A 55945-nucleotide genomic window follows, 5' to 3' on the forward strand; every position below is an offset into this window, starting at 1 on the left:
GGTCAGCGACAGGACGGTCTTCGAGATGGCCGAGCGACGCAAAATCTTGTTCTCCCCCACAGTCTGTCCGGCCGCGTTGTCGGCCGGGCATGGGAAGAAGATTCACGGTCGCGGGGTGCACCCCAAGGACCTGGACGGGTGCCGTCCGGTTGCCCTGGCGCCGACCCACGACGGGTGGCACTTGGATCGGCGACGAACAGGCCCGGTTGAGAGAACTGGGAGCGCCGAGACCGTTGTCATACGGCAACTACGTACGTCTAGGCTGCCTTCGTGAGCGAAGGCCTGCACGACCTCGAACGACTACGCCGCATCGAAGCAGTGACCGATGCCGCGCTGTCGCGTCTTGACGTGCCCGACCTTCTCGAGGAGCTGCTCGACCGGGTGGTCAGCCTGCTGGACGCCGACACCGCGGCGGTCATGCTGGTCGACGCACATGCCCGGCAACTCGTGGCGACCGCCGCCCGCGGCCTCGAAGACGAAGTCGCCCAGGGCTTGCGCATTTCCGTGGGTCGGGGCTTCTCCGGGCGGGTCGCCCGCGAGCGGGGCCCGGTCGTCCTCGACGAGGTCACCGCCTCCGACGTCGTCAGCCCGGTGCTGCTCGCCAAGGGCATCCGCTCCCTGCTCGGTGTGCCGCTGTTCGCCGGCGACGACGTCATCGGCGTCCTGCACGTCGGCACACTGCACCCGCGCCGGTTCACCGACGACGACGTACGACTGCTCCAAGTCGTGGCTGACCGGGTGAGCAGCGCGGCGCAGATCCGCTCCCACCGCGGAGACCAAGCCGCCGCCGTGGCCCTGCAACGCAGCCTGCTACCCGAGCGACTGCCGCACCTGCCCGGCCTCGACCTTGCGGCCCGGTATGTGCCCGGACACGACTTCGGCATCGGCGGCGACTGGTACGACGTCTTCACCCTGCCCTCCGGCTGGCTGGGCGTGGTCATCGGTGACGTCTCCGGCCACGGCCTCGCCTCAGCCATCGTCATGGGCCGGGTGCGCAGTGCACTGCGCTCGTACGCGCTGATCTGCGACGACCCGGCCGAGGCCCTGACGCTGCTCGACCACAAGGTTCGGCACTTCGAGGCGGGCAGCCTCACCACCGCCCTCTACGCCATGATCGACCCCGACCGGACCGAGGTCGTCGTGTCCTCGGCCGGCCATCTGCCACCGGTGCTCGCCGAGCCGGACCGGCCGGCGCGGCTGACCGCCCTGCCGATCGACCCGCCCCTCGGCGTCGGTCGTCCGCAGCGGCCCCGCCGCAGCACCAGCATCGAACTGACGCCGGGCGCCGCCCTCGTCTGCTACACCGACGGCCTGGTGGAGCGGCGCGGACAGCTCATCGACGATGGCCTGGAACGCCTCCGCAACTGCACGGTTGCGGCGCCCGCAGAGTCGATCTGCGCCCAGGCGCTGACCGGAACCGGCGCCGAACAGCCCGAGGACGACGCCGCTATCCTGGTTGTTCGGCGCCTGCCCGGTGGTCAGCCGGACCCAAGCGACGTGATCCGGCAGCCTGGCGGTGGGCTCAGGTCGCGTCCTGAGCGAACTTCACCGACCTGAGTCGCTGCTCCGCGCGCCGCAGCCAACCGATGACCCGGGCGGCCCGGTTGCGTTCCACCGCGCGGTGGTAGGCAGCCCGCGCGCCGTCGAGGTCACCCAAGGCCTCGCGGCCGCGGCCGATGAAGTACTCCACCGAGCCGAGGTAGTCCGTCGAGCCGGCGATCGCGTACTCGTCGTGCCACGGCTCGATCTGCTGGAGAGCTGCGCGCAGCTCAGGACTCCGGCCGGCGGCAGCGAGGACCTCCACGCGCAAGCAGTCCGCGTACATGGATGAGTAGTGCCAGTGCTCGGCGGGCGTCGGCGCGCCCAGCACAGCGACGGCTTCGGAGACTCGGCCGGTTCGCGCCAGCGCTGCGGCGACGAACGACCGGAAGACGGGGTTGGCGTTGCCGGTGGCGAGGGCGACGTCGTCCGCCTGGACGGGCGCATCCGGTCCGGTGCGCTCCCGCCGGGCCATCGCGGTGATCTCCGGCAGGGCAACGATCTGGCTGCGGTGGTGCCGGTCGCTAGCCTCGTCCGCCATCCGGGCTATCAGTGTCTCGTCGCCGCTCGCCACCGCCCGATAGAACCGCCACCAGGCGATCGGTACGTCGGCCCCGGAATGCCGTAAGCGCCGGGCCAGTTCGGTGCATCGGGTCATCTCCCGGTCGGCGGCGTCGGGGTCACCTCGCTGGAGGTGGGCTGTGGCCGCGCCGAAGCGGGCGTACAACTCCTGTTCCGCCGAGAGTGGTAGCTCGAGCACCTCGGCGGCCAGGCGCAGTCGCTCGTGCGCCGACCCGGGGCGGCCCATGAGCACGAGCATGTGCATCGCGACCACGTCAGCGAACAGTCCGGTGTCGCCGATCGGCCGGGCCAGGTCGATGGCCCGCTCGGCGATCGCCGCCGCTTCCGGGGAGCACCATTCGTGCGTCAGCTCCATGGACAGGCTGGCGAGTACGCGGGCAAGCAGCGGCCCGGACGGCAACGCCGCAGCGCACTGGCGAAGGACGGCGATCATCGCCTCGTCGCCCGGGCCGACTTCCCGCCAGCGCCACACGCCGGCGCCGCGGAAGCTGGAGGCGGCCTCGGCGATCAGCACGATGTCGTCGAGTTCGCGGCCGATGGCGACGGCCGCGTCCAGCGCCTCGCGGGAGCCGGCCACCTCGCCGCGCCGATGCCGGGCCCGTCCGAGGCCGAGCAGGACCTCGTAGCGGCGACGGTCGTCCGGCAGCGGCGTGCATGTCTCGGCCCGCATGGCAAGTTCCCATTGCTCGAGGGCATCGTCCAGCGCGCCCCGCCGTTCGGCCGAGCGGGCTGCCGCCATCGCGTGCCCGACCGCGCGCTCGGCCAGCTCCGGCCGGATGGCCGCGCCGAGGACGAAGTGATGCGCCACCGCGGTCACCAGGTCCGGGTCCTGCCGCAGCCGGGGCTCCAAAGCGACCGCGATGGCGGCGTGCAGCAGCCCTCGGCGGGTCAGCGACACCGAGCCCACCAGCGTTTCGCGGACCAGGGCGTGGGTGAATCGATATCGGCCCGGCCGCTCGCCCTCCTCGACGCAGGCGCCACGGACCGCCTCGTCCAGCAACTCCACGGCCGCATCGAGCGGCGTGCCGGACACCTCGCTGACCAGGTCGAGGTCGAAGCGGCGCCCGATGACCGCGGCCGTGCGCAACAGCTGACCGGTCGGCTCGGACAGCGCGGCCAGCCGCAGGCGCAGCACGTCCTGAATGCTGTGCGGCGCCGGCACGTCCCGGGCGCCGGTGCCGTGCAGCCGTTGCTGCGCTACCAACAGCCGGACCAGCTCGATCACAAAGAACGGGTTGCCGTCCGTACGCTCGGCGACGACCGCGGCCAGGTCATCATCGGCGCGACCGCCGCCCAGCTCGGCAACCAGCCTGCGGACCTGCTCGGGGGTCAGCCCGTGCAGCCGGAGGCGCGGAGTCTGCAACCGGCCGAGCGCGCCCAGGCAGGTCTGCAGCGCGGACCTGGTGTCCATCGGCTCGCGCAGGGTGCAGACGAGCAGGACACGGTCGCCGCGCAGCGCCTCGGCGGCATACGCCAGCAGCCGCAGCGACGACGTGTCCGCCCACTGCAGATCGTCCACCACGACCAGGAGCGGAGTTTCGGCCGCACTGCCGGCCAGCGCAGCCGAAACAGCGTCGTACGTGCGCAGCTCGGCCGAGCCCGCGTCGACACCGGGAGGCAGCCCGGCCGGGGAGAGGAGCGCGGCGACCGGCGACCCGGGGCGTACCGGTCCCAGCTCCCGCAGAATCGGCAACCACGGCCAGAAAGCGGGCGAGAAATCGGCCTCGTGGCACCGCCCCCACAGCACCCGGGCTCCCTGCGCGGTCGCGATCGTCGCCAGCTCGGTGACCAGTCTGGTCTTACCGATGCCGGCCTCACCGCTGATCAGCACGGTTTCGCCGCGGCCGGCAAGCGCCCGGGCGAGAGCGGCTGACAGGTCGTCGATCAGCTCGGTTCGCCCGATCAACCCGGCGGCGGTCGACAGTGGGTTCGACGAGGCGAGCGGCGTTTCAGTCGCCGGCCTCCCGCCCACGGTGTGGGCGAGCACGTCAGCCTCGAGCCGGCGCAGGGCCGGCGACGGGTCGATGCCCAGCTCCTCCGCCAGCACCTCGCGTGCCCGACGCAGGGTTTCCAGGGCGTCGGCCGGTCGGCCACAGCGGTAGAGAGCCAGGGCCAACAGCTCCCAGAACCGCTCCCGAAATGGGTGAGCCAGGACGAGCGCCTCCAGCTCGCCGGTGACCAATCCGTGCCGGCCCAGGGTCAGCAATGCTTGCGCGCGAAACTCGTATGCCTGGAGCCGCAGGTCCTGCAGCCGGACCGTCTCGGCCCGGATCAGGTCGCAGTCCAGGATGTCGCCGAACGGCGGGCCGGTCCACAGCGTCGCGGCCTCGTCGCAGTGCCGCAGCGCGTCGTCCGGCTGGTCGGCTGTCAGCGCGGCGTCGGCTCGCACGACCAGCTCGGCGAACCGTTCGAGGTCGACGCTGTGCGGTGCCGCCAGCAGGGCGTAGCCGGAGCCGGCGGTGACCAGCACCGCCGGTTCGGCGCCTTTGGCCCGCTCCGGCTCGATGAGTGTGCGGAGCCGGCTGATGGCGACCTGGAGGGAACCCGGGGTGCTGTCGCCTGCGTCGGCTCCCCACACGTCCTCGATCAGTCGGTCGACGGAAACCACCTGCCGGCGGGCGGCCAGCAGCAGGGCGAGCACAGCCCGTTCCCGCCGGCCCCGGATCCGGATTTCGGCGCCATCGGCTCCGAGGCGAATCCCCCCGAGGGTGCGGAACGTGATCGCCATGCCGGCGAACCTATCGCACCGCACCGAGCGCCTTCGGCGCGGTGATAAGCGGACGGTAAGCGCGGGACCGGCGACGGCTAAGCGGACGGTCAGCGGGTGCGGCCACAGTTCGGCCATCGCAGCGAGACCTACCCGTGAAAGAGAGCGATCCACCATGTCTGAGACCCCGCACACCGATGGCCCCCCGCAGGCACTCCGTGAACTCGCCGCTCTGCTGCCAGGGCAGGTCGTGCTGCCCGGCGACCCGTCCTTCGACGAGCTGCGGCTCGGCTGGATCCGCTCGGTGGACCAGCGGCCCGCCGCGGTGGTGACCGTGACCGACGAACAGGACGTGGTTGCCGCGGTCAGCTGGGCCGCCCGGCACCGGTGGGCCGTCGCGGCACAGCCGGTCGGGCACGGCGCCACGACCGCCGTCGACGGTACGGTTTTGCTGCGCACCCGGGAGTTGTCGGAGCTGGTGATCGACCTCGACGCCGGGATCGCCCGGGTCGGCGCCGGCGTGAAGTGGGGGGAGTTGCTGACCGCGCTCACCGGCACGGGAATGACCGGGCTGGCCGGCAGCAGCCCCGACACCTCCGTCGTCGGCTTCACCCTGGGTGGTGGGCTGAGCTGGTTCGGTCGGGCGTACGGGCTGGCTGCGCACAGCGTCCGAGCGGTGGACCTGGTCGACGCCACGGGCCGGCTCCGCCGGGTCACCGCCGCCAGTGATCCCGAGCTGTTCTGGGCGATCCGCGGCGGTGGCGGCGACTTCGGCATCGTCACCGCGATGGAGTTCGCCCTGCACCCGGCGGCCCACGTGTACGGCGGCCGACTGCTGTGGCCGGCAGCCCTGGCCCGCCCGGTCCTCCAAGCGTTCGGGGAGATCACCCGCAGTGCGCCGGACGAGCTCACGCTGTGGGCGCACCTGCTGCGCCTGCCCCCGGTGCCGGAGGTTCCCGAGCCGTTGCGCGGCGGTAGCTTCGTGACCGTCGACCTGTCCTATCTCGGCAGCGCCGAGCAGGCTGAGGCCCTGCTCGCACCTCTGCGCACCTTGCCAAGCCCCATGCTGGACACGCTCGGCACTGTGGCGCTGGCCGACCTTGGTGGCATTTGCGCCGAGCCGGTCGACCCGCTGCCGGTCAGCGAACAGAGCGGGCTGCTCGACGGCTTCGACGACGCGGCCATTGTGGCCTTGCTCGGTGCCGTCACGGACGGCGCGGACCTCGTTCTCGACGTCGTGCAGGTGCGGCACCTGGGCGGGGCGTTGCGACGCGGGGCAGCTGACGATGGCCCGGCCGGTGCCATCGAGGAGCCGTACCAGTTGGCTGCCCTCGCCGTCCCGGTGAGCTGCGAGGTGGCCGCCCGCATTCGGGGCGTCTTTGCCTCGATCACCCGCGCGATGTCCGGCCGACTCACCGGTCGCACCCCGTTCAATTTCCTCGGCGCCGACGACGACCCGGCGCGCGCCTTCTCGGCTGCCGCTTTGGCCCGGCTGCGTGCGGTGAAGGCGCGAGTTGACCCGCAGGCCGTGATCCGGAGCAACCGGCCGCTCCGCACCGGGGCGGTCGAGCGTCGGGTCATCGCCGTGACCGGTGCCACCGGCGCGCAGGGTGGCGCGCTGGTCCGGGCGATTCTGGGGAATCCGGACAGCGGCCTCGTGCCGCGGGCCATCACCCGTGATCCGTCTTCAGCCGCCGCGCGGCAGCTCGCTGCCCTCGGCGTGGAGGTGGTCCGAGCCGACCTGGACGACAAGCCGAGCCTGGTGGCCGCGTTCGACGGCGCGTACGGCGCGTTCTGCCTGACCAACTTCTGGGAGCACTTCGACGCCGATCGGGAGAAGAGCCAGGCGGCCAACCTCGCTGCCGCCGCGGCCGAGGCCGGCGTACGGCATGCCGTCTGGTCCACGCTGGAGGACTCGGGGCGCTATCGGGTGCCGCACATGGACAGCAAGGCGCAGGCGGATCAGTACTTCATCGACGCGGGCGTGCCCACGACCCTCCTGGTTTCCTCGTTCTACTGGGAGAACATGATCTACCTGGGTCTCGGGCCGCAGCGCGGAGCGGATGGCGTCCTGGAGCTCACCTTGCCCCTGGCTGATGCCGCGCTGCCGGGTATCGCGGTCGCCGACATCGGCGTCAGCACCTTCGAGATCTTCCGAGCCGGCCCGCCCGTGGCCGCGGAGCGGCTCGGTATCGCCGGCGATCACCGCACGGGATCTCAGTTGGCGGCTGCGCTCACCCGGGCGTTGGGGGAGGAGGTTCGCTACCGCCCGCTGACCGCGGCGGCGTTCCGGGCACTCGGCTTTCCGGGCGCCGACGACCTGGGATCGATGTTCCAGTTCATCACCGAGCACAACGCGGAGAACCTGGCACTGCGGCCCCTCGCGGCCAGCCGGGAGCGGCACCCGGGCCTGCAGGACTTCGAGACCTGGCTGGTGAAGAACGCCTCGGCCATCCCCTTCGCGGCTGGCTGACCTTCGGCGGTGCTGCGGGCGTGGGCAGGTGCCGCACGCCCGCGGTCCGCGTCGGCTAGGCCAGCGTGGGGTAGTCGGTGTAGCCGCGGTGGTCGCCGCCGAAGAAGCCGGCACGGTCGGGGGCGCTGAACGGGCCGCCCGCCGCCAGCCGAGCGGGCAGGTCCGGGTTGGCGAGGAACAACGCTCCGAAGGAGATCAGGTCGGCGGTGCCGTCGTCGAGCAATGCCAGCGCCTCGGGGCCGGTCGGGTTCGGCAGGGTGTCGGGGTTGAGGATCAGGGTGCCGGGCCACTGGCCGCGCAGTTCCGCGGTGAGTTCCCGGCGGCCCGGTGCCTCCGAGATGTGCAGGTAGGCGAGGCCGAGCCCGGCGATGCCGGTGACCAGGCTCTTGTAGGTCAGCTCCAGGTCGTCCTCGACGAGGTCCTGCAGACCGTTTCCGGGGGAGATGCGCAGCCCGACCCGGTCGCCGCCGATCGCCGCGGCCACGGCGGTGGTGACTTCGACCGCGAAACGTACGCGTCCCTCGATCGAGCCGCCCCAGCCGTCGGTGCGCTGGTTGGCGTTTGTCGACAGGAACTGGTGGATCAGGTAGCCGTTGGCGCCGTGCACCTCGACCCCGTCGAATCCGGCGGCGATGGCGTTGCGGGCGGCCTGGACGAAGTCCGCGATGGTCGCGCCGATTTCCGCCTCGGTCAGTGCGTGCGGCGTCGAGAACGGCTTGGGGCCGTTGCGGGTGTAGAGCTCGCCTCGCGCGGCGACGGCGGACGGCCCGACCGGGACGAGGTCGCCGGGCAGCAGCTCGGGGTCGCTGACTCGGCCGCTGTGCATGAGCTGCGCGAAAATCACTCCGCCCCGCTCGTGGACAGCATCCGTGACCTTGCGCCACGCTTCGACCTGCTCGGCGCTGTGCAGGCCGGGGGTGTCGGGGTAGCCCTGGCCGACGACCGACGGCTGGACGCCCTCGGTGATGATCAGGCCGGCGCTGGCGCGCTGGGCGTAGTAGGTCGCCATGAGCTCGGTGGGGGACGTCCCGGGCCCGTACGCGCGGCTGCGGGTCATCGGAGCCATGACGACCCGGTTGGCGAGCTGGCGGTCGCCCAGCGGGTACGGCGTGAACGCAGCGGTCATGATCCTGCTCCTCACTTGTTGTCCACTCGATAGTTGAGCGGCTCACGTAATTCACGATAGGGGCAATGCGTGAGTAGCTCAACTATTTAGTCGACGTAGTAATGTGGGGAACGTGACAGACCACGACGTCCGGCTCGCGGAGGCGGAGCGGTTGGCCGGCCTGCTGATCGGCATCGTCGAGCAGGCCAAAGCCGACTTCTCCGAGACAGTGACAGCACTGGGTCTGTCCGTGCCGCTGGCCCGAGCCATCATCGGGCTCACCGAGCCGGTGCCGATGCGCGACCTGGCCTGTGAGCTGCGGTGCGACCGGTCCTACATCACCAGCCTGGCCGACCAGCTTGAAGAGCGGGGCCTGCTGACCCGGGTGCCCGGCGAGGACCGCCGCGTCAAGCTGCTCGCCCTCACCGACGCGGGCCGCGCCGTCCGCGACCAGGTCGCCGCGGCGGTCGCCGACCGGCACATCCTGCTGCGCCGCCTCACCGACGACGAGCGCCGGGTCCTGACCCCGCTGCTCGAGCGGCTGCACGGCGACGGCACCCCGCCGTCCGCGCACACCGGCGGCTTCTGCTGAAGCGCTCCGGGCTCACGGGTCAGCGCGAAGGGTGAACCGGAGGCCCATGACGAGGGCGAGCACGAACGCTGCCCCTAGTAGGGCGGCGAGCACCGTCAGGCTGAACGCACCCACCGAGGCGGCGTCGGAGTGCAGTTTCGTGGCACGGCTTGCCACCGACTGCTCCAGGTCCTCGGTGAGGTGCAGGATGTCGCCGTACGAATCGGACGCCTCTCCGCCGTTGATGCTGTCCATGACCTTCGCCCGGGAGGCCTGGTTGTCGGCGGCGAGCCACTGCATGAGTCTGTCGTCCCAGGAGAAGAAGGTGTTCCAGGCGGGCTCGATTCTGGCGAACGCCTCAAGTTCCGCGGCGGTCATGTGCTGGGTGTGTGTGGCGGCGAGCAGCTCGTAGATCTCGGCCTTGGCATCCGCGAAGCCCTGCCGGTTGTACGCCTCCGCGTCTTTGAGGTAGGAGAAGCCGTACGCCCCGGTGTCGGCGACCGACAAGGCCTGCCACCCGGTCACATCCGCGGCGTGGAACCGCATCAGCTGCACGTCGTCCCGAAGCGTCTCCACGGCCGCGACCCGCTGCTGCACATCCCGGTGCTGGACGTGTCCCCGCCAGCCCGCCGCTCCAGCGAGCGCGACGAGCGCCGCCAGCGCGAAGAAGGACGCCGAACGTTCGATTCTCTTGCTCAGTGCCACCTCCCGACGTTAACGATCGAGCACCCGGTGACTGGCCGAAACATCCGGATCGCCGACTGTCGGAGCTGGGCAGTGTCGGTCTCTTGCGGTGACTAGGGACCTGGGGGAGAGTGACCCGGTGGGAACGAGGGACGAGATTGCGGCGCTGCCACCCGAGGCCGACCTGGCGAGGGCCGACTCGCTGGCGCGGGAGATCTTCGCTGACATCGCGAACAAGTGGGCTTTTCTCATCGTCGAGTTCCTCGGACAGCGCACCATGCGATTCAGCGAGCTCCGCGACAGCATCGGCGGGATCAGCCACAAGATGCTCACCCAGAATCTGCGCATGCTGGAGCGCAACGGCCTGATCGACCGGACGGTGTACCCCACGATTCCGCCGCGCGTCGAATACTCCCTGACGGAGGCGGGCGACGCCCTCCGCGCCGTCGTCGACGGCATCTGCGGCTGGACCCAGCAATACCTGGGACACATCGAGGCCGCCCGCCGCCGCGGTTAGTCCAGCACCGCGGTCGCTTCGATCTCGACCAGATGCTCCGGTACGTCCAGCGCGACGATGCCGAACAGGGACGCTGGCGGGTTCACGGTGATGCCCAGTCGGGTCCTTGCCCGTGCGATGCCGTCGAGCAGTTGCGGCATCTTCGCCGGCTCCCAGTCGACGGCGTGCACGACCAGCTTCACCACGTCGGCAAAGGTCGCTCCGACGCTGGTTAGCGCGGTGTGCACGTTGACGTAGCACTGCTCGACCTGGGCGGCGAGGTCTCCCGCACCGACCACTGTGCCGTCGACGTCCCATGACACCTGCCCCGCCACGTGGACCAGCTTCGTGCCCGTCGCCACCGACACGTGCTGGTAGACGCCTGCGTCGGGCAGACCGGCCGGATTTACCAAGGTCACACTCATCAGCGCTGCCTCTCTCTTTTGGTTACCGAGTCACCGTAGGAGAGTGGAGCGGGTCGCGGAAGAAGGCACTTTTTGGTTACCGCGGTGCCCGCGACCTCAGCGCTGGCGGACCGGCCAGAGCGGCAGCTCGATAGCGTCGGCGGGCGGGCTGAACAGGTTGCCCAGCGTCTGCGCGGGGCGAGCCGCCGCCAGTCGGAGGGCGGTCCGGAGCAGGGCCAGGCCGGTGCGGCTGACCGGATTGGCTATCCACGGCACTCCCGGTGGAAGGTGCTGCGCCTCGCGCACGTACGGACGCATCCGCTGTTCGTAACGGCGGAGCCCGGCGGCCAGGTCCGTTCCGGTGGTGGTTTCTCCGGCGAGGACGTACGCCCCGGTGAGCGCGAGGCTTGTGCCCATGCCGCTGACTGGGGCGGCGCAGTAGGCAGCGTCGCCGAGGACAACGACGCGTCCCGCCGACCAGGTCGCCACGTCGATCTGCGCCACCCGGTCGACGTAGAAGTCGCTGTGGTCGGCAGCCAGCGCGTCCAGGATGCGCGGCGCTTCTCCGGGCCCGTCCGCGAACACGTCCCGGAGCCTGGCGAGCTGCCGAGCGGGTGGCAATTGCTCGAGCTGTTCGGGCGGTCCGAGAAAGGCTAGACAAGCGCGGGTCATGCCGACGTTGTCCGGCCGGAGCATCACCGCGCGGCCCTGGCCCGCGGGAAGCCAGTTCCACCAGGCATCGTCGTGTGCCACTCGCGGGATGGCGCCGTAGGCGAGGTACTGGCCCAGGTCGCGGATTCGGACCTGACCGGCGAAGACCAGCTGGCGGGTCGCGGACCGGATGCCTTCGGCGATCACCAGCAGATCGAAGCGCCGTGGTGGGCCGGCGCGGAAGGTGACCCGGACACCGTCGTCGTCCTGAGCGACGGCCGTGATGCTGTCGCCGTAGCTCCGCTCGATGCGGTGACCGGCCGCGTCGTCGAGGGTCGCGACGAGCTGCCCGCGCAGGATCTCCCGTTCGGCGGTGGCGCCGTCCGTGTCGCTGGTGCCGGCCGGGAACTCGGCGACCGTGCGGCCCCGGGCGTCGAGGAAACGGGTTCCCACCTCGCCGGTGCTGGCGGCCGCGACTCGGTCGTCCAGCCCCATCCGGCGGATCACTTCCCGGCCGGCGCCCCGGACGTCCACGTTCTGCCCGGACGTCCGCAGTGCCCCGGCGCGCTCGACGACCGTGACGTCCGCGCCGAATCGATCGAACCAGTACGCGGCGGCGAGGCCGGCGACACCCGCGCCCGAGATGAGGACCGAAATCATGCCGTCGTATTCCCGCCGGGCGCGACAGTCATGCCCGTCACGTTTCGCCGTTTCCACCCCGGGTATCGCATCCATCCCGGCCGTTCCTTCGATCGGCGGAGAAGGGCACCACCATGTACCGCAACGATCTGGTCCATCAGGTACGGACCCGCGCTCGACTGCACGGACCCAACGAAGCGCGGCGGGTCATCGCGGTCGTCCTGGACACGTGCCGGCAGTTCGTACCGGACAGGACGGTCGAGGAGATCGTCGCCCAGCTTCCCGCCGACCTCGCCGCCGTCCGGCTGGCTGCTGACGGCGATGGGCCGCGGCACCCGGCCGGAGACGCGCTTCGTGCTCTGCTCAGCCGCGTTGCGCAGCGCCTGAACGTCACCGAGCCGGACGCTGCCTTCCTGAGCCGGGTCGTCTTCGCGCAACTCAACCGGCACTGCCGCGGTGTCACGCCCGCCTCACTTTGCCCCTTGCTGCCCGCCGAGCTCCGTGCGCTGTTCTCGGCTCGTGGGGACGATCCGGCCCCGCGCCTGCGGACCCACTTCCCCGCATTCGGCGCCGCCGCCCTGGGCGTCGAGCCGGAGGCCACCCGGCCGCGGTCCCTTCCCGCCTTGACGATCGGCAGGTCCGAGGTGTCGCGGCCGGGCCGCCGTGTCGTCAGTTCCCGGTCGGGTACGGACGCGTCGCCGCGTTCGCCAGAGTCAGGAACGCCGGCCGGTTGAGGTTCCAGAAGGACGGCATGCAGGTGTAGCGCGGGAAGAAGCCGCTGCAACTCGAGCTGCTCGGTCCCACCTCGATGGTGTAGCCGGGGACACCGAGCGTGCCGTAGATCCAGTCGTCGGTGGCTCCGGGCGCGAAGTAGTTCAGACCGCCGTCACCGTGGACCACGTCGTACCGGTTGGACTGTGCCATGGCCGTCGCGATGGTGCGGAGGTCGTTGTTGTTCGGCGCGAGCGAGTTGGTCCACCCGTACGGATAGATGTTGAGCTCGGAAAAGCTGTGCAGGGTGAGGAACGTGCCGGTGGTGGCGGTGGTCGCCGCCGAGAAGTCGGCGGTGGGTTTGGTGTCGCGGTAGATGCTGGACAGGAAGTTCTGGATGCCCTGCGTCTCGGGCTCACTGGCCGCGCTCGTGCCCGGATAGGTCTCGCTGCACTTGGTGCCCTGCCGGACGTCCCACTTGTAGCTGGAGTTGCGGTTCAGGTCGACGCCGCGGCCGGTGCCGGAGCAGCCGTTGTCGTGGGCGTTCTTGCGCTGCGAGACGGGCCGAGTTGAGTTCGACGACACGATGTCCACGCCGTCCGGGTTGGCGATCGGGATGACCCACATTTCGGTGGTGTCCAGCAGCCGCGTCACCTCGGCATTCGAGCCGTAGTTGTTCACCAGATAATCGATCCACATGTACGCGAGCTCGCCGGTCGCCAGTTCCCGGGCGTGCATCTGGGCCATCAGGGTGAACTTCGGTTTGGTGCCGCTGGTGTTCGCCGCGCAGTCCCCGGTGCGAATTTTCGTGATGCACAGCGCTTGTATGTCGTGCCCGCCGCGGCCCTGGGTCTTCAGCCACGACTGGCCGATGGTGCGCAGGACGACGAGGTCGGGGTGAACCGTCGCGACCTGCTGGTTGTGCGCCTTGTGCCCGGCCACGGTGTGGTAGCCACCGTAGTACGTGTCGGCAGCGGCCCGGAACGACGCCGGCACCGGCTCGTGCAGCGGGGCCGCGTAGCGCACGGTCAACCCGCGCTGGCGGAGCCGCTGGGCCTCCGCGGCCGTCGCCAGGATCGGCACGCCGTTGGTCATGGCGCCTTCCAGCACGTCGTAGCCGCGCTGGGTGAGGTCGGCAGCCAGGCCGCCGTTGGTCGTGGCCGCTGATGTGACGGTGTAGTACGCCGGGATCGCCGGGGTCGGGTCGGCGGCGGCGCTGCCGGGCACCAGCCCGGGGCCGAGCAGGGCTAGCAGGACGACTGTTCCGGCGGCGAGCAGTCTGCGGACGCGCGACCGGCGCGGCAGCGGGGACCTGGTCATCGGCACCTCGATCGTGATGGTAGCCCCGCCGTCATGGCAAGGCCGCTAGTTATTCACAATCATCGATATTGTCCGTACCGTCAACCATGAAGACCCCCGACCAGCACCTCGGCACTGATCGGGGGTTGTCGGTGAAACTGCCAACCCAAGCCGCACCCGGCCCGGAGGAACTCTCCGGGCCGGGCGGAGCTGTCAGCTCGCCGAAGTGCCGACCGTCACTGGGCTCCGCACCACGTGCCCGGCCGAGTCGGTCCAGGACAGCGCCCCGTGGGTGAAGTCGCCCTCACTCGGGCCGGCGCGCTCGATCCGCACGGTGAACGTCGCCGACGCCCCCGGGGCCAGCGTCAGCCGGTTCGGAGTCACGGTCACGGTCGTACCGCTGGGAGCCTGCACCGCGGCGGTGTAGACGCTGTCGGCGGCGGACACGTTGGTGACCGTACGGGTGACGGTTCGGGACTCGCCGAGCGCGCCGATGGCGATCGACGGGTAGTTGAGGTCGCTCGGGTCGAGCTTCTCGCCGGCGGCGCACGCCTCAGCGCTTCGACCGGTGGCGAACGTGTCGAACTGCGCGCCGAGGCCGATCCCACACACGTACTGCAGCCATTGGGCGGGGGTGGAGTCGAAGACCAGGCCCGGGTTCACCGCCTGGTCGGCGCGGGGGACCCCGGCGCCGAAGTGCAGGGCGTTGGCGGGTCCCTGCGTGCCGAAGGTGATCGGCTCGCCGGACGGCGCTGTCTGCCGGGCGGTCGTCATCAGCGCCGACCGGACCGCCGCGGGGGACCAGTCCGGGTGCTTCTGGCGGATCAGCGCGGCGAGGCCGGCGACGTGGGCGTTGGCCATCGACGTGCCGCCGTACGTGAGCCATTTCTCGTTGTTGTAAGCCACCGGCGACCAGGCACCGACAATGCCGTCACCCGGACCGGCCAGATCCGGCTTGCCGAGGTTGGCGCCGTTGATCGCGACCGGCCCGATCGACGACCGGGTGTCGACCTTGGTGGTGTTGCGGTCGGTGGCGCTGGTCGTGGTCACCCACGGCATGGTGTTGCCCACCGAACCCGGTCGGCCGTCGTTGCCAGCGGCCGCGGCGACGAAGACTCCGGCGGCCGCGGCGTTGAACATTGCCACGTCCTCGGCGGTCAGTGCCGTGCCCCCGCCGTTGCTGACCGAGTAGTTGATCACGTCCACGCCGTCGAGCACGGCCTGCTCGATCGCGGCCACCAGGTCAACGGTCTCGCCCATCGCCAGCCAGTCCTGCCGATGCCACACCGCCTTGTAGACGGCGATGCGGGCGGCCGGTGCCATGCCGCTGATGAGGCCGAGGCTCTTGCCGGCCGCGGTGGTCACCGCCACGTCGTGGTTTCCGGCGGCGACCGACGCCGCGTGCGATCCGTGGCCGTTACGGTCCCGCGCGGTCGCGTACTCCTGCGGCGGCAGGCCGTCCGGGAAGCCGGCACTGAACGTCCGGGCGCCGATGATCTTGTTGGTGCAGGGCACCGGATCAGGGCCGGTCTGCTGACGGCAATCGTCGCCGCGCCACTTCGCGTCGATGACCGCCTGGTCCGGTCGCGGCTCCGGCAGCGGGGCGAAGGTCTCGTTCTCCGGCCAGATCCCGCTGTCGATCACACCGATGATGGTGCCCGCACCCGCAGTCCCGCTGCCCCCGAAGTGCTGCTGCCACGCGCCGGCCTCGCCACTGAGGCCGAGCGTCTCCGGTGGTGTCGCCGCGGCCTTGCGGGGGACGCTGCGGACCACCCGGACCACTCCCGCGGTGGTCCGCAGCCGGGCGGACTCCCGATCGGTGAGCCGAACAGCGAACCCGTTGTAGACCGTCTGATACTCGGCCAGCACCCGCTTCTCGGCCAGCCCGGCCTTGCGCAACACCGCCTGCCGCTGCTGGCGCAGCTGATCCCGGTACGCCTGAGCCGGTCCGCTCTCCACATCGAGTCGACCACTCGAGGCGCGGGTCGCCGGGATTCCCTGAACGCCGCCGGCATAGGTAGCCAGCGGGTCGCCGGCCAGCTGGACCAGGTAAGTGCCCGCAGGGCTGTCCCCGAGCGGCGCCGCCTGGGCGGGACCGGAACCGGCCACCGCGAGCGCGACGCAGAGCAGAGGCGGAATGAGCAGACGGGTACGCAAGGGTCCTCCCAAGAAACGTCATCGCAGCCCACCGCTGCGGCCCGTCACTATGTCGACGTGTCCTTTCGGTGGCCTTTCGGTGTGTTCACCGGCGGAACCTCCTACCGCTCTGGTTACGCTGCGTCAACTTGATGCACCTCGGCGGGGGAGACAACGGCATGCAGCATCGGTACGCGCGGCGCCTGGCGGGCGTGGCGGGAGCGGTCGGCGCGCTGCTGGCTGTCGGAGCCGGGCCAGCCTGGGCCGACGGGATCAAGCGGGGCGACCCGATTTCGGCCGGCTTCCCCGACGTCAAGGTGCCGGTGGGCGGCACCGCCATCGACCCGCTGGGTCCGAGCCTGTGGTCCACCAAGGAGATCAAGCTCACCGGCGTCAAGGTCAGCTACGACCTGAGTGGGGTTGCTGGCGTCCGGCTCGTGCCGAGCGAGATCGGCGGTGGGGAGTGCACGACGCCGTCGCGGACCCGGGTGGTGTGCACCGACCCGCGCGGGCTTTCGTTCGAGGGCGAGACGGTCGAGGCGTACCTGCCCGTCGAGGTGAAAGCTGCCAAGACCGCGCAGGCCGGGAACACCGGCACGGTCACGATCACCTTCTCCGCCGACGGGCTGGCGTCGATCACCGGCCGCAGCCAGGTCCACGTCGTGTCCGGCCGTGGGGACCTGCCGACCACCGGGCCCACGGCGGGCTGGCTCGGCGGCCTCGGCCTGCTGTCGCTCGGCGCAGGAATGGCCGGCGTGCTGGCCGTACGCCGCCGGGCCCGCTTCATGGCCTAGCGCGGTGTGGCGAGGTTGATCAGGGCAGCACCGACGTGTAACCGACGATCGGCGCGTGATCCGAGATCCCGTTCGGGACGGCGGTGATCGACGTGTTCTGGTATCCGTTCACGGGAACCTCGCACCCGGTGAAGGCGACGTTGGCGAACAGATAGTCGATCTTTCCATCACCGGTCGCCGGCCCGATCGTCGGCTGCCGAACGATGTCGCCGGGGCCGTACGCCTGCTCGTCGCACTCGTCGTAGCGATCGTGCAGCGGTTTGAGCCAGCTGCCCCACCGTCGGGTATTGAAGTCACCGCCGATGATGACCTGCGGGGATTCGGGGGGCCGGGCCGCCACGAAATCGGTCAGGGCGGCGAGCTCGGCGGCGTACGCCTCGGCAGTGAGGTCGTCGTTCACCAGGTGGGTCGTGCACACCTCGGTCCGCCAGTTCTGCACCTGAACACAGAGGACGGTCGGCTGCGAGTACCGATCCGTCGAGCGGGATCCGTGCGGCACCGGAAGTGGTTTACGCGTCGTCTGAACGATCTTCCCCTGCACCGCAACCACGACGCTCAGCGTGCCGCCGAGCGCTCCGCGGCAGTCCGAACGACCGCCGGGGCGCGGCATCTCGGCCCACGCCGCCGACCAGGTGGGGCCGAGACCCGCCTTGAGCCGATCGAGCATGCTGGCGTTGCCGTGCTCCTGATCCTCGACCAAGGGGCCGGAGCACGCTTCCTGCAGCATCACCACGTTGAGCTGCTTGTCCTTGACCAGGTTCAGGATGGCCCCGACCTTGCGGTCCGGCTCGTCGCGGTGCGGGCAGTACCCGGCGTCTCCGAAACTGCCGCCCGCCTCGCCGCAGATGTTCCAGCTGGCTGCGCGGATCTGCGCATCGGAAGCTGCCTCCATCTGAGCCGGGCCGCGTTCGGGGTGGGTTGGCAGGGGCGGTGTGGCGGGCCGCAACGCCGAGACACCGGCGAGCACCCCCATGACCAGCACCCCGGCAAGGACGGGCATCGTTCTCCTGCGCACCATGATTTCCCCCGATATCAAGATCGCCCGATCAGGCGTCGCAGACTCTAGCGTTGCCCGACCACCGGCAGACAGGCGGTAGCTGATCTTCAGAGGTGCACCCGAGGTGTCACCGGTCCGGGCCGAGGTGGCTGCGCTCGCCGTCGTGGTCGAGGATGCACAGCACCTCAGCCGGTCCGCGGTCCGCGCCGAACGCGTGCGGCACCATCGTCGAGAACTCGGCCGCCTCGCCGGCCTCGACCCGGATGGTCCGCTCGCCGAGCCGCAGGATCACCGTCCCGGACAGGACGGTGAACCAGTCCCGGCCCGGGTGGACACGAAGATCCGCGGGGACCGGCCGGGTGATCCGCAGCTTGGCGACCGTCATTCCGGGCGCGGCGCTGCCGTGGGTCAGCAGCCACGTGGTGATGCCGCGTTCCGGCTCGTGGTGCGGCCGGATCACCACGTCCTCGTCCCCGCCCGCCTCGACGAGCTGGTCCAGCGTGATGCCCAACGCGCGGGCGATCGGAGTGAGCTGGTCGAGCGCGATGCGCCGGTGGCCGGTCTCGATCCGGCTCAGCGTCGACGGGCTGAGGAAACTGCGGGTCGCCAGCTCGTCCAGTGACCAGCCGCGGGCGGTCCGTAACCCGCGGATGCGCTGCCGGACGAGGGCGTCCAGATCTCCGTCTTGCTTCATACGCAAGACTGTATGCCATAGGCGCATGGACGGGCGTACGGTCGGTGCATGGCACACACGCACCTGGGCGAGCTGCTCGAACTCGACGCCGCCGTCCTGCACGAGTACTACACGGAGCTTCTCGACTGGATCGGCGCTCAGCTGCCGGACCGCCCCCACATCGTCGACCTGGGCGCAGGCACGGGCGTCGGCAGCCGGGCGCTGGCCCGGCACCTGCCCACCGCCCGGATCACCGCCGTGGACGTCGACGCGGAGATGCTCGCCCACCTGCGCCACCGGGCGGCTGACGACAACCTCGAAGACCGGATTCACACCGTACGCGCGGACCTGGATCAGCCCTGGCCCGAGCTGGAACCGGCCGACCTGATCTGGGCCTCCGCGTCCCTGCACCACCTCAGTGATCCCGCCGCGGCGCTGACCCAGGCGTACGCGCTGACCCGACCCGGCGGCCTCTTCGCCGTCGTTGAGCTCGACTCCTTCCCGCGCTTCCTGGCCGACCCGGCGGATGCCGCGCTCGAAGACCGGTGCCAGGACCTGCTGGCCGCCAAGCGCCTCGAACACGGCCTGCACATGGGCGAGGCGTGGGGCACCCGGCTGGCCGCCGCCGGCTACACCGTCACCGCGGAACGCCAATTCGACCTGGTCCTGCGACCGCCGCTGCCGGCCCAGACCACCCGCTATGCGCAGCTCGCGCTGACCCGCATGCGGCACGGCCTCGAGGACCGCCTCTCCGTCGAGGAACTGGCCGCCCTGGACCGTCTCGCCGCGGACCTGCCGCACCGCGCCGACCTGACCGTCCGCGCCGAACGTACGGTCTGGTTGGCCCGTCGACCCGCCTAGGAGGTCATTTCCGCGGCGGGCACGCCGGTCTGCGCCCCATGATCGTTGGTCCGGATGACAGCCCGTCGGTCAACGCTCAGGAGTCAGTGCAAGATGCTCGCGCGCCGTGTCCTTCCGCTCGCCGTCGCTGGTGCGACCTTCGCCGCCAGCCTCGGATCCGCCGTCCCGGCCTCGGCCGCGGTGCAGTACGACCCGGACCTCAAAACCGGCCTGGTCGACGCCGCGGACGTTCGGAAAGCATTCGGCTGGAGTGATGAGGTGCTGGCGAACCGCGCCAATGGGCTGGTGTTCCGCCACGACTTCTGGACCGAAGACACCTACACGGTCTCCTGCGGCGGGGCGGCCTTCGGTGTCAAGCACCAACCGGAGTTCGGCAACTTCGCTCTCACCGACCGCGTCGTCCGCGCGCCGCGCCGCGGCAGCAGCGCCGGTTACGGCCAGCACACCCGGCTGGTCGGCTTCCGGATCACCGGCCCGTACGCGGGAATCTCCGGCACCTCGGTGCCGCCGGCGGTCGGCCAGCCGTGCCCGGAACCCCGCGGCTCGAAGATCACCCGGGCCGACCGGGTCTCGACGACCTCGTCCTGGTCGCTCACCGTCAGCTCAGGCCCGGTGCAGAAGACCCTCCGCACCGGCCGGATTTGAGCACCGCCAACCGGGGTAACCGCTGATCATGAGTGATGTCAGCCCCGAGCAGTACGCCGAGTTCGCCACCCAGGACGGCCCCGGCTCAGCCGACGTGGACGGCGCCGACACCGACCCGCCGCAGACCGAGCAGCGTCATCCCGCACCAGAGGAGCCGACGAAGGAGAAGGACAGCGACCTCGGCGCCCCACCGGAAGGCGTCTGACCGCTCGCCCGGAGCGCCAACCTGACCGTCGCCGATCGTCCGCCGCTGTCGGGGTGACGCGCGCTGACCGGAAAATGGCTGGACGCCGGGGCTGGCGGCAGTCATGGTCGGCCGATGGATGGTCGGTTTGCCGAAGTGCAGCGGGTGTTCGACGACAATCTGATCAGCGGCACGGACGTGGGTGCGTCGTTCTGTGCCACGGTGGAGGGCGAAACCGTCGTCGATCTGCACGGTGGGTTCGCCGACGAGGCTCGGACGCGGCCTTGGCGGGCGGACACCATTGTGGGGGTCTATTCCACCACCAAGACCATGACTGCGTTGACGGCGCTGCTGGTCGCCGACCGGGGCGAGCTGGATTTCGCGGCGCCGGTCGCCCGCTATTGGCCGGAGTTTGCGGCCGCGGGGAAGGCGCACATCACGGTGGCCCAGCTGATGAGTCATTCGGCGGGTCTGTGTGGGTGGCGCGTGCCGATCACCGCGGCTGACCTGTACGACTGGGAGAAGGTGACGGCGCTGCTGGCGGCGCAGGAGCCGTATTGGAAACCGGGCACAGCGTCCGGCTATCACGCGATGACCCAGGGATATCTGGTCGGTGAGGTGATTCGGCGGATCACCGGGCGGACGGTGGGGACGGTGTTCCGCGAGGAGATCGCGGGGCCGCTGGGCGCCGACTTCCACATCGGTCTGCCGCCGGCGGAGGACTCCCGGGTGGCTGACCTGATTCCGCCGGTGGGGGCGCCGCCGATGGGTGGCGCGGGGGACGGCGAGCTGCAGGTGAACGTGGCGCGCAATCCCGACCTGCGCGTGTCGATCACTCGTACGCGGGCGTGGCGGAGTGCGGAAATCCCGGCGGCTGGGGGGATCGGCAACGCCCGTGCGGTGGCCGAGATCCATGCGATTCTGGCGAACGGCGGTGTCGCGAAAGGCCGGCGGTTCCTGTCCGAGGCGGGGTGCCGACGGGCGCTGGAGCCGCAGGTGGAGGGCGTCGACCTGGTGTTGGGCGTACCCGTGCGCTTCGGGTTGGGGTTTGCTCTGGACTCGGGGTTGCTGCCGCATCCGAACACGCTGTATTGGGGTGGTTATGGCGGCTCGCTGGCCATTGTCGACCTGGATGCCCGTACGACGATCGCCTATGCCATGAACAAGATGTCCGGCACGACGACAGGCGATCCCCGGGCGTTCGGGCTGGCGATGGCCTTCTGGGCGGCCGGCGCGTCCGGTGGGGGGAGCTGACGGGGCGGGGGTATCCGGATATAGTTGCTCCACCGCAAACACTCGATCACCGGGCGGGGATGCCGGCGCATCTGCGCGGACCGCACTGTGGGGAGAAGCAGGTGGACGACGAGGTGCAGCTCTGGCGGTACGAGCTTCGTCGGGACGGCGCCACGTCGACGGTGGAGTTGGCCGGTGAGCTGGACCTGCAATGCGCCGACGAGGTGCGGTTTCTGCTGACTGAGCAGGCCGGGATCCCGGGGGTGTCGACGGTCGTCCTCGATCTCGAGCGGGTGAGTTTTCTCGATTCCACTGTGCTGGGCTGCTTCATCAGCGGCTACTACGCGGCACAGAAGGCCGGCCGGGTGCTCACGATCGTGAACCCGAGCGAGGCGGCACTGCGCGTCCTGCGCATCACGGGGCTGCTGACGCTGCTGGCACCGGCCTGACGGACCGACGCGGCCCGCAGCAGGGGTGACCTGATGCGGACCGCGTTTGATCCTCAAATCCGTAGTGCCGGTCAGCCGACCCGGCCGAGCGTGGAGGCGATCGGCCGCTTGGTCTTCGCGTTGCGGACCACCAGCAGGTAGCGGTCGCCCTTGGCGAGAGTGGCGGACCGGACACCCAGCGACAGCGACTTCGTTGTCACGGTGCGGTTCTGCACCACGGCGGTGCGGGTGGCGGAGTATCGGGCGGCTTTGCTGCGACCAACCTCGTAGAGGGAGACCCGGCAGGGGGACTTCGGGGTGCAACCGGGCGCCCCGGCCCGAACGGTGGTGGTGCGGCCACTCGCTTTCGCCGTGGTGCTGACCGGCTTCAACCGGTTCTTGACCCGGTACGTCGGCACGCTGAACGTGATGTTGTTGACGGTGATCAGCACGCCCTCGGAACGGTCGGCGCTCGCGGTCCAGGGCGTGTACGTGGGGGCATCGTTGGTGCCCGCGCTGCCGGTCCGGGTCGTGCTGAAGAAGTAGGGCGTGTCGGTCGGGAGTACGCCGTACAGGTTGAGCAGGGCGCCGGCCGGCAGGAACGCTTCGATGGTGCCGCGCTGCAGTTCGCCGGACGAGGTCAGGTGCGTGGAGGCCGCTTGGATGTCGAGCAGGGGAGCAGCCGCTGTCCCGCCCGGCTGCAGGTAGCCGGCGAGGGCGTTCTGGGTGGCGAAGACCGCACCGGTCAGCGCCGGGTCCAGGGTGTCGTCGAGGCTGAAGAGCAGGGAGGCACCGAGCCGCTCGCTCTGGGCCTGGGCGATGTCGCAGTTGTTGATGGGGGTGGCGGTGCAGCCGTTAGCCGGCAGCGTGCTCCAATCCACCGCCGGGAGCACGGCCGGACGGAACCGGACGTGCACGGTCGCGTCGTCCTGGCCGAGGTTGTCGGTCCGCCAGTCGAGCAGGTGACCGTTGAGCTGGCTCCAGCGCAGGTTCTTGCCGAGGCTGTTCAGCGCGACCGTCATGTCGACGACCGTGTCCTCGGTGACGGCTGGGGTGGCGGCGGCGGCCCGCTCGGAGCTGAAGTCCCACCCGTTTCCGCCGTCAGCGCCGTAGACGAGGGTGATCGCGACCCGGTTCGGGGTGGCGTAGCAGGTGCCTGGCTGCTCGGGCTGTCCCGCAGGGCAGAGGTTCACCGGTGCCACGACGGCACCGATACCGCCCGGGTCGACCGGCGTCGCCACCGGCTGCCCGCCGCTGAGCACCTCGGTGGTGGTGTCGCCGTTGGTCAGGCTCAGCGAGGTGACGTACGGCCGGGCGGTGAGGCCGCCGGCCAGGTCGGCCCAGCCGCCTTGGTTGCTGCTGTTGCCTTCTGTGCCGTGTGCGGCGTCGAGTTCTGCCTGGGTCTGGATGCCGTCGGACGGCGGCGTGCCCTCGGCGCGGACGGCCGAGGACTGCATCACCGCCAGCGTGCTGCCGGCGAGCAGCGCCGCTGCGCTCATCGTTAGGGCCCTGCGCCGCACACCGCTCATGGAAGCTCCATTTCCCGTATTCACCGGTCGGGCTCACAGGTCGGTCGGGGTGGGTGTGATCTGAGACATCCCGGTCAAAGGTCGGTGGCAGTTCGGGTTCGAGAGTCGTAACTGCGGGCCGCCACGAAGGTGCCTCGGGCCGGCGGTTCCGCCGCGAGGAGAGCGAGCGCCGCCACCTGGTGCTCGGGGTCGACCTTGAGGGCGAGGCTGACATGCGGCACCCAGTGCTGCGGGTCCGGCCACGGGTCAGCGTCGCGCAAAGCCGACCAGCAGCTCCCGTGCAGGTCGTCGAGTGCCGTCGAGGGCGTGACGGATCGGATCAGGGCGCGGCCGAGGAAACGGACCGGGCCGAGCTCGACTGGCAGGGGGAGGGGGATCGACGGCACCCCGGTCAGCGTAGCGGCGGTGATGACCGTCAGATGTGGTCGGTTCGACCGATGCCGGTGGGTGGCGAGGCTCGGCAGGCCGGCGTCGTGGAGGCGATCCCAGAGCTCCCGCACGTGCCGCTCGAGCTGCGGGTCAAGGAGGAGTTCAACGGTGTGCACGGCTCGCCAGGATACGTCGGGACCGGTTCTGACGCCGGCTGTCTCGGCGCGCGCCGCCCGGTGCGGGGAAACGGGTAGGACACAATCCGATACCAACTCACGTTCTGCCCGTCCTGAGTGGTTAGTGTCGCGCCAGCGGTGATCGATCGCCGTCGCTGTGCTTGTTCGTACCCATTGGACGAGGTGAGTGCGTTGCATACATCGAGAAAGATCCGGACGATCGTGGCGGCCAGCGCGGTGGCGGCGCTGGTGATCGGCGCGGCGGGCTGCGCGGACAGCGACCGCGGCGGTGAGGGCAAGGCCGGCACCGGCACCTTCATCTTCGCGGGCGCCGGCGACCCGAAGAACTTCGACCCGATCTTCAACGACGACGGGGAGTCGTTTCGGCCGATCCGGCAGATGTACGACACGCTGATCACCCACAAGGCCGGCACCGCGGAGCTGACTGGCGGCCTGGCGGAGAGCTGGTCCAACGACCCGACCGGCAAGGTCTGGACGTTCAAGCTGCGCCAGGGCGTCAAGTTCCACGACGGCACCGCGTTGGACGCCACGGCGGTCTGCGCAAACTTCGACCGTTGGTACACCATGAAGGGCGAGGCCGCCCAGTCTCAGATGATCTACTACACCGACGTCTTCGGCGGGTTCGCCGGCAGTCCGGACGCGGTCTACGACAACTGCAAGGCGCAGGATGCCGGCACCGCGGTCGTGACGATGACGAAATACAAGGGTGCGTTCCCGGGCGCGTTCACGCTGACCGCGTTCTCCATCGCCAGCCCGACGGCGATGAAGAAGTACGACGCGGACACGGTGACGCAGAACGGCGACTCGTTCTCGTACAGCGCGTTTGCGAACGAGCACCCGACCGGCACCGGCGCGTTCACGTTCGGCGGCTGGAACAAGGCCACCGGCGAGATCATGCTGAACAAGAACCCGGACTACTACGGGGACAAGGCCAAGGTCGACAAGACGATCATCAAGATCATCAAGGACGAGAACACCCGGAAGCAGGAGTTGCGCGCCGGCACGGTGCACGCCATCGACTTCCCGGCCCCGGCCGACCGCAAGGCGCTGTCCGGCGAGGGCTACCAGGTGCTCGACCGGCCCGCCTTCAACATTCTCTACCTGGGCATCAACCAGAAGAACCCCAAGCTCAAGGACCTGCGGGTCCGGCAGGCCATCGCGTACGCGCTGAACCGCGGCCAGCTCGTGCAGACCAAGGGCCCCGGCGGCTCGAAGGTCGCCGACGAGTTCCTGCCGGAATCGGTGCTCGGCTACGCCCCGGACGTCCAGAAGTACGACTACAACGTGGACAAGGCCAAGCAGCTGCTGGCCGAGGCGGGCGCGACCGGCTTGACGCTGAACTTCTACTACCCGACCGAGGTGTCCCGGCCGTACATGCCGAATCCGCAGGAGATCTTCACCGTCCTGGCGAACGACCTGCAGGCCGCCGGCATCAAGGTCAACGGGGTGCCGCGGCCGTGGAACGGCGGCTTCAAGGACGACGTGCAGCAGTTCGGCAAGCACGACCTGCACATCCTCGGCTGGACCGGCGACTACAACGACCCGGGCAACTTCGTCGGCACCTTCTTTGGCCGGGGCAAGGTCGAGTTCGGCGACCAGGCGATGACCGAGATGTTCACCGCCATCGGCAAGGCCGACGCGACCGTCGACCAGGCGGGCAAGAAGGCGGCGTTCGAGCAGGTCAACCGGGATCTCGCCGCCAAGTGGCTGCCGGCCGTTCCGATCTGGCACGCCCCGCCGGCCGTGGTCACCACCAAGAACGTCGAAGGCTTGGTAGCCAGCCCGCTCACCGCGGAGGAGTTCAACACCGTCTCGATCACCAAGTAACGCCGCCGCGGCCCGGACCCGCACCGACGGGTCCGGGTCGTCCGGCGCGAACCTGCGAAGGATGCCTTGATGGTGAGAGTCGTCCTGCGCCGCCTGATCCAGCTGGCCGTCACCCTGATCGCCCTGACGACCCTGGTCTTCTTCTGGCTGCGCAGCCTTCCCGGCGGACCGGTCGACGCGTTGCTGGGCGAACGCGCGACCCCGCAGACCCGCGAGTTGCTGACCCGGGCGCTCGGCTACGACCAGCCGATCTGGGTCCAGTACGGCCGTTTCCTGAAGAACGTCGTGACCGGCAACTTCGGCAACTCCATCCGGACCGGCGAGCCGGTGCTGGACGTGATCGGCCGGGCCTTCCCGGCCACCGTCGAGCTCGCCCTCGCCGCGATCATCATCGCGATCGGGCTGGGCATCCCGCTGGGCTACCTCGCGGCCCGGCACCGCGGGCGGCTGCTCGACAACGCCACCATCATCGTCACCCTGATCGGCATCTCGATTCCGATCTTCTTCCTGGGCTACCTGCTCAAGGACTGGCTGACCCAGGACATTCACCTCTTCCCGCCGTCCGGCCGGGTCTCCACCGGACTGGGCAACACCGACGTGACGGGCTTCTTCGTCCTGGACGGACTGCTGACGCGCGAGTTCGATGCCTCCGCCGACGCCCTGTGGCACCTGGTGCTGCCCGCCTGCACCCTGGCGACGATCCCGCTGGCGATCATCATCCGGATCACCCGGGCCAGCGTGCTCGACGTCCTGGACGAGGACTACATCCGTACGGCCGAGGCGAAGGGGCTGCGCAACCCCACCATCCGCAAACGGCATGTCCTGCGCAACGGGCTGCTGCCGGTGGTCACCACGATCGGCCTGCAAACCGGAGCGTTGCTGGCCGGCGCGGTGCTGACCGAGAAGGTCTACAACTGGGGCGGCCTTGGCACGCTGATCACCGACTCGATCAGCGGCGGCCGTGACTATCCGGTGCTGCAAGCCCTGATCCTGCTCGCCGCTGTCGTCTTCGTCGTGGTCAACCTGCTGGTCGACCTGTCGTACGCGATCATCGACCCGAGGGTGCGTGTGCAGTGAGCCCAACCGGCGGAATCTCGACGCTCGCCGACCACAAGCGCCGCCGCATCGACGAGCTGACCGCGCGGACCGCCGAGGCCGGCGGGGTCAGCCTGATCCGGGACGCTGGCCGTCGACTGCTGCGCAATCCCACCGCCATGGTCGGCGCGGCGATCATCCTGCTGTTCCTGATCATCGCGATCTTCGCGCCGCTGGTGGCGCCGCACGACCCGGTGCAGCGCTTCGGAGAGCTGACCGAGGACCTCACCGTCGACTCGATCCCGGGCGCGACCGCCGGGCATCCCCTTGGCAGCGACCCGCTGGGGCGTGACTTCGCGTCCCGGATGATCTACGGCGCCCGACAGACGCTCTTCGTCGGTGTCCTTGCCACCCTGATCGGTCTGCTGCTCGGGGTGTTGCTCGGCGCGATCGCCGGCGCTTTCGGCGGCTGGGTCGACGTGCTCATCATGCGGATGACCGACGTCATGCTGGCTTTGCCCAGCCTGTTGCTGGCGATCACGCTCGTCGCGCTCGCCAGCCGCTCCACCCAGTGGACGGTGATCATCGCGGTCGCGGTGGTGAACGTGCCGATCTTCGCCCGCCTGCTGCGCGGCTCGATGCTGGCGCAACGGGAAAGCGATCATGTCCTAGCCGCTCGTGCGCTGGGCGTGAAGCGGCGGGACATCGTGCTGCGCCACATGCTGCCGAACTCCCTCACCGCGGTCATCGTGCAGGCGACGCTGACGTTCGCGGTCGCGATCCTCGACGCGGCCGCCCTGTCGTTCCTGGGCCTCGGCGACCCGGACATCAACCGGGCCGAGTGGGGTCTGATGCTCGGCGTCGACGGCGTCCGCTACTTCGAGGTCCGACCGGAGCTGGCCTACTTCCCGGCCCTGGCCATCATCCTCGTGGCCCTCGGCTTCACCCTGCTCGGCGAGAGCATGCGTGAGGCACTCGACCCGAAGAACCGGCGGTGAGCTGTCATGCCTCTGCTCGACGTCCGTGAGCTGTCGGTCGTCTTCCAGCGCAAGGGCGCCAGGCCCTTCACCGCGGTCGACGGTGTCAGCTTCGCCGTGGAACCCGGTCAGACCGTCGGCCTGGTCGGCGAATCCGGCTGCGGCAAATCGGTGACCAGCCTGGCGATCATGGGTCTCCTGCCGCGCCGCGGCAACAAGGTCACCGGCGAGGTCCGCTTCGACAACACCGACCTGCTCCGGCTGAGCCCGCGCGACCTGCGAGACCGGCGGGGTCGCGACATCGGCATGATCTTCCAGGATCCGCTGTCCTCGCTGAACCCGGTGATCCCGCTCGGGGTGCAGGTCGCCGAGGTGCTCGAACGCCACCAGGGCCGGACCCGGCAAGCTGCACTGCGGGAAGCGCGTGGGCTGCTCGACGCGGTCGGCATTCCCGACCCGACCCGGCGCCTCAAGGAATTCCCGCACCAACTCTCCGGCGGCATGCGGCAGCGGGCCCTGATCGCCATCGCCCTGGCCTGCAAGCCGCGCCTGCTCATCGCCGACGAGCCCACGACAGCCCTGGACGTGACCATCCAGGCGCAGATCCTCACCCTGCTCAAAGACCTGGTCGATCAGTCGGGTACGGCCCTCGTCATGATCACCCACGACCTCGGGGTGGTGGCCGGACTCTGCGACACCGTCAACGTCCTCTACGCCGGCAAGGTGGTCGAGCGCGCCGGCCGCCACGACCTGTTCGGCGACCCGCGGCACCCGTACACCCATGGGTTGTTGCAGTCCGTGCCTCGGCTGGACGGTGACCGCGGCGGCCGGCTGCACCAGATCCGCGGCTCGGTCAGCGACAACATTCCGTGGCCGGAAGGCTGCGCCTTCGCGCCGCGCTGCGATCGGGTCATCGACGATTGCATCGGCGCGCCGGTCGCCCTGCAGCCCGCCCGCCGGGGCGGCGCGCTGCGCTGCACCAACCCCGTTCCGCAGGAGGTGCCGGCGTGAGCGACGCCCTGGTCGAGATCGACGACCTCAAAGTCCACTTCCCGATCAAGAGCGGACTGCTGTTCGACCGTACGGTCGGCTTCGTCTACGCCGTCGACGGGGTGTCGCTGAAAGTGCGGCGCGGCGAAACCTATGGCCTGGTCGGCGAATCCGGCTGCGGCAAATCGACGCTGGGCCGCGGCCTGCTGCGCCTCGTCGAGCCCACCAGCGGGGGCATCGCCTTCGACGGTACGGACGTCCGCTCACTCAAGGGCGAGCAGCTGCGGCTGTTTCGCCGGCGGATCCAGATGGTGTTTCAGGATCCGATGTCGAGCCTCGATCCGCGGCAGTCAGTGGAGTCACTGCTCGTCGAGGGTCTGAAGGCGCATGGCCTGCACAAGGACAAGGCGGCCATGCGGCAGCGGCTGCGCGCCACCCTGGACTCGGTCGGCCTGCCGGCGTCGGCGCTGCACAAGTACCCGCACGAGTTCTCCGGCGGGCAACGACAGCGGATCGGCATCGCCCGGGCGCTCGTCCTCGGACCCGAACTGATCGTGGCCGACGAGCCGGTCTCCGCGCTCGACGTGTCGATCCAGGCGCAGGTCGTCAACCTGCTCGGCGACCTGCAGGAGTCGCTGGGCCTGACCTACCTGGTGATCGCGCACGACCTCGCCGTCGTCCGGCACATCTCCGACACGATCGGCGTCATGTACCTGGGCGCACTGGTCGAGGAGGCGGACGGCGACCAGTTGTACGAGCGGCCGCTGCACCCGTACACCCGGGCATTGCTGTCGGCCGTGCCCATCCCCGACCCGCGGGTGGAAGACCGGCGGGAGCGACTGCTGCTCGCCGGCGATCTGCCGTCGCCCGCCGCTCCGCCCAGCGGTTGCCGATTCCGCACCCGGTGTCCCTGGTCGCAGAGCCGCTGCGCCGACGCGCGACCGGAACTGCGGGTCTTCGACGATTCGGGGCAGCGGGTGGCGTGTCATTTCGCCGAGGAGATCCTCAGCGGTCAACTGCGCAGGCACGAGGTGCGCGCAGAACTCGTCCGCCCGGATGCGGACCCGGCAGCCGGTGTGGGCGCCGAGCTCATCGCGACCCGGACCGATCTGCCCGCCCCGTAGCCTTACCGCGTGGAGCTGTTGCATACCTCGCGAACCCTGCTGCGGCGCTGGCAGCAGGCGGACCTTGCGGCGTACTTCGAGATCTACTCGCGGTGGGAGATCATGCGGTGGCTCGGTCCGCACCCGCGCCGCGTGGTCGCCGACCTGGACGACGCCCGGCAGCGCTTCGCGCGTCGACAAGCGCGCGAAGCCGGACTGCCGCTGCCCTTCGGGCTGTGGGCGCTCGTGGTGCCCTCGACGGGTGCGGCGCCGCGGGGCACGGTGCTGCTGCTGCCGCTGCACGACGCTGCGGGCCTGACCACCGAAGTGGAGATCGGCTGGAATCTGCATCCCGACCATCAGGGGCGAGGCTTGGTCACGGAGGCGGCCCAGGCTCTTCTGACCGTCGCCGCGCAGGCCGGCCACACCAGCGTGCTGGCCCTGACCGATCAGGACAATATCGCCTCGCAGGCCGTCGCACGCCGGCTCGGCATGCGCGACGAAGGGCGCACCGACCGCTGGTTCGCGACAACGACCCGCCAGTTTCGCTGGTGCAGCCCTTAGCCCCGGCTGAACACGGTGAGGATGTTGCCGTCGGGGTCCTTCAGCCAGGCGACCTCGAGGCCGCCGGTGTCGCCGGAAACGCCGTCCGCGTCCAGGTCGAAGGGCAGGTCGTCGGGGCCCAGGAACGGCACGCCTGCCGCACGGAGGCGGCGAACGGTGGCGTGCACGTCCGACACCCGGAAGCTGGCGACGGGCCAGCTCGCCTGCCCGGCGTCCGACACGTCGGGCAGGAGATAGAGCACCGTCCCGCCGTCCGCCTCCACCACCCAGCCGCCGGGCGTCTCCCGACCTACGAGCCCGAGTGACCCCTCATAGAAGGCGCGGGCGCGGGCAAGATCGGTCACGGCGATGACGGGTCCGACATGCATCCGTTGATGATGGCAGCACTCAGCGTGATTCGCCCGCCGACCAGAGCGCGCGGCGTGGCGCTGACGGACAACATCCCTAGCTGTCAGCGGCGGCCGGCGGCGAGGGTGACGAGGAACTGGCCGCCGCCGGCGTCGACGGTCGCGGTGACGGCGAGGCCCGGAGCCAGCCGGGAAAAGCGGTCGACGAGCCAGTCCGCGGTCGCCTGTGCATCCTTCTTGCTCGGACAGCGGGCGACCAGCTCCCGACCGCCCTTGCGGTCCAGGCGCTCAGCGACGGTGATCAGGGGCGCCGGCTCGATGACATGGAGGTGGTCCGGCCAGGCGATGACGACCTTGACCGCGCCCTTGCGGGTATTGCAGGCCCTGTGGGCGAGCCGCTCGGTGACCTTGGCTTTCCGGTCGGCGGTGCGGCTGTCCACGCTGGGGCCACGGGGGTCGTTCACCGACATGTCGGCGTCGACCGGCTCGTCGCACACCCAGCATCGCCAACCATCTCGCTTCGCCACGTCCTCGAGCAGACTCATGCGGACAACCTAGCCGGTCGACTCCGACGCAGCCCGCTTAGCCGTTGAGCAGGCGTTGCACGATGGCGACCACCTTGTCGATCGAGGTTTCCTGCGCGGGGCCGCAGTCCTCCATGACCGCTGTCGTCGATGCGGTGCTGATCTCGTACTCGAAACCGTCGCTGCACACGGCCGACGACTTCTCCCGTCGGGGGAAGTCCGGCGCGGTCAGGAGTCGGCGCAGCTCGGACATGGTGGCGGCGGGCAGGGTGGTCCGGGTGGTCTGCTGACCGTCGCGGGTCACGAGTGTGGTGCCGTCCGCCTTGATGGCGACGCGGTCGTTGACGCCGGCGAACCCGCCTCGGCGGGAGACGGTGAGCGGAAATACTCCCGCTGCGGGTGGTGGCTCCGGTGCGGTCGTCGATTCCGTCGGGGGCCGGGTCGGGTCGGTGGTCGCCGGGGCCGCGGAGGTCGTCGTCGGTGACGGCGCCGCCGCGGACGTCGGTGTCGTGGGTGGCTGCGCAGCCGGGGTAGTGGGTTGGTTGCCGCAGGCACCGACGCTGCCGAGCAGCAGGGCCGCCGCCACCAGCACCGAGGTTCGTGACTTTCGCATCATGCTCCCATCGTCCTCCGAGGGGCGGGGGAGGGAGACCGGCGGTCCGGCCCCCCTCCGTGCTCACCCTCAGGCCGGGGCGTTCCAGCCGAGGACCGCGTCGCCCGAGCCGGCGTAGGACACGATCCGGTAGCGGTACGAGGCCGCCGAGCCGGTGTACGTGATGGACTCGCGGGACGTGTCGCCCGTCGACCGGGCGACAGCGGTCCACCGGCCGCCGACGTTCTTGTCGAGGTACAGGTCGAAGTCGGCCGTGGCGGGTCCAGACAGGCAAGCGGTGTGCCGGCCCGCGCCCGCCGTGAACGGTTCGGTGACGGCGGTCTTGCCGGCCGCGACCGCACCGCTGTCGTGCGATGAGTAGCCCGCCTGACAGGCGCCCGTGGGAGCCTGCGTCGGGGTTGCGGTCGGGGTTGCGGTCGGGGTGGGTGCCGGGCCGCCGCTGGTGCAGGCGGTCTCGCCCGCGCCGGCCGGAACACTGACGGCGTCCCATGCCGCCTTCACCGTGGCGCACTCGGTGCCGGTGCCGAACAGCTGAGCGGCGGCCGCGACTGAAGCCGCGCGCGCCTTCGCATGGGTCCAGCCGCTGGTCTTGCGCATCAGCGTAGCCATGTAGATCTTGCCGGCCTTCTCGATGCCGAGGCCCGTCACCGAGCTGTTGTTGCAGGTCGGGCTCGCGGGCTGGCCGTTGGTCGGCCGGGAGCCCTCGGCCAGCAGATAGAACCAGTGGTTCTGCGGGCCGGCGGCGGCGTGCACCTCGGTGCTGGGGATGCTGCTGGAGAAGCAGTTCGGGTCCCCGAGCTTCGACGGGTCGGCCATGTTGCGGATCGGCCCGTCCCCGGCGAGATTCGCCAACTCGCCGACGGTGTAATCGCCCGGGTCGGCAGGGTTGCGGGCGTAGAACTCGGTCAGAGCGCCGAAGATGTCCCCGGTGGACTCGTTCAGTCCGCCGGCCTCGTTGCCGCCGCTGGAGCCGCCGGGCGTGAACTGGTTGATGGCGTGACCGAACTCGTGCCCGAGCACGTCGATGCTGTTGAGCAGCCGGCGACCATCGGAGGAGCGGCCGATCTCGACCCGTGAGCCGTTCCAGAAGGCGTTGACGTCGTCGAGGCCCTGCCGGATCGGGAAGGCTCGGCCGTTACCGTCGATGCCGTCGCGGCCCAGCCAGTCGCGGAGCATGTTCCACTCCTGGGCCACGACATACATCGCGTCCACGCAGCCGGTCACCAGGTCGGTGGCGGTTCCGGTGCCCCAGGAATCGGTGGTGCTGCTGAAGGCGGCGCCGTTCTGCCCGCCACATTGCAGCCCCGGACGCTGCGGGTCGCTCATCGTGAACCGGCCACCGGAGCCCTGCGTGCCGATGGTGACCGTGCCGTAGTACGCGCCCCGGCCGGTCGCGTCGAGAACGTCGTCACGGGTCAGGTCGGCCAGCACCTTGCCGGTGCCGGCGTCCACGAACACGTGCAGGTTGCTGGGCGCCGTGCCGTGCTCGGTGCGCTTCGTGCCGGCGACCACCACCTCGTACGCCAGGATGCCTGCGCCCTGCGCCACCACCGTCAACGTGGGCTTGCTCGCCGAGGTGACCTTGACCAGTTGCTTGCGGGCAGTCTTCGTTGCGGCGCTCGGGGAGATCCGGGCCTCGGTGCCGGTCGACAGGGCCTGGTCCTGCGCCACGTAACTGCTGAGCACCGTTCCGGCGGTGTCGGTGACCACGACCGCATCGCCCCCCTGGACGGGAAGACCGCGGTAGGTGCGCTCGTACGCGACGTATTGCAGGCCGTGCTGGCTGACGACCTGGCGTTTGACGAGTTCGTCGTGCGTACCCTTGAAGAAGTTCTTGGGTTTCTGCGCCACCAGGGACGACGCCGAGGTGGTGGCGCGGGCGGTGGCGACGGTCGTCGGCACCGGTTCGGCGGGCCGTGCCGCAGCAGTGGTGGTGGCGTTGCCTTGCGGCATGGTGAGGGCGAGGGAACCGGCGACGGTGACGGCCGCCAGTCCGGTCGCCACCGCGACTTTGTGTTTCAACGGTGCTCCTTGCGCGAAGGAATCGCGGCGCTGAAGGCCGGGCGTCCCCGTGAGTTTCTGCCGTCGCGACGTAAGCGGAAATCGCTCGACTGCCGAGCGAGAGCCAGTCTCAAGTAGCGAAACATGAGCGTCAATATCTTTAAGAATTGCCTCATGAATTTAGGCTGGGCTTCCGGTGAGCTTTATTCGACCGATACATTCATTGACGATGAGTGTCGGCGCCATGACAGGCGGCCGGGGTGCACTGGGCTGGCAGCGCCAATGCGGCGGCCCGATCCAGGGCAACCCGGCGGGTATCGACGGCGTCCGGCAGGTGCTGCAGAATCTCGTCGGGCAGACGGCTCAGGAAGTCTCGAGCCACCTCGGCAGCCGCGCTCACCAGTCCACTGTCGGCGGCGCACTTCGCATCTGCAACCGCTACAGCGACCTCCGTCTGGCGCAATGCTGTGCCGGCTCCGTGCTGGGCAAACTGTTCGCTCAGCCGGCTGCGGGCGTCGTCCGGTGTGGCAAATCGGTGTCCTGTTGCCGTCATGCACCCGGACCAGGCCGTGACCGCGGCGCGATACCGGCGGTCGTCCCGGACGGCGACGTCAATCCGCAGTCGCGCCTTCTGCTGCACCAGGATCAGCACGGCCTGACGGTCCAGATTGCCATACAGGTCCGCGCGGCTGGTGGCGATGCAGCCATCGGTGTCATAGCCCAATGTGGTCCCGTCGATCGTGACCGACCGCTGACGGGTGCCGGCGCCGGACAACGCCTGGTCGTAGCCGGCCTGCCGGCCCGGCGGAAGCGCGGCCCGCAGCGGATCCTCGCCGCCGGTCCGGGCGTAGGCAGCGGCGAGGCCGTAGCCTACGCTGCGCCGCGACGCCAGATCAGGACGAGTGACGGCGTCGGTGGCCGACTCGGTGCGTGGCAGCTCCGTGGCGTACGGCTGTCCCTGCGCGGCCATGCACCGGCGGATCAGCTCGTTCTCGGCCCTGGCGAGTAGTCGGGCCTCATCGTGCTCGGTGGCGGTGCCGGCAACCAGATCGACCGCTGCGGAGTCCAGTCGCAGCATGGTGCGGGAGCCCGCCGGCTGCTCGTGCGAACAGCCGGCGAGCAGTCCCGCCCCGACGATCATGCCGGCGACCAGCGTGCAGGTCAGCGCGTGGCGCATCAGCAAGTCACTCTCGTGGTTCGAAGCGGAGGTCAGCAGATCCACTTGTTGGAACTGATCCGGTCACCCCAGTTCTGGTTCCAGCCCAGGCCCTCGGTCCGGAAGCCGAGGTTATCCATGTACTGGCCGCGCTGGATGTCCATGGATCCGCCGCCGTAGTTGGGTCCGCTGTAGACCCGCACCGTGCACGTACGGCCCTTGTTGATGATGCTCGACGCGCAGTTGTCCCAGGTCTCGTTGCCGCAGGAGCCCTGGCGGTAGTCACCCCAGCGCGGGTTGTTGCCCTCGAACTTGCCCTTGGCGCCGTTGCGGAACTCGTCGACCCAGAAGCAGACGAAGCCGTCCGGACACTCGCGGTCGACCGCCTGCGCGGGGGCCGCCCAGGCGAGGCCGCCACTCAGGGCCAGGACGAAGGCGAGCAGTGGGCCCGCGATTCGACGAAACATGTGGTGCTCTCCCTACCGTTGACGTTGTGGCAGGCGTCAATGTAGGGACCCTCGGCGGATCGGCGTACCGTTTGCCGGCCGGTCGGGAAGCTGGGATGCCAGTGCGGCGGTGACCTGCGCCTCGACACTCCACTTGGGATGGCAGGCGGGATCGCCCGCCGCGTCCGAGGAAGCGAACGGGCCGCCTTCGACGATGCGAAGGCGGCCCGATCGGGTGGGTAGCCGAGGTCAGGAAGCGAGCTTCCAGGCGGACAGCGGACCGGTGGTGGTCGGCTTCAGGTTGCGGTTCCACCACTTGGCGACGTACTTCTTGCCCTGGTAGGAAACGACCTCGCCCTTCTCGTAGACGCCCGAGGGCGTCCACTGCGCGGTGCCGTCCGCGGCGACCGCGATCTCTTCCCACGGGCCGTACACGAAGCCCGGCGCGATCAGGGCCGTCCACCACAGCGCGCGCCAGGTCTTGCCCTCGTGGGTGACCAGATCGCCCTCATGGTAGATCTTCCACGCGGTCCACGCGGGCGTCGACGGCAGGTTCAGGCCGACGACCTCCGGGTTGTGGTCAGACGCCGCGAACGGGTCGGTGCCGTTGAACAGCAGCGTCGCGTTGTAGTTGTAGCGGCTGTAGTTGTACGCCACCGCCTCCTGCGCGTTGATCTGCCACACGTCGACGCCGGTCACCATGGCCTTCGCGGCCGGGCTGGCGAGGACGTGGTCGAGAGAGCCCGCAAGACCGTTGTACATGTACGAGTGGGCGTGCTCGTCGAAGATGCTGCCGAGGTTGAGGTAACCCGCCGCGTACAGCTTCTCCATCGGGTCCTCGTGCGTGTACGAGTTGAAGTCGCCGAGCAGGAAGATCCGGTCGGTGCGCAGCGTTGCCGCGGTCTGGGCGGCGAACGTGATGACAGCCTCGGCCTCACGGACCCGGGTCGCGTTGAAAGCGCCCTGGTTGACGTCCGGCGACGACTTGTCCTCTTCGTCACCCGGGTACAGCGGGGTGCCGGGGCTCTTCGACTTCCAGTGGTTGGCGACGACGACGAACGCGTCCGTGTCGGCGGCGCCGGCCTTCTTGAAGCCCTGGGACAGCGGCTGGCGGGCGATCGAGAACGGCTCGCCCGGGTCCGACTCGGTGAGCAGGACGACCGACGGGCCGACCGGCGCGACGTCCGCCTTCTTGTAGATGAACGCGGTGCGGATGACGTCCTGCTGGCCCAGCGGCGGCAGCTGGTCGGCGGCCGGCGACGGCACGTACGACCACACGGGCGAGCCGGCTGCGGCGTTGAGCGCGTCGACCAGGCCGGCGAGGGCGGTGTCCCGCGGCTCGCCGAACTTCACCGAGTTCTCGACCTCCTCCAGGGAGACGATGCTCGCACCGAGGCGGTTGATGCCGGTGACGACCTTCGACTGCTGCCGGGCGAAGCTCTCGGCGGTCGCCGCACCCCGCGGGCCGGGGGCGCCGTCAGGACCGGCGCACCGGTTCACGGCGATCTTGTTACCGGCCCGGTCGTTGTAGTAGGTGCAGGTGCCCAGGCCGGCGGCGACGTACCGCTCGCCGGTCATCGGGAAGTAGTTCTGCACGTTGAACGTGCCGAGGCGGGCGTTGCCCTTCACCGCGGCGGGCTGCTGCTTGCCGGCGCGGACGTCGCTGAACGTCGCCACGGCGGAGCCGTTGCCAGTGACCTGCGCGGTCGGCTGGAAGTTCCAGCCCGAGAACCGGTAGTCGAGCACGACCGGCTGGTGGAAGGTGACCTTCGCGCCCACGCTGACCGGGTTCTCCGGGGTGAACCACGGCAGCGGGGTGCCGTTGTTGGCGCTCGTGCTGTAGTTCAGCGTCGACGCGTCGTCGAGGGTGATCGCTCGCGCGGCCGCGTCCGCCACTGCGGCCTTCGCCGCCGCGCTGCCCGGCCGACCGGCGTCGGTCGGCTGCCGCAGCGGCTCCTCCCCGGCCACCAGGGTGAAGGAGCCGTAGAAGTTCGCGTTGTAGTTGTTGGCGACCGTGAAGGTGCCCTGCGGCGCGACCAGCTCGCCCTCGTGGGCCTCCTTCTGCTCCGCCGTCGTGAGCTGCGACCACGGCAGCTGCCGCGGCGCCACGGCCGGCAGCGCGGTGTCGAGCTTCGTCACGGTCGGACCGGTGATCTCGGTCAGGCCCTGGAACTCGACGGCCTTGCCGGTGACCCGCACGGAGTCGCCGGTGGTCACCTGCGTGGCGACCTGCGAGCCGAACACGAACACGGCGTCCGAGGCGCCGGGAGTGGTGTCGTCGCCGCCGGTCTGCAGGAAGAAGCCGTTGAAACCGCCGGTCGCGTAGACAGCGGTCACGACACCCTCGGTGGTGACGGCCTGGTTGGCGTACGGCGAGGTGTCGGTGTTCGTGCCCTGCAGGGCCGCGATCGTCACGACCGCGGCGGGCGCGCTCACCTGGAAGTCGAACGTCGCCGTGCCGCTGAGCCCCGCCGAGTCCGTCGCCGTGACGGTCACCTTCGAGGTGCCAGCGGCGGTCGGTGTTCCCGAGAGGACGCCCGCCGTCGAGAGCGCCAGGCCGGCGGGAAGATCAACGGCGGTCCAGGTGTACGGCGCGGCGCCGCCCGTCGCCGCCAGCGTGAGCGGCGTGATCGCGGTGCCGGTCGTCGCGTTCTGCGTACCGGGGCCGGTGACCGTCACGCCGGTCGGGGGCGTCGTGCCGCCGTCCGATGCCGCGTTCTGCGGGGTGGGCGCGGCCGTACGGAAGTCAGCGGTGTTGTTGTCGGTGTCCGCGCCCGCCGTGCCTCGCTGGTAGCTCAGCACCACCGAGTTGCCGGTCGACGCCGTGCCCTCGGGCGCGTTGCTGGTGCCCCAGCCGATCCGGTCGGTGACCGTGGCGTCGGTCGGCAGCACGCCCGTGGTGCTCGCCGCCAGGTAGAGGGTGCCACCAGCGGCGCCGGGGTTGAGGCCGGTGCCGGTGCTCGCGTCCGCCGTCGGCAGCGCCGCGCCCGGGTTGGTGGTCGAGCCGTTGCCCGGCAGCTGGACGAGGAAGTGACCGTTTGCGGCAACCGAACCCGACAGGGCGAACACCGAGCCGCCGCTGGGCGTGGTGGTGTTCGTCGCGGGCCGGTACTGCAGGGTGGTTCCGGCCAGCGAGATCGCGCTCGCGGTCGGGTTGAAGAGCTCGACGAACTTGTTGCTGTACGCGGCCCCGGACGAGCCGCCGTTGACGTAGACCTCGTTGATGACCAGGCCGGTTCCCGCCGGGTTGGCATACGCCGGCGCGGCGAGCCCGCCGGCGGCCAGCGACAGGGCGACGGTCGCGATAGTTGATCGTTTCATGAGCGCAGGGGACGACGCCCCCGACCTCCAATATGCGGGCTGCAACTCCCAGACGAGTCAGCGTCGGTTCACGACCGTGAAGTGGCGCCGCCTCGTCCGGAGACAGAATTCGAATGGTCGATGACACGCTAGAGCACGTTTATCGATATGACGAGATTGACCTCGGTAAAGGAATCGTGTCGAACGAGCGGGAGGCGCCTGGCGGCACCGAAATGTTCACCCTGGAGTCTTTTGAGCAACACGTCGCGGTCAACTGTGACCGCACGGCCCGGCATGGGACCGCCCGTTATGGAGCTATTCGACAAGTCCGGCGCGGAATGCGGCGAGGGCGAGTTGCACCCGATTGGTGGCGGTCAACTTCTCGAACAGGTGGGTGACATGGCTCTTCACCGTGGCCTCGCTCAGGTGCAGGGTGCGGGCAATGGCCGCGTTGGCGTGCCCCAGGCCGATCTGCACGAGGATCTCCCGTTCCCGCTCCGTGACCGCGGCGAGCCGGTTCAGCGCTTCGGCCCGCGCCTGCGACCGGTCCTGGAGAGTGACGCGGCGGATCACCTGGCGCGTCACCTGGGGAGACAGCATGGCGTCCCCGGCGGCGGCGAGTCGGATCGCCCGGAGCAGGTCGGTTGGCGGGGTGTCTTTGAGGAGGAAGCCGGCCGCGCCCGCACCGAGCGCCCGGAACACGTCCTCATCGGTGTTGAAGGTCGTCAGCATGATCACCGCGGGTGGTTGCGGCCGGTGCCGGATCGCCGCGGTGGCCGCGATGCCGTCCGACCGGGGCATCCGGATGTCCATCAGCACGACGTCGGGCCGGTGCCGGTCCACGGCTGCCGCGGCCGCCTGCCCGTCCGCCGCCTCGGCGATGACCGTCAGGTCGTCGGTCGTCTCCAGGATCATCCGCAGTCCCGCCCGGACCAACGCCTCATCGTCGGCGATCAGCACCGAGATCATGAGACATCCGCGTGCGGGTGCTGCCCGGGTACGACAGCGGACAACCGCCAGCCGCCGTGCACGGGACCGCTGCGCAGCGAGCCGCCGGCCAACCGGATGCGCTCCGCCAGCCCGGCCAGCCCGGAACCAGCTCCGGGCAGCTTCCCGGTCGGGCCGGCGGTGGCCGTCAGCTCGTTGCACACGCTCACGGCCACGCTGCCGTCATCGGCGCGGCACACCGAGACCGTGGTGGGTGCCTGGGGTGCGTGTTTGCGGGCGTTGGTCAAGCCTTCCTGCACGATCCGGTAGACCACGCGCGCGGTGGCCGCCGGCAACTCGCCGGCGTCGTCGCTCAGCTCGATCGGTTGACCGGCCCGGGCGGACGCCGCCACGAGCGTCGTGAGAGTCGCCTCCGGACCCGGAGGCTCGAGTCCGTCGTGCAGAATGCCCAACACATCGCGGAGGTCGGTGAGCGCCTCCCGTGCCGTCGTCTGAATCAGGGAAGCGCTGTCGCGCAGCTTCGGATCGTCGTCGGCGCGCAGCTCGAGAGCTCCCGCGTACAGGGCGATGAGCGAGACCTTGTGGGCCATGACATCGTGCATCTCCCGGGCTATGTGTGCGCGCTCGGCGGCACGGGCCTGCTCGTCACGCAGCAGTCGCTCCGTGTCGATGAGTCGGGTCTGCTCGCGCAGGGACACCACCAGCGCCTCCCGGGTGGCCTGGTGGACCCCGATCAGAAGAACCAACCCGACACCGAGCGGCGGGAAGATCGCCTCATCCAGTGTCAGCCGCCCGGCATCGAGCCACGACCACGTCGCATAACCGGCCCAGGCGGCGATCCCGCCGAGCCAGCCCCGCCGTCGAGGTGCGTACCGGCCGGCGGCATAGAGGCCGCCGAGGAGCGGGACCGGGTTGCCGGTGAGCGCGAAGGCGCCCGCACCAGCCACGGCGCTGCACAACGGCCAGCGCCGCCGCGGCCACAGGGCCGCACTGCCCACCAAGCCAGCCGCCAGCACGATCGGCCAGGGCAGGGGAGACCACGGCGTTTTCACCGCCAGCCCGCTCGCTAGCAGGCACCCGGCGACCAGGGCGCCGTCGATCAGCCGGGGGGCTCCCTGACGAAACATGCGGGCAGCCTAGCGAGCGGGCGAGCCCCGACCCCACCGCCTTTGGTCGACGGTTCGGGACTACCCGGATACGACTTTCGTCGCAGCTGGCGGCGACTCCGCGGCGATGTGGCGGCCTGGCCGGTTCCGAGAGGCTGGGCGCTGCCACCGAACGACGCACTCTCCGGGAGCAGAGATGAAGGTCCAGATCCGCCGTACGTTGCTCGGGCTGCTGGTCGGGTGTGCCGGCGTACCCGCCCTGGGTCCGCTGGCGACACCGGCTGCGGCGGCGCCGGCCGGCTGCCGGACCGCCACCCCGGGCGCCGTCGCAGAATTCTTCGACACGAGGCTGCCGGGCCGGCTGGCGGCCGATCGGGTGCCCGGCGCCGCGGTCTCCGTCGCGGCCGGCGGCACCACGGCCTTCAGCAAGGGGTACGGGCTGGCAGACGTCGAGCACCACGTCCCCTTCGACGCCACGCGTTCCCTGGTGCGGATAGCGTCGATCTCGAAGCTGTTCACCTGGACAGCGGTGATGCAACAGGTCGCGGCCGGACGCCTCGATCTGGACGACGACGTGAACCGGTACCTGACCGGATTCGCCATCCCCCGCACGTACCCGCAGCCGATCACGCTGCGCCATCTCATGAGCCACACCGCGGGCTTCGAGGACTTCAGCGTCGACACGGCCGCCCGGGATCCCGCCGACGTGCCCCCGCTCGGGCAGTACCTGGCCGAGCACCTGCCCGCCCGGATCCGGCCGCCCGGCGAGATCTCCGCCTACTCGAACTACGGTGCGGCCCTCGCCGGGTACATCGTCAGCCAGGTCAGCGGGACGACGTACGACGACTACCTCCACCGGCACGTGCTGGCTCCGCTCGCCATGACCCGCAGCACCGCCGCCGAGCCGGTGCCGCCAGCCTTGGCCCCGGACCTGGCGCGCAGCTACGACACCGAGGTCACACCACCCGCGGCGTACCCGTTCACCTTCGACCAGATGCCGCCGGACGGCTCGGTGTCCACCACCGCCGCGGACATGGCGCGGTTCATGAACGCCCACCTACACGACGGCATCCTCGACCCGCAGACGACCGCACGCATGCACCAGCGCTCGTTCACCGCCGATCCGCGCATCGACGGGTACGCCCACGGTTTCAAAGAGCGCACCAGCAACGGGCATCGGGTTCTCCTGCACGACGGCGGGTGGGAGGGCTTCGCCAGCGTCATGATGCTCGTACCGGACTGTGACCTCGGACTGTTCTTCACGACCAACAGCCGCAGCGGCGCCGGGCCCGACATGCAGGCGATCATCGACGCGTTCTTCGACCGGTTCGCCCCGGAAGGAGGCGGATCCCCTGCGCCGGCAGTCGGCTCGTCTCCGGATGGCCTGGCACGGCCGAGCGCTCCGACGCCCGGTTTCTACAAACCGACCCGGCACAACGCGACGACGTTCGAGAAGCTCACCACCCTGGTGTCGCCATCGCGGCTCACCATCGACGGCGACGGGGCCGTCCATTTCCGGGGCAAGGTTTGGGCGCAGCAGGGCGGGGACCTCTATCGGGCGCCCGACGGCGACCGCCTGGTTTTTCTCGCCGGGACGGACGGCCGCCGGTACGTAGCCACCGACGGCGCGGCCGCCGAACTGATGCCGGCGGCCGAGACGCCGCTGGTCAACATGGCGGTGCTGCTGGCCGTCCTCCTTCCGGCCAGCGGCACTCTCGTCCTGCTTGCCGGCGCGATCGTGCGGGTGGTCCGCCGCCGTGCCGCCCGGACCACTCGCAGGTGGCGGAGGGCCCGCGGCGTGGCGGTGGGTGCGGCTCTCCTCGATGTGGTGTTCCTCGTCGTTCTCGGCGTCATCCTGGCCGGCAACACCGACGAGTTCCTGTTCCACGTGCCGTTGCACTTTCGCTTGCTGCTCCTCGTGCCCGTCCTGGCGACAGCCGTGGCCGTGGCCGCGGTCGGTTTGACCGCGCAGAGTTGGCGTGGCTCAGGTGCCGGGGTGGTCGCCCGGACTCATCAGGTCACGCTGCTGGCTGGGCACGCGGCGCTGGTCTGGTTTGTCTGGCAATGGAATCTCATCGCCTGACGTCCGTGGCCTGACGCGCTCGGAGCAGCATGCGCAGGACGAACAGACCGGTGACCGCCACGACCTGGGCGCCCAGGATGATCCGGTTGAGGTCGAGCGCGGGCTGCCAGGACACCTGCCCGTTCTTCACCACGAAGACACCCAGCGGCTTCGCGGACACACCGAATCCGCCACCGGTCCCGCCGGCCTCCTGCCCCTCGGGCGCGGGGCCGGTGCCGCTGCCACCGCCGCCCCCACTGCCGATCTTTGCGACGGGCAGCACCAGGACGCCGTCGTGGTGGATGGGGGAGCCGAAGACCTTGCCCACCGTGGCGTTGTCCAGCACCTCCCGCAGCGAGTCGAGCATCGGGGCGTCGTTGGCGGTCGTGATCGTCATGACGAGCCATCTCCTTGGTGGGATCGCCGCGCAGCCACGGTCGCGGCTGCGCCCTTCCCACCGTGGCACCGACGTCGGTGCGGGGAAAGGGCCAGACGCCCGCATGCGCTACTGTCGGCCAATGTCTGGTCCGGGCGATGTGCCGCCGGAGATCCTGGAGCAGTTGCGCCTCACCTGCGGCCGACTGCCCGAGGCCTACGAGGAGCCGGCGTGGATCGGCATCCGGTGGCGGATCCGCACCCGGACGATCGCCCACGTTTATACGCCGGACGTGGCCCGCTATCCGGTCTACGCCCAGCACGCTGTTGCCGGGGTGGCGCCGACGGTGCTGACGTTTCGCGTACCCCTGGATGATCTGCTCGGTCTGACCGCCCGTGGCTTCCCGTTCTTTCGCGCTCCGTGGGGCCACAATGTGGCCGCGGCTGTGCTCGACGCTGACACGGACTGGGCCGAGATCGATGAGCTGGTCACCGACAGCTATTGCGAGCAGGCCCCGAAGTTTCTCGTCGCTCGACTCTTTCCCGCACCATGATCGTCTCTTTCCCGCACCATGATCGTTGAGTAGCCGCTCAGTAACGCGGCGTTGTGATTGCCGGCCGAAGGCGCTACGTTCCGGGCATGGACAGCTCCTATGTGATCAGAGCGGCCCATGCGTTCGATGGGGCGGCGTTTCTTCCCGGCGGGGCGCAAGTCCACATCGACAACGATCGCATCGTGGCAGTACGGTCGCAGCACGCGCCGCTCCCGCCGGGACTACCGGTGCTGGAACGTCCCGGTGCCACCGTGCTGCCGGGTCTGATCGATACCCATGTGCATCTCGTGGCCGGGGACGAGCCGGACGCGCTGGTGTTGGACGCCGACCGGTCCGGCGCCGAACGTGAGCAGGTGATCAGGCGCGCGCTGCTCGCCCAGGTCGGTGCCGGGGTGACGACGGTGCGGGATCTGGGCGACAACCGGTACGCCGTCCTGGACCGAAAGGTGCAGGATGACGAGCCATCGGTGCTCGGAGCAGGCCCGCCGATCACCTCGGTGGGCGGCCACTGTGCCGCGCTCGGCGGCGAGGCCAGCGGGCCGGCTGCGCTGCGGGACGCCGTCGCGGAGCGGGCAGAACACGGTGCGCACGTCGTCAAGGTCATCGTCTCCGGCGGGGCGATGACCGCCGGCTCGGACCTGCTCCGCCTGCAGTTCGCTGCCGCCGACGTCCGGGTCGTGGTGGAAGAGGCGCACCGCCGGGGAATTCCGGTGACCGCGCACGCCCATCCGGTCGCCGCGGTCGAGGTGTGCCTGTCCGCGGGCGTCGACGCCATCGAGCACTGCACCTGTCTGACCGCGAACGGGATCCACACCCCGGCGGCGGTGACGGCCCGGCTGGCCGCACGACGGACCATGGTGTGCCCGACGTTCGGCCGGCTGCCCACGCTGCCGCCATCTCCGCAGGCGGTGGCGGTGATGCGCCGGACCGGCATGACGCTCGAGGCCCGGTTCGCTCAGGTCGGCGGGCTGTACGCCGCCGGGGTGCCCCTGCTGGCCGGTTCGGACGCCGGGATCCATCCGGCGAAGCCGCACGGCGTGCTGCCGTACGCGATCGGCGAGCTGGTTCGCTCCGGCCTGCCGGTGTCGGCCGCAGTGGCGGCCGCGACCTCCGTGGCCGCCGAGGCCTGCGGGCTGGCAAAGACGGTCGGCTGGCTCCGCCCCGGCGCGGTGGCCGATGTGCTCGTGGTCGACGGCGTGGTGGAAAGTGACGTGCTCGCGCTCACCCGCGTCCGGGACGTCGTTCTGCGCGGAAAATTCGCCGAACGATCTAACGCCGGGTCACCAGCACTGAGTTGACGACCTCGCCGAGTGGGTGCACGAGCAGCTGGGGCACCAGGCCCGCGTCCTGGACGTCGTCGAGGTCGACCGTGGGATACAGCAGGGCGCGAAGGCCGTCGGCACTACGAATGACGACATGGGTTCCCGGCTGCACCGTCGCACCGATGGCGCGCAAGGCCGCCTGTTTCTGCTCCCGGGTCGTGCCAACCAGGGCAGCCAGCACCACGACGTCGCAGTCGGCGACTATGCGGGCCAGGTCGGACGAGGAGGTCGCGTCGGCCGAGACGACGCTGATCTGTCGGGCCGGGGCGATGCGGTCGACGACGAGGCGCGAGAGCTCGACGGCTTCGCGGTCGCGGTCGACCACCGTGACGGGCACCCCCAAAGCGCGGTGCAGCAGGATGGAGCTGAGCGGCAGCGGACCGCCGCCGATGAAACACAGTCGGCGCGTGGCCTCCGGCCGATGACCGGCGCCGGCGAGTGCGTGCAGTTCCAATCGAGCCAGCTGCTCGTAATTCTCCAGGTAGGGGAAGGCAGCCACGGAACCGGTGGCGAGCGCCTGACGGGCCCAGGCACTCTCGAGCAGGGACTCGCCCTGGGCGCACAACCGGATCAACTCATCGCGTACGGCGTCGACGCGCGGATCGGCCAGCACCGCCGCGGTGTCGGCGGCGTCAGCACCGGTGCAGGCGCTGACCAAGTCCGCGAACAGCGCGTTGAGCGCGGGCGAGGGAGCGAGGTCCGGGGCGGCTCGTAACCGTTCGTACACGTCGAGAATGCGGCTGGCGAGGAGGTTGACGTCCCAGGCTGGGGCGGTGGACACGCTCAGCATCCGGGCGCCCGCAGCAGCGCGTCGACGTCAATTTCGAAGTGCACCGTGTGGTACGGATCAGGCCGGCAATCGTGGATCTCGCGAGTGGGCAGCGATCGCCAGAAGGTTTCCGCGCCGGGGACGCTGGCGTCGGTATGCAGGTAGACCCGGCGGTATCCGCCCGGGCCGGTGCTCCAGCTGACAGCCTTCCCGGCGAGGGCCCGACCGACACCGCGCCGGCGTGCACGCGCGGCGACCCACACGCGGACGAGCTGGCAGACGTCCGGCTGGTTGTACTCGTGGGCGAGCCAGTCCGGGTTGGGCGGGCTGGCCAGCAGGCACGGTTTGACGGCGGCGGTGCCGACGATGCCGCTCTCGTCCCGGGCGACGACCAGCACACAGCCCGGCCGGCGCAGGTAGGCCGCTTCGAGGTCGTCGAGATCGGAGTGCCACTGCGGGCGGTAGCCGCCGAGGTCGGCATGCAGCACGGCACGCATGACCGTTCCCGCTTCGGCCAGGTCGGCAGGCGTGGCAACGGCGACGGTCAGGCCCGGGGCTTCGGCCAGACCCGTTCTCTGCGGGTTAGACATGCTTCTCCCAACGTCATGCGGCAACGTTAATAGCAACGATTTTCATTTGCCGAGGTGACGCTGCGGCCGACCGGCCCCGTGCTCGCTAGAGCAGCGGCTCGATGTGGCGGCTGGGCAGGGGGCCGGGTTTGGCGATGTAGTAGCCCTGGCCGTGGCGGACGCCGAGGGCCATGAGTTGGGCGTGTTCGGCGTAGGTTTCGATGCCTTCGGCGACCAGTACGGCGCCGACGCTTTCGGAGAAGGAGAACAGGGCGCGGGCGAGGGCGATGCGGACGGGGTCCTGGTCGATGTCGCGGGTCAGCGAGATGTCGAGTTTGATGATGTCGGGTTGGATTTGCAGGATTTGGCTGAGGTTGGCGAAGCCGGAGCCGGCGTCGTCGACGGCGATTTTGATGCCGGCGGCGCGGAGCAGGTCCATGACTTCGCGCAGTGCGGTGTAGTCGGTGACCTGGGTGTGTTCGGTCAGTTCGACGGTGAGGCTGTGGTGGGCGTGGGCGAGCAGCATGGTGATGGTGCGGGGTTCGAGGAGGGCTTCGACGGAGGCGTTGAGGCTGAGCCAGACGCCGGTGGGGAGGTCGCTGATGCGCAGCAGGGCGCGTTCGATGGCGAGGATTTCGAGGTCGACGCCGAGGCCGGCGGTGTAGGCGGCGTGGAAGGCGTCGGCGGGGTTGGTGAAGTGCTCTCCGGTGAACCGGGCGAGCGCTTCGTAGCCGTTCACGACGCCGTCTTCGAGCTGGACGATCGGCTGAAACACGATCTGTACGGCACCTTCGCGCAATACGTCACGCACGGCCTGAGTGGCGGGGGAGGGGAGCTGCGCGACGGTCATGCTGCAACGATCGGCGTCCGCCCTCAAGCCGGGCTCCAGCCGCCGTCAACAGCCGAACAAGGTCCTCCGCGGCGGCGATCTGTCAGACATATTCCCGTCCGCAAGCCGCCCGGGTCCTCGGCATCTCCACCCCCGCCCTCAGCCTGCGCCTGCTGCGCGCGCGACGCCGCCTGCGCCGGTACTACTCCGGAGAGGCCGCATGCTGCAGGAACCGCTGGGTGCCGCCTCGATCGACCCGGTGTACTGGACACTCTGGACCGAGCTCCGGTTCTACCTGCTGTTCGCTGTCTTCGTCGTCGTCCCCGGCACCACCTACCGGCGTACGGTCATCTTCTGCGTGGTCTGGATTGTCGCCGCGATGGCGGCCCCGGCGATCAACCACCCGGTTTACACCATGGCGACGCTCTCGGCTTTCGCGCCGTTCTTCACCGCCGGGATCACGATGTACCTGATGCGCAGGTACGGTCCCACGCCGCTGCTGTGGGCGATCGTCGGCTTCACTTGGCTGATCAACATGTACCACTTCAGCCTGCGACCCGTGGTGAACCCGGGGTGGACGGTCGCCATCTGGCCCGCGCTGCTCATCATCACCCTGGCGTACGGTGCGCTCCTGCTGATCGCGCTGGGCTACACCGATCGGTGGAACTGGCGGTGGCTGACCGTGGCGGGCGCGCTGACATTCCCCTTCTACCTCCTGCACCGGCGCGTCGGTAACGTGCTGATCCAGTACGGACACCAGCACACCGGCCTGCCCGCGGGCGTGCTCGTCGCGGGCGCAATCGTCATTTTGCTCGGCGCTGCCTGGCTGGTCTACCGCCTGATCGAGGTCCCGTTCGGCCCGCGCCTGCACGCCGCCATGCAACGCGGCATCGAGGCGGCTCGCCGTGCGGAGCCGACGCCGCCTATTCCGCACCCGCAGGTGCGAACCGCAAGATCGCGCAAGCCAGCACCAGCCGCGGGTCCAACCCGGCTTGGCTCGTCGCGGTGACATCGACCAGCTGCTCCTCGTGCTGCTGTGCGATGAAGGCAACCGGCCGCTTGCGGGCCAGGAACAGGATGCGTCCCGACCCGTGCGGCTCCACCATGACCGCCCTGGTCCGACCCGTCAGGTCCTTGATGAACGTCCGACTGTCGGTGGGCCGGTCAGCGCCGGGCCGCGTCAACCGGCCGACGATGAGGCCGAAGCGGTTGTCGAGAACATCCCAGGTCGGCACGGGTGGCTTGCGCGTCAGGTAAGCGTGGCGCAGGTCGCTCAGCGAGCGACGCAACCGGGTGCGTACGGCAAGCCGGCGATCGACGAGCAGCGCCAGCCGGTCCGACGCCGTCGTCGGCTCGGCAGGCAGCTGCGGCCGAACGTGCGCGAGCAGGGTGATCAGCGGGCTGGCCGGATCACCCGCAACGACCTTCGGTCCCGGTGGCTCCGGCGCCCAGGCCCCCGCGCGGTCGCGGGTGATGGTCGCAATGTCGATCAGCCCGGCCAGCACCCGCACGGTGCCGACTTGACGGTCCGCACGCAGGGTGTATCGCCCGGCGAGGAGCTGTTCCGGCCAGCCTGACCGGAGAAGGTGGGACTGCACAATGATCACGGTAGATGGATGCTGCCACAGTTTGCCGCCGTCGAATGTGGTACTCGCGGCCAGAGTCTGGGCCACCGATCGGTCGAGGGCGAGTTCAGTGGCGCCTTCCCGCCGGTCGGCCGCCCGGCCACGACAGGAATCTGACACCTCGAGAGTGACCCGCCAACGGTCTATCGCCGCCGCTGCCGGCTGTGGGTGACCGGACATAGCAGGCGAAATTGGCTATCGTGTTGAGGTGATACTCAGTCGGCTGCTCTACGCCAGCGTGAAGAATCCCTTGCCGTCCGGTGAGATCTTCGACATTCATCTGCAGGCACAGCGGAACAACGCCCGCGACGGGCTGACCGGGGTTCTGCTGTTCAATCGCTCATATTTCGTGCAGCTGCTGGAAGGCGAGCGGGTGACGGTGACCGCCGCCTTCGCCCGGATCGCCGCCGACGAGCGGCATAAGGACGTGTGCCTGCTGCGCGTGGATGACATCACCGAACGCGACTATCCAGATTGGTCAATGGGACTTCTGGATGCGGCGTCACCGTCGGTCCAGGCAGTCTTGAAAGAAGCGTCGCCAGACAGAGAATTCACACCGGCGACGTTGGCCGGTGACACAGCACTCGCGATGATGCGCCGGCTCCAGTCGGTGCCGATGGCACGATAGACATCACGCTCTCCGTACGCGCTCGAACAAGCCCCGCAGTTCGGTGCCGCCGGCCTGTCGGCGAGACCGTTCGAGCAGCGCCAGAATGGTCTGCTCGAGCTCTGCCGACGTGCGGACGTGCTGCGGCGCGATGCGTTCGGCCGTGAGGAGTAACCGGATCGCCTCGCGGTCCTGACCGCCGACGCGGGCCAGCGCCCGAGCGGAGTCTGCGTAGTAGAAGACCTGACGGACACTCACCGGGATCGCCGTCGGATCGGTCCGCCGGGCGATCGCTACCACCGCAGCCGGATCGCCGTCGTCGACCTCGATGCTCATCCGCCAGATGTTCACATTGGTGGGGCCGAAGTACATGCTCATGGTGTCGGTCTCGCCGGTCCGCCGGGACAGCGCCGCTGCCTCGGTCAGCCAGTCCCGGCTGTCCTCCAGCCGCTGCCGGCGCTGGCTGGACAACGCGGCGACCAGGAACAGCGAGCCGAGCACCTCCGGTGCGCCCGGCAGGGCGAGATGGCGGCTCAGCTCATCGGTCGCCCGCTCGGCGATCGTCTGCCCCCGCTGGTACGACCCGCATGCCGTCGCGGCCCGGGCCAGCGCGTACGCGGCATGTCCCCGCAGGACCGGGTCGCCGGTGGCGTCCGCCGCGTCGCGACACCGCTCCGCGCTCAGCCAGGCATCCGCGGGCTGCCCCAGATTGCGCAGCACCGAAGAAGCGTCAGAGGTGGCCTCGCAGAGCAGCCGCAGCGCCTCGCGCTGATGCGGGCCGGCCGTCTCGGTGTGCAAGTCACGCAGCAGGTCAGGCAGCAGCCGTGCCGCACCGGCATAGTCACACGCCTGATGCAGCGCATCGATCAGGGTCACGCTCCGACGCAACTCGGCCAGCGGCGGTGCGGACCCGGCGGGCGGCTCAGTCAGGTCGATATCGATGAGCGCCCGGCGCAGGTCGAGCACACCGGCCCGTGCCGCCGCGGTGGTCCGGTCCGGAGCCGGCACCCCCGTGCCGGCCAACTCGTCCTGCGCACAGTCCAGCGCACCCGCGATGGCCGCCAGCATGAACCGGTTGTTCGCCGCCTGCAGCCCCCGTTCGATCCGGCTCCAGGTGGCGTGCGACACGCCGGCCCGGCTGGCGGCGTACCGGATACTCCAACCGCGCAGCAAGCGGCGCCCGCGAATCCGCTCGCCCACCGCCCGATCCGCGCTCCGTTGGATAGCCATGCGACCGACAGTAATGCCGGTGGAGGACCCACTGGTCCAACCCTGTACCAGCCCTCGGTGACCACTCGCGCGAGCAAGCGGATCTCCACTATGGTCGTGAGCTGCGGAAGCGACGGGACTCGCCGGACTCCTGAGCAGTGCCGGGCGTGATTTAACCGACCGCGGTGTGTGCCTTGTCGTCGACGGCCAGCGCGGCGATCAGGTCCTCGCGGGCGCGAGCCACCCGAGACCGGATGGTGCCGACCGGGCAGCCGCACGCCGCTGCGGCTTCGGCGTAGGAGAGGCCGGCGAGCTGGGTGAGCTGGAACGCCTCCCGCCGCTGCGGCTCGAGGCGCTGCAGAAGGTCGGTGAGGGCATGCTGCTCATCGAACCGGTGTCGCTCGCGCGGCCCCGAGAAGCGTGCACCGGGAAGAACGGCGTCCTGGTCTGCGGGCAGGGCGACCAGGCGGGGTCGGCACATCGCCGTCCGGACCTGGTCGGCGGCGACCCGGCGAGCGATCGCGAACAACCAGGTGCGTACGGAAGCACGCCCGGCGAAGGAGGGCAGCGCGCGGATGGCCCGCAGGTAGGTCTCCTGGGTGAGGTCCGCGACGTCCGCGGGTGCGCACAGCCGGGTGAGGAAGCGGGTGACGTCCTGCTGAGTGGCGCGGACCAGGCGGGTCAGGGCGTCCTGATCGCCGCGTGCGCCCGCAGCGGCGAGCGCGGTGAGGGTGTCGGGCGAGGCGGGGTGCTGGTCCGGCATGGCTTCGACGATCCGCGAGCCGGCTCGATTCCGGGTCGATCCGGGGTCGAGGCGAGCTCCGTCGGTGTGCGCCTCGTGTCCAGGCGGACCAGCCGTCGTACGCGGGCTAGGCTCGGCTGGTATGACGACTCTCGGTGTGGTCTTTCGCCCGCAGAACCCGCCCGAACGCCTCCGATCCGTCGCCCGTGCCGCCGATGAGGCCGGCCTTGACCAGCTGTGGCTCTGGGAGGACTGCTTCCTCGAGAGTGGGATCGCCACCGCCGCCGCGGCTCTCGCCTGGACTGACCGGCTGGCCGTGGGGATCGGCCTGCTCCCGGTGCCGTTCCGCAACGCCGCGGTGCTCGGCATGGAGGCCGCCACGCTGCACCGGCTCTTCCCCGGCCGGGCCATCCTGACCCTCGGCCACGGCGTCCAGGATTGGATGGGCCAGGTCGGCGCCCGGGTCGCCTCCCCTCTGACCCTGCTGCGCGAACACATCGAGGCGTTGCGGTCGCTGCTTGCCGGCGAAACAGTGACCACCGCGGGTCGGTATGTTCAGCTCGACAGGGTCAAACTGGACTATCCGCCGGCGACGACGACCCCGATCTATGCGGGTGCGACCGGACCGAAAACGCGTGCGCTTGCCTGTGAAGTGGCCGACGGAATCCTGCTGACCGCCGGCACGACCACCGACGAGGTGGCGGCCGCCAGGCCGTTGGCTCAAGCCATCACGGTCTACGTGTATGCGGCGACCGGGCCGGACGCCGCAGCCCGCATGGCCCGAGAGCTCGAGTTCTGGGGTGAATCGCACAAGGTTGGTGTCACGGCTGTCGGCACCGCCGCCGATATCGCCGACGTCGTGCAGCGCTACCGAGCCGCCGGGGCCGACGCGGTGATTCTGCAACCCACTGCCGACGAACCCGACCTTGAAGCTTTCGTACGGTTCACCGCGCAGGAAGTTGGCCCGTTGGTGCGCTGACCTCGGGGCGGGACGCCTGCCACATGTCTCGGGTCAGCTCGTACTCGACCTCGCCCTGTTCCGAGCCCGGCAGCGGTTCCTCCCACCGCGGGTGGAAGGTGCGCACGTAGCGCATGCCGAGCGCCTGCATGACACCGCGCGAACCCGCGTTGACCGCCATGGTCTGGGCGATGACCCGCTCCTGCCCGATCGTGTCGAAGGCGTGGCGCAGCAGCGCGGTGGACGCCTCGCTGGCCAGGCCGAGCCGCCAGAACCGGCGGACGAGACGGTAGCCGAGGTCGCAGATGGCCGGGTCGCGGGGCTGGTCCGGGCCATGGGCGGGCGGCAACATCAACAGGCCCACGAATTCGCCCGCCTGCTCGTCGTCCGGGGCGTGAGACCCCCGTCGGCCGCCCGCCGTGCCGAAGGCGATCCAATAGCCGAGCCCGTCCGCTGCGCGGCCGAGCGCCATCCGTTCGGTGTGCGACTCGGCTACCTCGGCGCGGGAGCGGGCGCGGCCGTAGAGGAAGCGGAGCACTTCGGGGTCAGCGTCGAGGTCGACTTCCAGGTCGAGGTGACGGTCTGCCAGGGGGACGAGCAGCAGGCGATCTGTACGAAGCACAGGTTGCGGCACGATCAGCACCGTCGCATGCGGCACCTGGGGCGTGCCACCGATTTCGGATGAGCCCGTCAGTTGTCGGACTCCGCGCCGGACAGCGCGGGCGAGGCACTGGGCGCGCCGACACTGCCGCTGGCGGAGCCGCGAACCGGATCGTTCAGGACGCTGTGCAGGGTGGCCACGGGGGCGGGCCGGTGGAAGTGGTAGCCCTGGGCGAAGTCGCAGCCCAGCGCCTGCAAGCGGTGCGCTTGCGTGCCGGTCTCGACGGCCTCGGCGATGGTGCGCAGGCCGAGGCTCGTGGCTAGCTGCACGATGGCGCGGATGAAGGCGATGTCGCGGGGATTGCCGGTCTCCAGCTGCCCGGTGGTGAAGGAGCCGTCCATCTTGAGGATGTCGACCGGCAGCTGGCGCAGGTAGGACAGCGACGAGTAGCCCGTGCCGAAGTCGTCGATGGCGATGCGGATCCCGCGTTCGCGCAGACTTTCCAGCTGCGCGATGACGGTGGCGGCGTCGGCAACGGTGGTGACCAGCACCGTTTCGGTGATCTCCACGATCAGTGCCGCGCCCGGCAGGCCCGACTCAGCCACCAGCTCGAGAACCCGGCTGGCGAACGCCGGGTCGCGCAACTGCTGGGCGGAGACATTCACCGTGCAGGGCACGCCGTGCTGGGCGTACCAGCCGGCCAGGTCGGCGCAGACCTGCCGCAACACCCAGTCGCCGATGCCGACGATGGCGCCGCTCTGCTCGGCCAGGGGAATGAACCGGGCCGGGGAGACGAAGCTGCCGTCCGGGCGGATCCAGCGCAGCAATGCTTCGGTGGCGGCGACCCGGCCGGTCGTCAGGTCGACGATCGGCTGGTAGTACATGGTGAACTCGCCGGCGGCCAGCGCGTGCCGCAGCTCGGCGACCATGCGGGTGTTCTCCAGCCGGTCCGCGTGCAGCGCTGCGTCGTAGACGACGATCTGGTTGCCGCCGGTGGCGCGGGCCGCGTCCAGCGCCACATCGGCCTCACGCAGAACATCGCCGGCGTTGATCCGGCCGTGCCACGCGCGCATGCCGATGCTGGCGGTGAGGTGACCTTCCCCGCCGGGCACCGGGTACGGCGCACCGAGCGACTGCTGGGTACGTTCGGCGAGCTGCATGCCCCCGGCGGCGTCGGCGTGCAGCAGGACGGCGAACTCGTCGCCGCCCAGGCGCATCACCTGCGCTGAGCCGGTGCTGGCGCGCAGTCGGTTGGCGGCCTCGCGCAGAATGTCGTCGCCGGCCTGGTGGCCGAAGCTGTCATTGAGGGCGCGGAAGCCGTCCAGGTCGATCAGCAGCAGGGCGGCGGCATCGGCGTGCCGGCCCGTCTCGAGCCGTTCCCGCAGCAGCGTCATGGTGCCCAGTCCGGTCAGCGGGTCCTGGCGGACGCGCCGGCCGAGCAGGGTCGCCACCAGGCTCAGCCGGATCACCAGCAACGTGGCGATGCCGGAGAGCAGGATGACCGGCATGGCGATGTGCAGGAAGGAGACACTGTCGTGGTGGCGCAACTCCGCGGTGAGCGTGTACGCGGCCAGCGCCCCACAGGTGACGACCAGCAACACGTACAGGGCGAGCCGTACCGGCGACACCGAGGCTGGTTTTGCCGGCACCTGCCCGGCGGTGCGCGCCATCGACGGGTGCAACGCGCCGGCGCCGACCAGCACCAGCGCCGTGGTCCAGCCGAGCATCGAGACCGTGGACATGCCCGAGCCGCCGCCGTCGGCGCGTTCGATCCAGCGCACCATGCCGGCCAGGACCACACCGACGGAGCCGGCGGACAGCAGGGCGTAGGCGCGCGTACGGATGCGGCTGACCAGTGCGACCCGGACCGTGAGCACCAGCACCACAAGGTCGCCCAGGGTCAGCGCCAGTGAGCTGACCAGGTCCCAGCCGCGGTAGTAGCCGGCGAAGAGCAGCGGTTCGATGATGAGGGCCCACCACCACATCGCTGCGCCCAATGCCACGATGGCGACGTCGACCGAGGCGGCGCGACGCAGTCCTTGGCGCACCCAGCAGGCCATGCCGAGCGCGAGGAGCGGCCCGCGCAGGTGTGACAGCAGCAACGCCGCCCACTCCAGGCGCCCGGTGCCGCCGTCCAGCACGTGCAGGAGATTGCCGAGCAGAGCGGCGCCGACCGCACCGGCGGTGAGATACCACGGCAGCGGCCAGCGCGGCCGGTGCCAGCGGATACCCACCAGCATTGCCGTCACCGACGCCAGCGCCAGGGGTGTCAGTACGGCGTACACGGCCGGACCGGTCAGCGGCAGCATGGTGAGGCTGCCCAGGGCGCCGCCGGCCAGGAACCAGCGGTGCGCCGGCCAGCGTGGGCGCGACAGCTTGCGCCGAGACGGGCCGGGAGTGTCCACGTTTCCTGTGTACCGGTCCGCGGTGGTGCGGTCGGTTGCCGGAGGGAAGCCGTTGCGGTGCAGGAGTCGTCCGAGCAGTTTGGTCATGACAGGCCTCGCGAGCCCGACCCCTTGGCCCGGTACATCGCCTCGTCGGCGGCGCGCAGCAGCGCTTCGGCGTCGTAGCCGACCTCGTCGGTGAGCGCGACTCCGAAGCTGGAGCCCGCGACGAGGCGGGTGCCGCCGATGTCGAAGGGCGGGGCGAGTGTCTGGGCCAGGTGCCGTGTCACGGCCCGCGCCTCCCGCGGCCCCGGCAGCTCTTCGCAGAGCACGACGAACTCGTCACCGCCCAGCCGGGCCAGCAGGTCAGCAGGCCGGATCGCCCCGGCCAGCCGCTGCGCCACCCCGATCAGCAGGGCGTCGCCGACGTCATGGCCGTACGTGTCGTTGACCGCCTTGAACTTGTCCAGGTCGGCGAAGATCACTCCCACCGAG

Annotated in this window: 53 protein-coding genes (1 of these 53 cut by a window edge); 23 read left to right on the forward strand and 30 right to left on the reverse strand. The window is 70.1% G+C overall.

The features are described from left to right. Positions 1 to 270 precede the first annotated feature (270 nt). The gene (locus ACIA1L_RS29940) at positions 271 to 1557 is read left to right on the forward strand and encodes a PP2C family protein-serine/threonine phosphatase (protein WP_396076365.1); all 1287 of its coding nucleotides are present in this window, start codon (positions 271 to 273) and stop codon (positions 1555 to 1557) included. Here the strand turns inward: ACIA1L_RS29940 and ACIA1L_RS29945 are convergent. Further along, positions 1523 to 4849, reverse strand: coding sequence for an ATP-binding protein (locus tag ACIA1L_RS29945; protein WP_396076366.1), 3327 nt, complete (start codon positions 4847 to 4849; stop codon positions 1523 to 1525). The two genes, ACIA1L_RS29940 and ACIA1L_RS29945, sit on opposite strands and share 35 nt — an antisense overlap. Positions 4850 to 5003: 154 nt before the next feature. Between ACIA1L_RS29945 and ACIA1L_RS29950 the strand changes: the two genes are divergently transcribed. Next, on the forward strand, positions 5004 to 7301 hold the full coding sequence (locus ACIA1L_RS29950) for an NmrA family NAD(P)-binding protein (protein ID WP_396076367.1): 2298 nt from the start codon (positions 5004 to 5006) through the stop codon (positions 7299 to 7301). 55 nt (positions 7302 to 7356) lie between these two features. On the opposite strand, the gene ACIA1L_RS29955 is transcribed toward ACIA1L_RS29950, so the two are convergent. Then, a complete protein-coding gene (locus ACIA1L_RS29955) occupies positions 7357 to 8427 on the reverse strand; it encodes an alkene reductase (RefSeq protein ID WP_396076368.1) in 1071 nt (356 codons plus the stop codon). A gap of 112 nt (positions 8428 to 8539) precedes the next feature. On the opposite strand from ACIA1L_RS29955, the gene ACIA1L_RS29960 reads away from it, so the two are divergent. Next, positions 8540 to 8998, forward strand: coding sequence for a MarR family winged helix-turn-helix transcriptional regulator (locus ACIA1L_RS29960; RefSeq protein ID WP_396076369.1), 459 nt, complete (start codon positions 8540 to 8542; stop codon positions 8996 to 8998). A 12-nt stretch (positions 8999 to 9010) separates the two neighbouring features. On the opposite strand, the gene ACIA1L_RS29965 is transcribed toward ACIA1L_RS29960, so the two are convergent. Further along, complete coding sequence (locus ACIA1L_RS29965; RefSeq protein ID WP_396076370.1) at positions 9011 to 9682, reverse strand: hypothetical protein; 672 nt, start codon at positions 9680 to 9682, stop codon at positions 9011 to 9013. A 118-nt stretch (positions 9683 to 9800) separates the two neighbouring features. Here ACIA1L_RS29965 and ACIA1L_RS29970 point away from each other — a divergent pair, with 118 nt between their 5' ends. After that, positions 9801 to 10178 (forward strand): winged helix-turn-helix transcriptional regulator, encoded by a 378-nt coding sequence (locus tag ACIA1L_RS29970; protein ID WP_396076371.1) that lies wholly within the window; start codon positions 9801 to 9803, stop codon positions 10176 to 10178. On the opposite strand, the gene ACIA1L_RS29975 is transcribed toward ACIA1L_RS29970, so the two are convergent. Together ACIA1L_RS29975 and ACIA1L_RS29980 are read right to left on the reverse strand one after the other, a co-directional pair. Beyond that, a complete protein-coding gene (locus ACIA1L_RS29975) occupies positions 10175 to 10582 on the reverse strand; it encodes a RidA family protein (RefSeq protein ID WP_396076372.1) in 408 nt (135 codons plus the stop codon). The two genes, ACIA1L_RS29970 and ACIA1L_RS29975, sit on opposite strands and share 4 nt — an antisense overlap. 96 nt (positions 10583 to 10678) lie before the next feature. Beyond that, positions 10679 to 11947, reverse strand: coding sequence for an FAD-dependent monooxygenase (locus ACIA1L_RS29980; RefSeq protein ID WP_396076373.1), 1269 nt, complete (start codon positions 11945 to 11947; stop codon positions 10679 to 10681). Between the two features lie 38 nt (positions 11948 to 11985). On the opposite strand from ACIA1L_RS29980, the gene ACIA1L_RS29985 reads away from it, so the two are divergent. Further along, complete coding sequence (locus ACIA1L_RS29985; protein WP_396076374.1) at positions 11986 to 12585, forward strand: DUF2267 domain-containing protein; 600 nt, start codon at positions 11986 to 11988, stop codon at positions 12583 to 12585. Here ACIA1L_RS29985 and ACIA1L_RS29990 read toward each other — a convergent pair. Both ACIA1L_RS29990 and ACIA1L_RS29995 read right to left on the reverse strand, forming a co-directional pair. Then, complete coding sequence (locus ACIA1L_RS29990) at positions 12521 to 13882, reverse strand: M14 family zinc carboxypeptidase (protein ID WP_396076375.1); 1362 nt, start codon at positions 13880 to 13882, stop codon at positions 12521 to 12523. The genes ACIA1L_RS29985 and ACIA1L_RS29990 overlap by 65 nt on opposite strands. Before the next feature lie 192 nt (positions 13883 to 14074). Further along, positions 14075 to 16018, reverse strand: coding sequence for a S8 family serine peptidase (locus ACIA1L_RS29995; RefSeq protein WP_396076376.1), 1944 nt, complete (start codon positions 16016 to 16018; stop codon positions 14075 to 14077). 158 nt (positions 16019 to 16176) lie between these two features. On the opposite strand from ACIA1L_RS29995, the gene ACIA1L_RS30000 reads away from it, so the two are divergent. Further along, positions 16177 to 16791 (forward strand): hypothetical protein, encoded by a 615-nt coding sequence (locus tag ACIA1L_RS30000; RefSeq protein ID WP_396076377.1) that lies wholly within the window; start codon positions 16177 to 16179, stop codon positions 16789 to 16791. A gap of 19 nt (positions 16792 to 16810) precedes the next feature. On the opposite strand, the gene ACIA1L_RS30005 is transcribed toward ACIA1L_RS30000, so the two are convergent. Both ACIA1L_RS30005 and ACIA1L_RS30010 read right to left on the reverse strand, forming a co-directional pair. Next, positions 16811 to 17791, reverse strand: a complete 981-nt coding sequence (locus ACIA1L_RS30005; RefSeq protein ID WP_396076378.1) for an endonuclease/exonuclease/phosphatase family protein — start codon at positions 17789 to 17791, stop codon at positions 16811 to 16813. A 124-nt stretch (positions 17792 to 17915) separates the two neighbouring features. Beyond that, complete coding sequence (locus tag ACIA1L_RS30010) at positions 17916 to 18482, reverse strand: helix-turn-helix domain-containing protein (RefSeq protein ID WP_396076379.1); 567 nt, start codon at positions 18480 to 18482, stop codon at positions 17916 to 17918. Positions 18483 to 18530: 48 nt separating this feature from the next. On the opposite strand from ACIA1L_RS30010, the gene ACIA1L_RS30015 reads away from it, so the two are divergent. From ACIA1L_RS30015 to ACIA1L_RS30035, 5 genes are all read left to right on the forward strand, one after another. After that, positions 18531 to 19322, forward strand: coding sequence for a class I SAM-dependent methyltransferase (locus ACIA1L_RS30015; protein WP_396076380.1), 792 nt, complete (start codon positions 18531 to 18533; stop codon positions 19320 to 19322). A gap of 93 nt (positions 19323 to 19415) precedes the next feature. Next, a complete protein-coding gene (locus ACIA1L_RS30020) occupies positions 19416 to 19967 on the forward strand; it encodes a hypothetical protein (protein ID WP_396076381.1) in 552 nt (183 codons plus the stop codon). Between the two features lie 28 nt (positions 19968 to 19995). After that, a complete protein-coding gene (locus tag ACIA1L_RS30025; RefSeq protein ID WP_396076382.1) occupies positions 19996 to 20172 on the forward strand; it encodes a hypothetical protein in 177 nt (58 codons plus the stop codon). A 114-nt stretch (positions 20173 to 20286) separates the two neighbouring features. After that, complete coding sequence (locus ACIA1L_RS30030) at positions 20287 to 21405, forward strand: serine hydrolase domain-containing protein (protein WP_396076383.1); 1119 nt, start codon at positions 20287 to 20289, stop codon at positions 21403 to 21405. A gap of 101 nt (positions 21406 to 21506) precedes the next feature. Then, entirely contained in the window at positions 21507 to 21833 is a 327-nt protein-coding gene (locus ACIA1L_RS30035) for an STAS domain-containing protein (RefSeq protein WP_396076384.1), read from the forward strand. A gap of 71 nt (positions 21834 to 21904) precedes the next feature. On the opposite strand, the gene ACIA1L_RS30040 is transcribed toward ACIA1L_RS30035, so the two are convergent. Next, on the reverse strand, positions 21905 to 23311 hold the full coding sequence (locus ACIA1L_RS30040) for a hypothetical protein (RefSeq protein ID WP_396076385.1): 1407 nt from the start codon (positions 23309 to 23311) through the stop codon (positions 21905 to 21907). A 104-nt stretch (positions 23312 to 23415) separates the two neighbouring features. Continuing rightward, entirely contained in the window at positions 23416 to 23886 is a 471-nt protein-coding gene (locus ACIA1L_RS30045) for a 2'-5' RNA ligase family protein (RefSeq protein WP_396076386.1), read from the reverse strand. A 192-nt stretch (positions 23887 to 24078) separates the two neighbouring features. Between ACIA1L_RS30045 and ACIA1L_RS30050 the strand changes: the two genes are divergently transcribed. The 6 genes from ACIA1L_RS30050 (at position 24079) to ACIA1L_RS30075 (ending at position 30403) form a co-directional block, all read left to right on the forward strand. Then, complete coding sequence (locus ACIA1L_RS30050; RefSeq protein ID WP_396076387.1) at positions 24079 to 25734, forward strand: ABC transporter substrate-binding protein; 1656 nt, start codon at positions 24079 to 24081, stop codon at positions 25732 to 25734. A gap of 69 nt (positions 25735 to 25803) precedes the next feature. Further along, positions 25804 to 26811, forward strand: coding sequence for an ABC transporter permease (locus ACIA1L_RS30055; RefSeq protein ID WP_396076388.1), 1008 nt, complete (start codon positions 25804 to 25806; stop codon positions 26809 to 26811). Positions 26812 to 26825: 14 nt separating this feature from the next. Next, positions 26826 to 27767: an ABC transporter permease gene (locus ACIA1L_RS30060; RefSeq protein WP_396076442.1), complete on the forward strand. Its 942-nt coding sequence runs from the start codon at positions 26826 to 26828 to the stop codon at positions 27765 to 27767. A gap of 6 nt (positions 27768 to 27773) precedes the next feature. After that, positions 27774 to 28757 (forward strand): ABC transporter ATP-binding protein, encoded by a 984-nt coding sequence (locus tag ACIA1L_RS30065; protein WP_396076389.1) that lies wholly within the window; start codon positions 27774 to 27776, stop codon positions 28755 to 28757. Beyond that, entirely contained in the window at positions 28754 to 29860 is a 1107-nt protein-coding gene (locus ACIA1L_RS30070; RefSeq protein ID WP_396076390.1) for an ABC transporter ATP-binding protein, read from the forward strand. The genes ACIA1L_RS30065 and ACIA1L_RS30070 overlap by 4 nt, the downstream gene beginning before the upstream one ends. A 9-nt stretch (positions 29861 to 29869) precedes the next feature. Continuing rightward, positions 29870 to 30403, forward strand: coding sequence for a GNAT family N-acetyltransferase (locus ACIA1L_RS30075; protein WP_396076391.1), 534 nt, complete (start codon positions 29870 to 29872; stop codon positions 30401 to 30403). On the opposite strand, the gene ACIA1L_RS30080 is transcribed toward ACIA1L_RS30075, so the two are convergent. The 9 genes from ACIA1L_RS30080 to ACIA1L_RS30120 all read right to left on the reverse strand — a co-directional run bounded on the left by ACIA1L_RS30080 (position 30400) and on the right by ACIA1L_RS30120 (position 40865). Continuing rightward, positions 30400 to 30771, reverse strand: a complete 372-nt coding sequence (locus ACIA1L_RS30080; protein ID WP_396076392.1) for a VOC family protein — start codon at positions 30769 to 30771, stop codon at positions 30400 to 30402. The genes ACIA1L_RS30075 and ACIA1L_RS30080 overlap by 4 nt on opposite strands. A gap of 83 nt (positions 30772 to 30854) precedes the next feature. Next, positions 30855 to 31295, reverse strand: a complete 441-nt coding sequence (locus ACIA1L_RS30085; protein WP_396076393.1) for a hypothetical protein — start codon at positions 31293 to 31295, stop codon at positions 30855 to 30857. A gap of 37 nt (positions 31296 to 31332) precedes the next feature. Then, positions 31333 to 31890, reverse strand: a complete 558-nt coding sequence (locus ACIA1L_RS30090; RefSeq protein ID WP_396076394.1) for a hypothetical protein — start codon at positions 31888 to 31890, stop codon at positions 31333 to 31335. Between the two features lie 66 nt (positions 31891 to 31956). After that, entirely contained in the window at positions 31957 to 33909 is a 1953-nt protein-coding gene (locus ACIA1L_RS30095) for a M4 family metallopeptidase (RefSeq protein WP_396076395.1), read from the reverse strand. 199 nt (positions 33910 to 34108) lie between these two features. Beyond that, a complete protein-coding gene (locus tag ACIA1L_RS30100; protein WP_396076396.1) occupies positions 34109 to 35071 on the reverse strand; it encodes a hypothetical protein in 963 nt (320 codons plus the stop codon). A gap of 26 nt (positions 35072 to 35097) precedes the next feature. Further along, positions 35098 to 35511 carry a peptidase inhibitor family I36 protein gene (locus tag ACIA1L_RS30105; protein ID WP_396076397.1) on the reverse strand — a complete coding sequence of 138 codons (414 nt, stop codon included), beginning with the start codon at positions 35509 to 35511 and terminating at the stop codon, positions 35098 to 35100. Positions 35512 to 35739: 228 nt separating this feature from the next. Continuing rightward, positions 35740 to 38811, reverse strand: coding sequence for an ExeM/NucH family extracellular endonuclease (locus tag ACIA1L_RS30110; protein ID WP_396076398.1), 3072 nt, complete (start codon positions 38809 to 38811; stop codon positions 35740 to 35742). A gap of 294 nt (positions 38812 to 39105) precedes the next feature. Continuing rightward, positions 39106 to 39759, reverse strand: a complete 654-nt coding sequence (locus ACIA1L_RS30115; protein WP_396076399.1) for a response regulator — start codon at positions 39757 to 39759, stop codon at positions 39106 to 39108. Continuing rightward, positions 39756 to 40865 carry a sensor histidine kinase gene (locus tag ACIA1L_RS30120; RefSeq protein WP_396076400.1) on the reverse strand — a complete coding sequence of 370 codons (1110 nt, stop codon included), beginning with the start codon at positions 40863 to 40865 and terminating at the stop codon, positions 39756 to 39758. The genes ACIA1L_RS30115 and ACIA1L_RS30120 overlap by 4 nt, the downstream gene beginning before the upstream one ends. Before the next feature lie 175 nt (positions 40866 to 41040). Between ACIA1L_RS30120 and ACIA1L_RS30125 the strand changes: the two genes are divergently transcribed. Beyond that, positions 41041 to 42927, forward strand: a complete 1887-nt coding sequence (locus tag ACIA1L_RS30125; RefSeq protein WP_396076401.1) for a serine hydrolase domain-containing protein — start codon at positions 41041 to 41043, stop codon at positions 42925 to 42927. Here the strand turns inward: ACIA1L_RS30125 and ACIA1L_RS30130 are convergent. After that, complete coding sequence (locus ACIA1L_RS30130; RefSeq protein ID WP_396076402.1) at positions 42917 to 43303, reverse strand: spore germination protein GerW family protein; 387 nt, start codon at positions 43301 to 43303, stop codon at positions 42917 to 42919. The two genes, ACIA1L_RS30125 and ACIA1L_RS30130, sit on opposite strands and share 11 nt — an antisense overlap. 121 nt (positions 43304 to 43424) lie before the next feature. On the opposite strand from ACIA1L_RS30130, the gene ACIA1L_RS30135 reads away from it, so the two are divergent. Then, positions 43425 to 43835 carry an MmcQ/YjbR family DNA-binding protein gene (locus tag ACIA1L_RS30135; RefSeq protein WP_396076403.1) on the forward strand — a complete coding sequence of 137 codons (411 nt, stop codon included), beginning with the start codon at positions 43425 to 43427 and terminating at the stop codon, positions 43833 to 43835. A gap of 86 nt (positions 43836 to 43921) precedes the next feature. Then, entirely contained in the window at positions 43922 to 45133 is a 1212-nt protein-coding gene (locus ACIA1L_RS30140) for an amidohydrolase family protein (RefSeq protein ID WP_396076404.1), read from the forward strand. Here ACIA1L_RS30140 and ACIA1L_RS30145 read toward each other — a convergent pair. From ACIA1L_RS30145 to ACIA1L_RS30155, 3 genes are all read right to left on the reverse strand, one after another. Next, a complete protein-coding gene (locus ACIA1L_RS30145) occupies positions 45105 to 45938 on the reverse strand; it encodes a nicotianamine synthase family protein (RefSeq protein WP_396076405.1) in 834 nt (277 codons plus the stop codon). The genes ACIA1L_RS30140 and ACIA1L_RS30145 overlap by 29 nt on opposite strands. A gap of 2 nt (positions 45939 to 45940) precedes the next feature. After that, positions 45941 to 46516: a GNAT family N-acetyltransferase gene (locus ACIA1L_RS30150; protein ID WP_396076406.1), complete on the reverse strand. Its 576-nt coding sequence runs from the start codon at positions 46514 to 46516 to the stop codon at positions 45941 to 45943. Between the two features lie 85 nt (positions 46517 to 46601). Beyond that, positions 46602 to 47345, reverse strand: a complete 744-nt coding sequence (locus tag ACIA1L_RS30155; protein WP_396076407.1) for an EAL domain-containing protein — start codon at positions 47343 to 47345, stop codon at positions 46602 to 46604. Positions 47346 to 47544: 199 nt separating this feature from the next. Here ACIA1L_RS30155 and ACIA1L_RS30160 point away from each other — a divergent pair, with 199 nt between their 5' ends. Beyond that, complete coding sequence (locus ACIA1L_RS30160) at positions 47545 to 48333, forward strand: acyltransferase family protein (protein ID WP_396076408.1); 789 nt, start codon at positions 47545 to 47547, stop codon at positions 48331 to 48333. Here ACIA1L_RS30160 and ACIA1L_RS30165 read toward each other — a convergent pair. Continuing rightward, positions 48248 to 48922, reverse strand: coding sequence for a hypothetical protein (locus ACIA1L_RS30165; protein ID WP_396076409.1), 675 nt, complete (start codon positions 48920 to 48922; stop codon positions 48248 to 48250). The two genes, ACIA1L_RS30160 and ACIA1L_RS30165, sit on opposite strands and share 86 nt — an antisense overlap. Before the next feature lie 235 nt (positions 48923 to 49157). On the opposite strand from ACIA1L_RS30165, the gene ACIA1L_RS30170 reads away from it, so the two are divergent. Further along, the gene (locus ACIA1L_RS30170) at positions 49158 to 49577 is read left to right on the forward strand and encodes a BLUF domain-containing protein (RefSeq protein WP_396076410.1); all 420 of its coding nucleotides are present in this window, start codon (positions 49158 to 49160) and stop codon (positions 49575 to 49577) included. A 3-nt stretch (positions 49578 to 49580) separates the two neighbouring features. Here the strand turns inward: ACIA1L_RS30170 and ACIA1L_RS30175 are convergent, their stop codons facing one another. Both ACIA1L_RS30175 and ACIA1L_RS30180 read right to left on the reverse strand, forming a co-directional pair. Further along, a complete protein-coding gene (locus tag ACIA1L_RS30175; protein ID WP_396076411.1) occupies positions 49581 to 50786 on the reverse strand; it encodes a helix-turn-helix domain-containing protein in 1206 nt (401 codons plus the stop codon). A 151-nt stretch (positions 50787 to 50937) separates the two neighbouring features. Further along, on the reverse strand, positions 50938 to 51528 hold the full coding sequence (locus ACIA1L_RS30180; RefSeq protein WP_396076412.1) for a sigma-70 family RNA polymerase sigma factor: 591 nt from the start codon (positions 51526 to 51528) through the stop codon (positions 50938 to 50940). A 121-nt stretch (positions 51529 to 51649) separates the two neighbouring features. Between ACIA1L_RS30180 and ACIA1L_RS30185 the strand changes: the two genes are divergently transcribed. Continuing rightward, positions 51650 to 52486, forward strand: coding sequence for an LLM class flavin-dependent oxidoreductase (locus ACIA1L_RS30185; RefSeq protein WP_396076413.1), 837 nt, complete (start codon positions 51650 to 51652; stop codon positions 52484 to 52486). Here ACIA1L_RS30185 and ACIA1L_RS30190 read toward each other — a convergent pair. The 3 genes in view from ACIA1L_RS30190 to ACIA1L_RS30200 are tightly spaced (at most 56 nt apart) and all read right to left on the reverse strand, a layout consistent with a single transcriptional unit that may run on beyond the window. Beyond that, entirely contained in the window at positions 52452 to 53099 is a 648-nt protein-coding gene (locus ACIA1L_RS30190) for a GNAT family N-acetyltransferase (RefSeq protein ID WP_396076415.1), read from the reverse strand. The two genes, ACIA1L_RS30185 and ACIA1L_RS30190, sit on opposite strands and share 35 nt — an antisense overlap. A 56-nt stretch (positions 53100 to 53155) precedes the next feature. Further along, complete coding sequence (locus ACIA1L_RS30195; protein WP_396076416.1) at positions 53156 to 55558, reverse strand: putative bifunctional diguanylate cyclase/phosphodiesterase; 2403 nt, start codon at positions 55556 to 55558, stop codon at positions 53156 to 53158. Then, positions 55555 to 55945, reverse strand: partial view of a diguanylate cyclase domain-containing protein gene (locus ACIA1L_RS30200; protein ID WP_396076417.1) — the 3' end only. It continues 1070 nt past the right edge of the window; only the last 391 of its 1461 coding nucleotides appear in the window; the start codon falls outside the window, past its right edge; its stop codon occupies positions 55555 to 55557. The genes ACIA1L_RS30195 and ACIA1L_RS30200 overlap by 4 nt, the downstream gene beginning before the upstream one ends.

The organism is Actinoplanes sp. NPDC051859 (genome assembly GCF_044452725.1).
Taxonomy (GTDB): Bacteria; Actinomycetota; Actinomycetes; order Mycobacteriales; family Micromonosporaceae; genus Actinoplanes.

Bases quoted from the DNA above. Each gene is read 5' to 3' on its own strand.
- ACIA1L_RS30065 (WP_396076389.1), top strand. From the start codon at position 27,774: ATGCCTCTGCTCGACGTCCGTGAGCTGTCGGTCGTCTTCCAGCGCAAG.
- ACIA1L_RS30055 (WP_396076388.1), top strand. From the start codon at position 25,804: ATGGTGAGAGTCGTCCTGCGCCGCCTGATCCAGCTGGCCGTCACCCTG.
- ACIA1L_RS30140 (WP_396076404.1), top strand. From the start codon at position 43,922: ATGGACAGCTCCTATGTGATCAGAGCGGCCCATGCGTTCGATGGGGCG.
- ACIA1L_RS29945 (WP_396076366.1), bottom strand. From the start codon at position 4,849: ATGGCGATCACGTTCCGCACCCTCGGGGGGATTCGCCTCGGAGCCGAT.
- ACIA1L_RS30085 (WP_396076393.1), bottom strand. From the start codon at position 31,295: ATGAGTCTGCTCGAGGACGTGGCGAAGCGAGATGGTTGGCGATGCTGG.
- ACIA1L_RS30150 (WP_396076406.1), bottom strand. From the start codon at position 46,516: ATGTCTAACCCGCAGAGAACGGGTCTGGCCGAAGCCCCGGGCCTGACC.
- ACIA1L_RS30195 (WP_396076416.1), bottom strand. From the start codon at position 55,558: ATGACCAAACTGCTCGGACGACTCCTGCACCGCAACGGCTTCCCTCCG.
- ACIA1L_RS30160 (WP_396076408.1), top strand. From the start codon at position 47,545: ATGCTGCAGGAACCGCTGGGTGCCGCCTCGATCGACCCGGTGTACTGG.
- ACIA1L_RS30110 (WP_396076398.1), bottom strand. From the start codon at position 38,811: ATGAAACGATCAACTATCGCGACCGTCGCCCTGTCGCTGGCCGCCGGC.
- ACIA1L_RS30125 (WP_396076401.1), top strand. From the start codon at position 41,041: ATGAAGGTCCAGATCCGCCGTACGTTGCTCGGGCTGCTGGTCGGGTGT.
- ACIA1L_RS29990 (WP_396076375.1), bottom strand. From the start codon at position 13,882: ATGACCAGGTCCCCGCTGCCGCGCCGGTCGCGCGTCCGCAGACTGCTC.
- ACIA1L_RS29975 (WP_396076372.1), bottom strand. From the start codon at position 10,582: ATGAGTGTGACCTTGGTAAATCCGGCCGGTCTGCCCGACGCAGGCGTC.
- ACIA1L_RS30180 (WP_396076412.1), bottom strand. From the start codon at position 51,528: ATGCCGGACCAGCACCCCGCCTCGCCCGACACCCTCACCGCGCTCGCC.
- ACIA1L_RS30030 (WP_396076383.1), top strand. From the start codon at position 20,287: ATGGATGGTCGGTTTGCCGAAGTGCAGCGGGTGTTCGACGACAATCTG.
- ACIA1L_RS30000 (WP_396076377.1), top strand. From the start codon at position 16,177: ATGCAGCATCGGTACGCGCGGCGCCTGGCGGGCGTGGCGGGAGCGGTC.
- ACIA1L_RS30020 (WP_396076381.1), top strand. From the start codon at position 19,416: ATGCTCGCGCGCCGTGTCCTTCCGCTCGCCGTCGCTGGTGCGACCTTC.
- ACIA1L_RS30025 (WP_396076382.1), top strand. From the start codon at position 19,996: ATGAGTGATGTCAGCCCCGAGCAGTACGCCGAGTTCGCCACCCAGGAC.
- ACIA1L_RS30040 (WP_396076385.1), bottom strand. From the start codon at position 23,311: ATGAGCGCAGCGGCGCTGCTCGCCGGCAGCACGCTGGCGGTGATGCAG.
- ACIA1L_RS30155 (WP_396076407.1), bottom strand. From the start codon at position 47,345: ATGACCGTCGCGCAGCTCCCCTCCCCCGCCACTCAGGCCGTGCGTGAC.
- ACIA1L_RS29950 (WP_396076367.1), top strand. From the start codon at position 5,004: ATGTCTGAGACCCCGCACACCGATGGCCCCCCGCAGGCACTCCGTGAA.
- ACIA1L_RS30130 (WP_396076402.1), bottom strand. From the start codon at position 43,303: ATGACGATCACGACCGCCAACGACGCCCCGATGCTCGACTCGCTGCGG.
- ACIA1L_RS29955 (WP_396076368.1), bottom strand. From the start codon at position 8,427: ATGACCGCTGCGTTCACGCCGTACCCGCTGGGCGACCGCCAGCTCGCC.
- ACIA1L_RS30005 (WP_396076378.1), bottom strand. From the start codon at position 17,791: ATGCCCGTCCTTGCCGGGGTGCTGGTCATGGGGGTGCTCGCCGGTGTC.
- ACIA1L_RS30015 (WP_396076380.1), top strand. From the start codon at position 18,531: ATGGCACACACGCACCTGGGCGAGCTGCTCGAACTCGACGCCGCCGTC.
- ACIA1L_RS30105 (WP_396076397.1), bottom strand. From the start codon at position 35,511: ATGTTTCGTCGAATCGCGGGCCCACTGCTCGCCTTCGTCCTGGCCCTG.
- ACIA1L_RS29985 (WP_396076374.1), top strand. From the start codon at position 11,986: ATGTACCGCAACGATCTGGTCCATCAGGTACGGACCCGCGCTCGACTG.
- ACIA1L_RS30135 (WP_396076403.1), top strand. From the start codon at position 43,425: ATGTCTGGTCCGGGCGATGTGCCGCCGGAGATCCTGGAGCAGTTGCGC.
- ACIA1L_RS30010 (WP_396076379.1), bottom strand. From the start codon at position 18,482: ATGAAGCAAGACGGAGATCTGGACGCCCTCGTCCGGCAGCGCATCCGC.
- ACIA1L_RS30175 (WP_396076411.1), bottom strand. From the start codon at position 50,786: ATGGCTATCCAACGGAGCGCGGATCGGGCGGTGGGCGAGCGGATTCGC.
- ACIA1L_RS30185 (WP_396076413.1), top strand. From the start codon at position 51,650: ATGACGACTCTCGGTGTGGTCTTTCGCCCGCAGAACCCGCCCGAACGC.
- ACIA1L_RS30090 (WP_396076394.1), bottom strand. From the start codon at position 31,890: ATGATGCGAAAGTCACGAACCTCGGTGCTGGTGGCGGCGGCCCTGCTG.
- ACIA1L_RS30120 (WP_396076400.1), bottom strand. From the start codon at position 40,865: ATGTTTCGTCAGGGAGCCCCCCGGCTGATCGACGGCGCCCTGGTCGCC.
- ACIA1L_RS29980 (WP_396076373.1), bottom strand. From the start codon at position 11,947: ATGGATGCGATACCCGGGGTGGAAACGGCGAAACGTGACGGGCATGAC.
- ACIA1L_RS30115 (WP_396076399.1), bottom strand. From the start codon at position 39,759: ATGATCTCGGTGCTGATCGCCGACGATGAGGCGTTGGTCCGGGCGGGA.
- ACIA1L_RS30080 (WP_396076392.1), bottom strand. From the start codon at position 30,771: ATGCATGTCGGACCCGTCATCGCCGTGACCGATCTTGCCCGCGCCCGC.